Raw genomic sequence first — 50,741 nt, 5'->3', positions numbered from 1 at the left:
TAGGCGCTCTTGCTCCGCCTTTTTTTGCTCAGCTTGCAGTCTGGCTAGGCGCTCTTGCTCCGCTTTTTCTTGCTCCGCTTGCAGTTTGGCTAGGCGCTCTTGCTCCGTTTTTTCCTGCTCAGCTTGCTTATCTTTTTCATCTGCAATTTCTTGTTGTTCAGTATTGAAATATTTATCATCGATTTCATCATTTCTCCAAATAACTTGACGCCAGTTATTACGTTCATTAGTGGCTACACCATAAATGATTCTTCCATCATCTGAGATGGCATGTGCTTCTGAATCTTTTCCCCCGTCAAGTGTTCCTAAGTCATACATATGATTATTGAAATAAATAAAACCATGACGATGAAACATGATAAAGGCATGAGGACCAGTGCCTGTTAGATCTTTTGGAATGGTATTTAAGTTATACTCATCAGTTTCAGACCATCCTACAACATATTTACCATCAGCAGTAATATCAAGTGCTCTGGCATTTCTAAATCTTGCTTCTTCTTCTTTTTTAGAAAGATTACCAATATTGATGAGTTTATCATTAGAGAAGTCATAGAGTAGTGCTTGACTAAAAATTGCTGAAGAAGTTTTTGTTCTAGTAGGTAACTTAATTGCATAATTATAATGCCAAACATCTCCCCAGCCAACGCTATAGTTCCCATCTGCTGAGGTATCTGCAAGTTTTGTCGATCCAAATTCAGAGAGACTAAGTTCTCGTATAGGGCCTGATGCTGTTGTGATAAAGGCAACTTTAGGATATTCTCTATCCAGTAATTTCTTTTTAGGCAAATCTCGGTTTAGCTGGCCAATAAAGACTTGACCATTATCACTGATTTTTTGAATATCAACACCTCTTCTTTTTATTCCCTTTAAGAAAGGATATTCAGTAATTGGTGAAAGTAAAATTGCTTTTTCTGGATGATTAGCTAAATACTTATTAACGTTATCGAATGTTAATTCGAAGTCTTCTTTTTTATAGATATCATAAATATATAGTTTCTTTCTCTCATCACCTTTGTATTCATATAAAATAAAATTACCATCTTTCGTTAAATATCTAATCTCCATGTTTCTATCTAAAATAGAAAATGTATTGTTATATACGTTATAGGCAAATACATAACATCCATTGTATGTACCACAACCGATAGTATCTTCAAAAATACTATTATTTTTAACCATCTGCTCTAATCTGGCTCTAGCACCTGCAAAGGCATACCCAACAACAGTTTTACTATTTTTTGAAATATGGGAAAGGTAAAGAAGATCTAATTGCGGATTATTTTCTTTATTTATTTTTTTTATGGTTTTTCCGCCATCTATACTAATAAATAATTCATTTGGTAAGAGTTCTTCTGAGAAATAAACGGTTTCTCTAACATTATAATTAGGTATCTTTTTTTGAATATTACGTTCACCTTCATCAGCTATACGATTATATAATGAAAGTGTATCATCACTTATTGTTGCATATATGTAAGTGCTTCCAAACGGCGTCATTAACTGTTGGTTGTAACTATGCTTATCTAAGACACGGCCGTGGAGATGTTTAATGTATTCATATCTATTATGATTAAATTCATAATATTGACTTGCATTATTTGCAATGCTAAAGGGGTTATAAATTGAGTCTCCCATATCATTTATATTATAATTGCTGTAGCAATTAATAGGCCATATATAGAGAGGACACAATATATATAATATTGATTTATTTTTCATTTTCATTTTATATACCAAAAATAAGATTTTAACTGGAGGTTAACCTCTGTATTAATTAAAGTCAATTGGATAAAATGAAATGAATTTAATATATAATAATGAGTAAGGAATTATTATTATGTATATATATTTGGTGTTTTAATTAAATTTACTTTTCTAAGTATTAATTCATTTTGTAGATTTATGATTTGTTCTTTATTTGCGGAACGCCAATTCTTCGCTTCACCATATACGCCATGCTGATGAAACGCATTAATACGAATTGTAATTGATTCACCAAGTGAATTAATAAAATGAGAAAGCGGTTCTATATTCTCTAAATAATCGGTTTTTTCTGGAATATATAAAAGGCGTAATTCTGCAAGTAAATTATGCTCACTTAACCATTTGATTGATTTTTTAATACGTTGATTACTACGTCCGGTTAAATAAATATGTGTTTCTTCACTCCAACTTTTTAAATCAATCATCGCTCCATCCATAAAGGGGGCGATTTTTTGCCAACCATTAAGTGAAAGAGTGCCATTACTGTCAATTAAACAGGTAAGATGTCGAAGATCAGGGGCTTCTTTGATTGCTTTAAAATAATCAATTAAAAATGGAAGTTGTAACGTAGATTCCCCGCCACTAACTGTTACCCCATTGATAAAGGCTGCATATTTACGCGTAATTGCAATTAGTTCATCAACCGTATAGGTCAATGTCATAGGGCTTGATTGGCGAGGACATTGCTGAATACAAGTATCACATTGCTCACAGCTGTCAGCGTTCCAATTTATTACACCGTTTTGTAATGAAAGCGCTTGCTGTGGGCAAGTGGCAATGCAATCCCCGCAGTTATCACAAATCCCCATAGTGTAGGGATTGTGACAGTTCTTACAGCGTAAATTACATCCTTGTAGGAAGATGGCGAGGCGATTGCCTGGGCCATCAACACAAGAAAAAGGCAGTATTTTATTTATCGAAGCGCATCTGCTGTTCATGGCTAATCACTCGTGGTTTTCGTTCAGCAATATGGCAATTGGTTGTTGCTTCATCTCCTAACCAAGTTGTATTTAGGCGAGAGCCTTCTTCTTTATATTTTTTTAAATCAGATAACCGCACCATATACCCAGTGACACGGACTAAATCATTGCCACCCACATTAGCGGTAAATTCACGTAATCCGCAAGAAAACGCCCCTAAGCACAGTTGCATTAAGGCATCAGGATTTTGTTTGATAGTTTCATCCACGGTTAAAATATCACTAATACCTGAAGTATAAAATTGATGGTGGGGGGCAACGGTCATTAAATGAGTAACAGGATCAGGCTCTGTTCCATAAGGAATTCGGGTCGCCGGTGTAGTACCAATATCAGAACTTATGCCTGATTGAGCATGTAACATGGCACGCTGTTTCCAACCATATTTTACAGGAGTCTGTGCAACAAATTGGGCCAGTTTTTCACTAATAATATAGCTAAGTTTATTGGCCGCTTCGCTATGACCATAGTTTGCTGTATGACCTTCTTTCTCAAGTAATAGAGAAACTGCTTCAGCCATACCATAAATGCCAAACATCGGGGCAAAACGATCGGGTGAGATCAAACCTTCTTCTACTAAAAAGCTTTGTTGAAAAAAGTTTGATTTTTCATAGAGGAATTCGCAACGAGCATTGATGATCTCGATTTGTTTTTGCATATAAAACGGCAATACATTCTCTAGAAAGTCGGCACTATTTTGGCTGCGCTTTGCTACTTCTTTGAGATTGATACGAACTAAAGTGCTACCGCCACCACTTTGCGGTAGAGAGTTATAACAACTAACAATACCGTATTCATCTTTACCAAATACAGCATCTTGCAATGTACCGTTAGCAATATGGGGTTTACTACTATGACAAATATTGGTGATTGCTTGGTGCAATAAATCAGAAGGTGTTAGTGCCGCGTCATAAATAAAGGTGAGATTCGGGGCTACTTGTTGAAGTTCAACATCTACCTTAAGAATTAAACGTGTAATGATAGAGTCTTCGGGGCCAATATTAGCGTGCATAAAGGCATCAGGAAGGGTTCTATCAAGATAGCGCCAGAAACGCTTTAATTTTGGATAGAGTTGCTCTTGCGTCAAATTCCCCACATAAGGTAGTAAGATTTTATCAATACGACCTAAATAAACCGGCATTGAAGTGACTGAAGGAACATGATGATAAAGGATAGTCAGCATATTTAGCGCATCATCAAAATCTTGGGCAGGTTCAAGCTCTAAATAGCGCGAGCCTTGTGCTAAGAATTTCGCGTAATCAGGTAATACATAACGTGGTTTATAAGGGGCATGACCTTCATACATATCGCAGATAACCCGTTCATTTAGCGCAAGGCTCGCCTCGTTAGATAATGTCGGGTATGGCAACATATTTTCCGCTTCTAATGCTAGAAAATGACGTTTTTGTTCGGGGGAAAGGGTTGGATTTTCTACGATTTGTTGACAACGTTGGATAACAGATTGTTCAGTCATAACCACCTCAGCAACTCAAGAGCAAAAGAAAGATGTAAGATTTATTTATCGTATTAGGTTAATAAATTGACTGAGATTTACTGTGATTTTAAACAAAGCCCATTCAAAGTTTAAGGGAATAGCACGAAAATACGTATAAATTAGATATATCTAAAATAATTTAACCTATTTTAGATAGAAACATAGACATGAAGGTGAGTACTAATGACTCACCTTATTATGTTAATTTGTGGCAGTGTTATTTAACTTCAGATCTATTTTCTGTTTCTTTTTGCTGATCACTTTTTTGTTCATCATCTTCTTTTTCATGACGAGTGGGTAAACTTGCGGTTAATAAATAGGGCGATTGCTGCCAATGCACTGGTGTTAATTGCAATAAGCTGTGGGACAGTAAAAAACCAATCGCCAGAGCAACCAATAGCATCACACGCAATAAATTGGTGGTGTTATCGACTTGGCCAGATTCTGTGACAAGTTGGTGTGTATCTAACGTCAATCTTAGAAAACCCTTTGGCTGATCTTGACCAGGGATAGGCACCACCAGCTGATGATTAAAAGAACCGCCACTTTTTTGTCCTTCTAAGGCCAATCGCTCTTTTACCGTCACATTTTCACCACTATGCGCTATTTGTGTGCCATCTTGCCAATAAAGACTTGCATCCAGTACCCGACTATCGTGAGTTAGATGATTTAAATTAGCTATAATGTGTGGATTTACGTTATCTTTGCTACTGTCATCCATATAATTGGATAATGAGAAGGCAACTTGTTCTGCCAGTGTTTTGGCAAGCTCTTCAAACTGGGTGATACGGGCGTGCTGATTTGCACGGCTAAAATAAGAGGCACCTTGCATCAAAAAAGCCAATAATGCGATACAAATCAGTATAATCGCGGTTTTTTGTAGTTTGAATTTTAGTTTATCTTTAAGCATGTTCAACCTTTTGCGTAAGCAAGTATGTGCATGTTGCCAGATGAGTCGCAGATAGAATAGGCTGAATAACAATTATTTTGTTCAGACAGGGGAAAACAGGAGAATAAGTATGTCAAATAGTCTGACCTATTGCTATTTACCGGATGAGATCCGTAAATGGCCAGGTCTACCGCTATCACTCAGTGGTGAAGAAGTGATGCCACTGGATTATCGTGCAGGCGATAGCGGATGGTTACTTTATGGACGAGAACTTGATAAAAAAAGAATAAGTGAGTTCCAGCATAAATTAGGTGTGGCTATTGTGGTGGTTTCTTCATGGCGTATTGATGATTACCAAGTGGTACGTATTGCGGGAAGTTTAACTCGTCGTATTCGTCGGTTATCTGATGAATGTGGTTTAGATGTTGTACCCTTTGGGCAGATCCCACGTTTACGCTCTCCGGGACTTTTAGTGATGGATATGGATTCCACGGCTATTCAAATTGAGTGTATTGATGAAATCGCTAAACTGGCCGGTGTCGGTGATAAAGTGGCCGAGATAACGGAGCAAGCGATGCAAGGTGAAATGGATTTTAGTGAAAGCCTAAAATTGCGTGTTGCACAATTAGCGGGAGCTGATGCGAATATTTTACAAAAAGTAATGGATAATTTACCTCTGATGCCCGGGTTAACAAGTTTAGTGCGTAAGCTTCAGGCAATGGATTGGCAAATTGCGATTGCATCAGGGGGATTTACTTATTTTGCTGATAACCTAAAACAGCGATTACGTTTAGTTGCAGCGGTTGCTAATCAGCTAGAAATTAAAGATGGTAAATTAACGGGCAAAGTCAAAGGCCCTATTGTTGATGCTAAATATAAAGCGCAAGTGCTTACACGCTTAGCTAAAGATTTAGATATACCGCTGGAACAAACCATTGCGATAGGTGATGGCGCAAACGATCTTAAAATGCTTAGAAAGGCGGGTTTAGGTATTGCCTACCATGCCAAACCTAAAGTATATGCACAAGCCAAAGTAGCTATTCGTCATGCTGATTTAATGGGTGTGATGTGTATTTTAAGTGCAGGATTAAAGCACGAAGAACGATAAGTTTTCAGTCAAGAAAATAACGGGGAGAGCAGTGTGGCAAAAGCAGCCAAAAGAGCCTTTGTATGTAATGAATGTGGTGCCGATTACCCGCGTTGGCAAGGACAATGTTCTGCGTGTCATGCGTGGAATACCATTACGGAAGTGCGCCTTGCGGCGGCACCTTCTGCCCGTAACGATCGTTTTAGCGGTTTTGCTGGAGATGCGAAAGGAATAAGCCGTGTTCAAAAGCTCTCTGAAATTAGCCTTGAAGCATTACCTCGCTTTTCGACAGGATTTAAAGAATTTGATCGTGTGTTAGGCGGAGGGGTTGTGCCGGGAAGTGCCATTTTAATTGGCGGAAATCCGGGGGCAGGTAAAAGTACACTATTACTGCAGACCATGTGTCGTTTAGCCACTGAAATGAAAACCTTGTATGTCACGGGAGAAGAGTCATTACAGCAGGTTGCCATGCGGGCGCACCGCTTAGGTTTACCAACAACCGAATTGAATATGTTGTCAGAAACCAGTATTGAACAAATTTGTTTAATTGCTGCTCAAGAGCAACCTAAATTAATGGTCATTGACTCGATCCAAGTAATGCATATGGCCGATATTCAATCTTCCCCGGGCAGTGTGGCACAGGTACGAGAGACAGCCGCTTATCTGACTCGTTTTGCTAAAACGAATGATATTGCCATTATTATGGTGGGTCATGTCACCAAAGATGGCACATTAGCGGGACCTAAAGTATTAGAACACTGTATTGACTGCTCAGTGATGCTTGATGGTGAAACAGACTCACGTTTTAGAACATTGCGTAGTCATAAAAACCGCTTTGGTGCGGTGAATGAGTTAGGTGTTTTTGCCATGACCGAACAAGGTTTACGCGAAGTGAGTAATCCATCGGCTATCTTTTTAAGTCGTGGTGATGAGGTGACTTCAGGCAGTTCTGTTATGGTGGTGTGGGAAGGAACACGGCCATTACTGGTGGAGATCCAAGCATTGGTCGACCACTCTATGTTATCAAATCCTCGCCGTGTTGCGGTGGGATTAGAGCAAAATCGCTTAGCAATATTATTAGCGGTTTTGCATCGTCATGGTGGTTTACAGATGTCTGATCAAGATGTCTTTGTTAATGTCGTTGGCGGTGTCAAAGTAACCGAAACCAGTGCAGATTTAGCTTTATTACTATCATTAGTATCGAGTTTTCGTAATCGTCCTTTACCGCGTGATTTAGTTATTTTTGGTGAGGTAGGACTCGCGGGAGAAATTCGTCCTGTACCAAGTGGACAAGAGCGAATTGCAGAAGCAGCAAAACACGGTTTTAAACGTGCTATTGTGCCTAATGCGAATATGCCAAAGAAAAATCCACCTGATATGAAAGTGTATGGTGTGAAGAAACTATCAGATGCGTTATCTGTACTTGATGATTTGGACGACTTCTAAAGGAGTAAATCATGGGATCTTTTGATTATATCAAACAGGCAATAAAAAAGAATGGCTATACCTTACAGCAAGTTGCCGATGAAAGTCAGATGACAAAGGGCTATCTTAGCCAGCTTATTAATAACAAAATCAAAAGCCCCAGTGCACAAAAAATGTCCGCATTACACCAATTTTTGGGATTAGAATATCCATTACAACAGAAAACCATTGGGGTGATTTTTGGTAAATTCTATCCTCTTCATACTGGGCATATTTATTTAATTCAACGAGCTTGTAGTCAAGTGGATGAATTGCATGTCATTTTATGTCATGACGAACCTCGTGATAAAGAGCTATTTATCAATAGTGCGATGTCACAACAGCCGACGGTAAGTGATAGGTTGCGCTGGTTATTACAAACTTTTAAGTATCAGAAAAATATTCGTATTCATGAGTTTAATGAACATGGTATAGAGCCTCAACCGCATGGTTGGGAAATGTGGAGTGAGGGTATCAAAGCTTTTCTACAAGAAAAACAAATCGCGCCGGATTTTATCTATACCAGTGAACGAGAGGACGCCAGTCAATATGAAGCATTTTTAGGTATTGAAACGGTACTGGTCGATCCTGAGCGCTCGTTTATGAATATTAGCGGTAGTCAAATCCGTCAAGCGCCATTTAAATATTGGGAATATATTCCTACTGAAGTAAAACCTTTTTTCGTGCGTACAGTGGCTATATTAGGTGGTGAATCGAGTGGCAAATCGACCTTAGTAAATAAGCTTGCCAATATTTTTAATACAACCAGTGCGTGGGAATATGGCCGTGATTATGTCTTCTCTCATTTAGGAGGAGACGAAATGGCATTGCAGTATTCTGATTATGATAAAATCGCTTTAGGTCATGCCCAATATATTGATTTTGCAGTTAAATATGCTAATAAAGTTGCATTTATCGATACTGATTTTGTAACAACACAGGCTTTTTGTTTACGCTATGAAGGAAAAGAACATCCTTTTGTACAGGCATTGATTGATGAATATCGTTTTGATTTAGTTATTCTGCTAGAGAACAATACGCCATGGGTTGCCGATGGTTTACGTAGTTTAGGGAGTGATAAAGAGCGTCGTCGTTTTCAAACACTGTTGATAGAGATGTTAGATAAAAACAATATTGAATATGTCAAAGTAGATCCTCCTGATTATGATGAGCGCTTTCTTCGTTGTGTCGAATTAGTCAGGGAATTGCTGATGATGCAATCAAAGCATATCGAATAAGTATTTTTAAAAACGCCATTAATTGGCGTTTTTTATTTATAGCTAGCTATATAGTCACAATAAGAATGAAATTTTTGTTTAAACCTAAAGTATGGATAAAAACGGCTGTTCATTAAGCGATTAGCATAATAATGCTATTTTTTTCAAATTAGTGAAAATGATTACTGCAAATTAATGGTAGATCTCTATGATAAAAGTTAGGTATAGATATATCGGTGTGTATTTCTTTTTCTCTTAAGTGTGAGGAGTCACACACTTTGTCTTCATAAGCTTAACCAATTGAAGAAACAGATTTATTTTCGCAAAAGGACAAGATAATGGCGCAACCTTCCCGTATTTCACTTCAGATCAAAAAAACAGTTATTTCATTAGCCATTGCTGCTTTAGGCTTTACGGCTTCCTCTTCTGCATTGGCTTATCAAAAAGTCCATCAACCCGATAATAGCTATCAGCAATATATTTCTCAGCGCCAAACGGTGGATATGTTGATCCAAGATGCATTAGAGGCATTTAAATCGCCAGCGCGTGTTTCTGACGCTGGATTTACGGGAAAACTACCTTCTAATATGGAAGTCGTAGCACAAAAGCTACAACAAGCTTATAAATTAGAGCCTTATCGCTTAGATTTACTATTTAGTGCCGCCAGTGCTTATGTCTATAACAATCAAATTGAGCGTGCGGTAACGATTTATAAACAAATTTTAGAAGCTGCACCGGATGATATTGATGCATTAATTTATGTGACTTCTTGGACGCGTTTTGAAGGTAAAGATAAAGAAAGTGAAGCCTATTTTAACAAGTTAAAATCCCTTAATCCGGCAAAAGCTGAAGAGCTAAGCCGCTTTTTTGCTCAAATTGATCGTGTAAGCAAAATGCCATTAAGTGATAAGTTAACGCCAGCAGATTTGGCAACGCTAAATAAAACCAAAGGAAATAATGCCATTGTGACATTGGGTTATGCACTTAATCCAGATGGTACGATGAATCAGATCTTGATTGATCGTTTAAATAAAACCCTTGAAGTCGCAAAACAGTTACCTGATGCAATGATTGTTGTGACAGGTGGTGTGCCGAAAGCACATCAAACCGAAGGTAAATTAATGGCGGATTGGCTAGTTAAACAAGGTATTCCCGCAGAGCGAATTTTCCAAGACAATTATGCACGCTCAACGGTGGAGAATGCGTTATTTAGCCGTTATGCATTAACTAAACACCGAATTAAAACAGCGGTGATTATTAGCTCTGGTAGTCATGTTCGTCGTGCTGATGTTATTTTTACGGTTGCGAGTTGGCAAAGTGGCCCCAGTGATATCACTTATTTAACGGTTGTAGCCCCCGATAAGCCATTAGCTGAATTACAAAAAACATCAAAATCTGATTTACAAGGTATTTATCGCGATGGCTTAAAAGCATTGGGATTATGGAGCTTCCGTAGTTATCCATTAGAAGAGCGTTGATAGACCCTTTGAATATTATTTTGCTACTAAAACTCCACAAGAAAACCAAAAGATTGTGGAGTTTTTTTATTATTCTAAGTGATCAAATTCATACACCAATAAATCCTTATTGAATTGATAACAATTATCATTACTATAAGTTCTTACCTAAATTATAATGAGAAAATACAGTGAGAACTCCTCTAATGATCTGCGCATTGATGGCCTCTTTTTCTAGTTTCGCCAATTGCTTATCAATAACAGAAAATAAAGAAATAACAGGCCAGTTTAATCACGATAAAGCACTCTGTTTTTCTACACATTTACAGAGCCAGCGTTATGCTGAGTTAGATGTTAAAGGTATACAAAATCTACAATTAGCAAACCAAGATGGCACTCATATTCGTCGCTTATTAAAAGATGTGCCCGTTGATGGACAACAACAAAAGATACGCTTCCTATTACCTGAAACGGCAAATTATCAGTTTATTGCCCAAGGAGAAGTTGGGGTACAGTGGCATATCACACTGAAAACATACCCTTATCAGCCTTTAGATAAAGATGTGGGTATAGCATTAACTAGCCCTAGATTGCAAATGCTGGCACAAGATCTCACCGCCAGCAATATACAGTTATTCTGGCAACAGATACAGCAAGAGGGAACTCCCCTTGTTGAACCTTACGATAATCATAACAAGCGTGTGACTTTTTTATGGCAAGGTGCGCAATCTAATGTATATCTATTGGGATCGCCTGCAGGTGATCATGATCCGTTAACGCGTTTAGCCAATAGCGATATTTGGTATCGTAGTTATATCGTGCCTAACGATACATTAATGCAATATAAATTAGCACCAGATGTGCCAGTCATTGAAAATGCGACAGCTGCACAGCAGCGCCGTGCTATTTTAACGACGGCACAGGCCGATCCTTTTAATCTTCACCCTTCACCAAGTAAAGCGGACGATCGTTATAATTACTTTTCATTGCTGTCACTTGATTATCCCCGTGAATGCCAGTTGCCAGATATCTTAGATAGGGCAATGAATGGCAATACATCAATCAGTCGTTTTCATAGTGAAATTTTAAATAATGATCGAGAGATTGCGCTTTATTTACCCGCACAGAAAATGACGACACCGCGGCTATTGGTGCTATTTGATGGACAAATTTATCGCCAACAATATGGCATAGACCGGTTTTTTGATAAGTTGATTGAAGAGGGGAAATTACCTCCTATTGCTATCTTATTTGTCGATAGTATTGATAGTGATCGTCGTAGTGTTGAATTACCACCTAATCCTGATTTTCACCGCTTTTTAGCGGATGAACTTTTGGTTTGGTTAGAGCAAGAGAAAGGCCTGCAAGTAGCCGCTAAGGAAACTATAGTCTCAGGCTCAAGCTATGGGGGATTAGCCTCTGCATGGGTGGCATTTAACCGTCCTGATCGCTTTGGGAAAGTGCTTAGTATGTCAGGCTCTTATTGGTGGGCGCCAGAAAACGAAGCCCCAGAATGGTTAATTCGCCAATATCAACAGGCGGATAAAAAACCATTACAGTTTTTCTTAGAAGCTGGGTTATTTGAGTCTCGCGAAGGCGCTGGAGGAATATTAAATAATAATCGCCAATTAAAGCAGGTTTTACAGCAAAGGGGCTATCCTGTGCAATCGCTCGAGATGGCGAGCGGGCATGATTATATCTCTTGGTGTGAGGCGCTTTATATCGGCACTAAAGCGTTAACTAACGATTAATTATTCATCTTTTTTATCTTAAAGGGATGTGAGTGGTGGTGAACTACACATCCTTTTTCTTTAGGCTAATTTGTCATTTATTTGCCATAAAGCTGTCATCTAAATCGCTTTTTTCTTTCATCTGTTTGTCATTTTACTCTCGTAAGCTCTTTGTGACTTAAAACATAAACCCAAAATTCTTTATTTTTTTGCGTGCAAGGAAAAAGCTATGTCTCTACGTTATCAACGTTCTGCGTTATCTGTAGTCGTCGCAACACTCTTTACAAGCGTGAGTTTCTCTTCTTTTGCAGCCCCCGTCACTGCCGATACTATTTTGGCGCAAGATCGCGCAGCAAAAGGTAATATTACGGAATTTGGTGGTGCTCGTCGTATAACCTCAGATCAAACTGAAGCATTAAAAGCAGCACTTAATAATCATCAAGCTAAAAATGTGATCCTATTTATCGGTGATGGGATGGGGGATTCTGAGATAACGGTAGCACGTAACTATGCCGAAGGGGCTGGTGGCTTCTTTAAAGGGATTGATGCGTTACCGATGACCGGCCAATATACTCATTATTCTTTAGATAGAAAAACACAAAAACCTAATTATGTAACAGATTCGGCCGCATCAGCAACAGCATGGGCTTCAGGGGTTAAAACCTATAATGGGGCATTAGGGATTGATGTGTTTGGTAAAGATCACCAAACGATTTTGGAATTAGCAAAAGCGAATGGTAAAGCGACGGGGAATGTCACTACCTCTGAAATTCAAGATGCAACACCGGCTGCGCTATTTTCACATGTTACCGGGCGTAAGTGTTATGGGCCTGTAGAAACGTTAGCAAAATGCTCAACGAATGCGCTAGAAAATGGCGGTAGAGGTTCAATCTCTGAGCAATTGTTAGTGACTCGTGCCGATATTACACTGGGAGGAGGCGCGAAAAGTTTTGCTCAAACAGCAACGGCCGGTGAATATAAAGGGAAAACGCTCGAGCAACAAGCGATAGAGCGTGGCTATCAAATTGTGAAAGATGCTAAATCGTTAGAGGCGATTACGCTAGCAAATCAAGATAAACCTGTGTTAGGTCTATTTCATGACGGTAATATGGCCGTCGCTTGGGAAGGGCCAAAAGCCACTTATCAAGGTAATTTAAAGAATCCTCCTTTAGAGTGTAAACCGAATTCAAAATTAGACCCGAATGCACCAACATTAGCGCAAATGACCAAAAAAGCGATTGATTTGCTGAAAACGAATGAAAATGGTTTCTTCTTACAAGTCGAAAGCGCCTCCATTGATAAACAAGATCATAATGCTAATCCTTGTGGTCAAATTGGTGAAACGGTGGCATTAGATGAAGCGGTACAAATTGGTTTAGATTTCGCTAAACAAAATGGTGATACGCTTATTATAGTGACCGCAGATCACGCTCACTCTAGTCAAATTATTGAAGCTGATGTGAAATCAAGCGGCTTAACACAAGCATTGATTACCAAAGATGGCGCTGTCATGGTGGTGAATTATGGTAACTCAGAAACGGATTCACAAGAGCATACAGGCGCGCAATTACGCGTTGCCGCTTATGGTCCACATGCTGCTAATGTCGTAGGGTTAACAGACCAAACAGATCTTTTCTTTACTATGCGCGATGCGATGGGATTGAAATAACCTTGATAAGGTGACTGAATTGTAGTCTGTCTGAAATGTAGTTGAATTGTCTTACTAAAATTGTTGTATTTTCACGCGACTTAGAGAGATACCCTCAAGTCGCGTTTTTTTCTATGATTTCTTTACAAAAAATAAGAAAACGATAATAAATCAAGACGTTATTTACAGTCTAATTTTGAAAGTTACTTTTTGTTTGCTATAATTAACAGAATTTACAATGATATTCTTATACTATTCTTAACTTCTCCATTGATTATTGCACTTAAGTCGCAATATCTTTTTGCCTAATAACGTCGTTTTGATTAGGGCGTTATCTATAAAAATCATTTTTCAGATATGGTTATCTGCGTAGGATCTCTCTCTTTTTTATGGCATTGAAGGAGAAATGAGCCAATAAACAACGATAAAAAATAAGGTGACTAATTTCTATGCTAACACTGCTTCATTTACTCTCATCCGTGGCACTTTTAGTCTGGGGAACACATATTGTTCGCACCGGTATTATGCGTGTGTTCGGCTCTGATTTACGCCGAATTTTAGGTAAAAGTATTAATAAAAAATCGAATGCTTTTCTTGCAGGTGTCGGTGTTACTGCCTTAGTACAAAGTAGTAATGCTACGGCATTGCTAGTGATTTCATTCGTCACTCAAGGTCTTATTTCTATTACACCCGCTTTGGTGATTATGTTAGGGGCTGATGTGGGTACAGCGCTAATGGCGCGAGTGCTGACATTCGATCTTTCGTGGTTATCACCGTTACTGATTTTACTGGGTGTCATGACTTTTTTAAGTCGTAAAAAAGAGCGTATCGGGCAACTGGGTAGAGTGGGAATAGGCCTTGGTTTAATTATCTTAGCATTACAACTGATTGTGACTTCTGCTGAGCCGATAACCCATGCCAGTGCAGTACAAGCTATTTTTACCTCTTTGAGCGGGGATACGATTTTAGCACTACTGGTCGGCGCTATTTTTGCGATGGTTAGTTATTCAAGCTTAGCGGCGGTATTACTTACCGCAACATTAAGTGCAACAGGCTTTATGCCTTTATATATTAGTTTATGTATTGTTATTGGTTCTAATATTGGTAGTGGATTGTTGGCATTAATCAGTAGTCGTGGTCAAAGTATTAGTTCACGTCAAGTCGTCATAGGGAGTCTGTTTTTTAAATTAATTGGCGCCTTGCTGGTATTGCCGTGGATCACCCTAATTGCGACAAAAATCCAACAATATGATTTTTCCCCTGCGGAAGTGATTATCTATTTTCATGTGATTTATAACTTAGTGCGCTGTGTGTTGATGTTGCCGTTTGTGGGGCCAATGGCGAAATTATGTCAAAAATTAGTGCCGGAATTACCCGTTACTGGAACAGAAGTTGCACCTCGTTATTTAGATCCATCCGCCGTTGATACTCCCTCTTTAGCTATTGCTAATGCAGTCAGAGAGACATTACGGTTAGGGGATGTGGTTGAACAGATGTTGCAACGTTTTCAAGCCTTAATGGAAGGGGATCGTCTGCAAAAAAGGGAGATTAGCCAGCTAGAAGAGGAAGTGGAATTGCTCCATAGCAGTATTAAATTGTATATGGCACAAATTCAGCAGCATGATCTTGGTACTGAAGACTCTCGTCGCTGGGCAGAAATTATTGATACCGCGATGAATTTGCAACAATCTTCCGCTATCATAGCGCGTATGTCTGGTGAGGTGGTGAATAAAAGTTTAGATCATCACTTAAATTTATCGGAGGAAGGACGTCGTGAATTACAGACACTCCTTGAGCGTCTGCAAAGTAATCTGAATCTGGCGATGTCGGTGTTTGTTTCCGGCAATATGGAGCATGCGCGTAAATTACGCCGAGCAAAACATCGATTCCGTTTACTCAACCAACGTTACTCGTTTGCTCATGTAGAACGTCTTCATTTGCATAATATGCAAAGTATTGAAACCAGTTCGCTGCATACCAGTTTGTTGGGTGATATGAAACGGTTGAACTCCTTATTCTGTGCAGTGGCTTACCACGCATTAGAGCGGAGCGGATCTTCTTCAGAACAGGTTAATCTTCAACAATGAAAAAAAATATTCGTCTATTAACACATAATGAAATCCCTCGCGTTTGGGAAATTGATAGAACAGAACTGATTGAAAGGCTATATGTTTTACAACAAGGGCAATTGGTGTTATCTGAACAGCGTTTTGATATGAAAGGCTGGCCTGAAGGTGAGGCAGAACATTATACCCCTGTTTTACTTGAAAGTGCTGAGCGCGGTGCCCCTTTTTGGGGAGTCTTTGAAGATGACAAGTTAGTCGCTGCTGCCAGTGTTGATCCACAGTGGCGAGGCCAAGATAACACCTTGTTACAGCTCTCTTTCTTACATATTAGCCACCAGCAGCGTGGGCAAGGATTAGCCCGTATATTGTTTGATTATTGTGTGGAATATGCGAAGCAAAAAGGGGCTAGCGGATTATATATATCCTCAACGCCTTCTGAAAATAGTGTTAATTTTTATCAGCATATGGGCTGTCGTTTAATTGATGTGCCTGATACTGAGCTTTATGAAAGAGAGCCTGAAGATATTCATTTAGTGCTTAATTTTAATAAAGAAGATTAATCACTTATTTTACATCATCATTTGATGACTCTAAAATGCTTTATCGTTGGCAGCGGTAAAGCGTTTTTTGTTTAACCTCTTTAAAATTAAGGGTATGGCTACTTTTTTTTCTTGATAGACATTGAGTTAACCAATGTGTTATATAATAATGAAAATCATTATCATTAACAGGTGGTGGCTCTCATGGCTAAATCAACACGTATCTCCTCTGTCTCTTCTTGGACATCTCGTATTAGTTTATGGGAAATGTTGGCCGTTGCTTCGTTATTTACTGTGATCACCCACTCTATTGCAGGAACAGCAGCATTTACATTGGTTCTTGTTATTTCTATGTTGCTATCTACCATTATGTTATTTCATAAGAAATTACAAATGTGGGTGATGATCCCCGCCGGCGTTGTGATCACCTATAGCTTAATGACCTTTTTTTTAACCTATCATGGGTAGATAACCGTAAATAAAGGCACGATAACCTGCTGATAATAAAAAGGAAGGAAGTAAATACAGAAGACCGCCAGTAGTTGAAAAATCAATTACTGGCGGTTTTTATAATAGTGCTAGTGATTACTATTTCTTGGTTGCTTGGTAAACTTTGAATTTACCTGTTGATGCAAGCACTTCATGAGAGCCAAACACGTGATCAAGAATATCTTGATAAGGTAAGAAAGCATTGGCAACAATACGCAGTTTACCGCCTTTTTTCAAAAAGTTAGGCGCGAGACGAATAATGTCTTCTGCAGCTTGATAGCTGGTACCTAAGCCATCATGGAAAGGAGGATTAGAGACTATCCAATCATAAGTTTCTTCTACCGCAGAATAGACATTGCTTGCAATAACCCGTCCTTCTAATTCATTAACATTTAACGTGGCAATACTGGATGAAATAGCGGCTGCATTGACGTCACAGAGTGTGAGTTTTAACATCGGGTTTTTCTTGCCTAATACCGTGGCAATCACCCCACAACCACAGGCCATATCCAGTAAGTCACCTACCATTGCATCATCAAATGTAGAGAGTAATAATCGGCTGCCTTCATCTAATGCGGTTTGACTAAAAACACCGGGTAATGCCATCACCGTTAAATCGTCATAACGATAAGTTTGCCACCAGTTATTTCGATCAAAGAGTGTTTGATAGGTTAGTGAACCAAAAAAGAGGCTACAACGACGTGCTGAATCTATTTTTTTTAGCTTTGCTATACCATTCATTAATTCCGTAGCACTTTTTACACCACTACGGTTTTCGCCGACGATGAAGATTTCAGTATCGACAGATAAACTTGCACATAAGCTACGTAACTGAAAAGTTGCTTCATTCTTATTTTTAGGCCAAAAATAAATCAAAGTGTCGCAATATTTTACGAATGATTGATCTGCCGCTAAACCAAAAAATGCATTATCACCCATGGATTTGAGTAGCGGTAGCCACTGGTGATATTGATTTGTATAGGCTCTAACACTTTTGGCCTGAATTTGTAATGCTAGCGTGTCTTGAAGATCACCTGCTATGAGTACGTGCCTGTCTGCGAAATGATCTAGATGACGAAGAATAACTTCGCTGGCAGGGGACAATGAGGACATTATGATTATTACTCCTTAAAAAACATAAAACGCATGATATCAGATATAAAGAAACTGACGCTATTTATTGGCGTAGTTTATGCCCTCTGATACTATGTACCGTTGTTCTACACTTGATAGGTAAATATCATGAGCCGTAAAGACAGAATGTTAGCCCAACTTGGAATTCGTCAATGGGTACTTCGTAAGCCTGCTGTATTAAAAGGCGAACATTCTGTGCAATTTCCGGATACCACTCGTTTACTTATCATTACTGATGATGTTGTTGATCTAAATAACGGGCTTTTCTCTGATATTTTTAGCACTATGGGAATAGATAAAAGTGAAATCTATTGTATTACCTCAGAGGATGTGAGCCTGCTCACAGGATCATTTACACCAGCCTGTTGGCTATTAGGTACTGATATCACTCTACCTGCTCAATATACTTCTCTGAGAAGCCCTTCATTACATCAATTATATTTTGATGCCAATGCAAAACGCGATCTTTGGAAACAAATCTATCAACATGAAGACCATTTCCCCATTAAACCCTGCTGATTTACCTTTAGCATGGGAAATTGAAAAACTAAGTCATTCATTCCCTTGGAGCGAAGAAACATTCTATAGTAACCAAGGTGATCATTATTTTAATCTAAAAATTTGCATTGATAATATTATGGTAGGTTTTGCTATTACGCAATTAATATTAGATGAAGCAACGCTTTTTAATATCGCGATACATCCTGATTATCAAGGTAAAGGCTATGGAAAAGCATTGTTATTAGAACTTATTGATAATATTGAAAGAAAAGATATTGCTACATTATGGCTTGAGGTAAGAGAATCCAATCAAAAAGCATCTAATCTCTATGAATCTATAGGATTTAATTCAGTATCTGTACGTAAGAATTATTATCCAACAGCAACGGGAAAAGAAGATGCGATAATCATGGCTTATCCAATTAAATTCTAATTAAATACTTATTTAAGTTAAATTAAAGACGTCTTCTATTAGGCGTCTTTTTTTATTTTATGTGAAGTGAGTAGACTTTTATTCTTTTATTTAAATTTTACCTAATGGATATTTTGGTAAATAATTTTACTTTAGTTACAAGGGGTATTTAGTAAAACATATTGTGAGAATAATAAAGACAATATGAAGGGCGTTAAAATAAGTAAAACGCATGTTTACTTTAGTTCTTAAATTTATCGTTAGTTTATAAAAAGCCTATTAAGATAGGAAAATACATTAGTATTGTACATTTATTTGTTTATAAACTAGAAAATCGCTACTGGTATCTATAAGTGAATCCCATCAAGTTGAGCTAACAATTACCTCTGCGGATGGGGCTTGATATTTTATTACTGAGTTAATAGCTGGATTGGTTCTAACAAAAAAACGCACCAAAGTATCACAGATGTTACTCGCATATCGAATTAGGTAAGCCTTCTCAGTTTTAGTTGAATTAGTTTAAAAAATATCAATTACACGGCGAATTTCGCCGTAAAATCCTAAAAAGATAAACTAGAGAAAGGAGGAACGCAATGGTTAGTCATTCCCAGCGCGAAACAGTGAAAGAGTCATATAAGCAGTCTCTTAAAACTCTTTTACCTTATGGTGTCAATAATCATCGCGGTGGATTTTTGAAGATCATTGACACAAGGAAGAACAACTCTCAGTAGAAAAGCGTGACGATTGGCTCTCATATCCCTTCGAGGAATACAGTGTCGATAATGCTACCGTGAGAGAAATCGATGAAGTCATCAATGTGCCAAATATTGGACCTGTCGTGGTGACTAGTCATGAACAGGAAAGGTTTGTTGAATGGTTTTTTGACAGAGTGCCCAAGCATCCTTGGAAGGCTTTGGCTTCAAGGTTATTTAGCTCATCATTGACAAAAGCAATTTTGCCTGAAAAGGTAGCTCTTCATAAGAACCAAAAATATAGTAACAAAGCTGATATTTGGCTGCACAGTAACAGTGATTTGCATTTTGTAGTCGTTCAGTCAGGAGCAATGAAGACTTTGGTTACTGTTTTCAGACTAAATAAGTCTCTCAAAAAATCTCAAAATGAAATCAAGATGTGTGTCCGATAATCCAGTAACAAGAGAATAAATGAAAAGTAGACTGAAAAACCTATATAAATATCTTATTGAGAACAGGAAACATGAAGTCAATGGATGGCACAAAGCCTATCGTGACTTTTACAGTCAGGTCGCTCAAATTCGTGAGCGAATCACATCTGGAGAAGGCTTGTCTCAAAATGATGAAGCTTTTCTGAAGCAGTTAATCTATGAGAAGAGCAACGGTATCGCTTCTCGCGGACAGTCTGTGTTGAGCAATGACAATTTCCAGTCATTCATTAAAAACAAGAATTTCATATCCGCATTAGAAAAATTTATATTGATTCCAAACAGTGAAAACTTCACGATTTTTTCTGATACGTGGTCTAACCAAGGTAAATCCAACAACCCTGTTCTCGTTAATCGAGTGGCTGCAGCTTGTACACTCGAAGTCTCCACAACGGTTGACTCCGGTAAATTCAATCAGATTTTTAATTGGCTTATACGTGAAGGAATAATTCCAGTATACCCAACAGAAGAAAATCAAAGTTGGTTTGCTAAAAACATTTTTCTATTAAAAAGCATCAAAAGCGAGTTTGATAATGAGCTTCGGGAAGGTAAAACTGATGAGTTTTATCTTAGTCAGTTTGTTTGGGTGCTTTACGAGAATTTGTCAAACCCATTCAGTTTAAAGAAGCAGATTATTAAATACGGGGCACCGGGGACAGGGAAAACTTATCAAGCACGCCTGCAAACTTCGCTCATGTTTGACATCTGGAAAGAGGAATTTACTTCCAATAGCCGTCTCACACATGCAAGTCAGATTGAGTTGGTTCAATTTCATCCTTCTTTCAGCTATGAAGACTTTATGGAAGGGCTACGTCCGGTTTTGGGCAGTGATGGGAACTCCCAATTAAGGTTGCAAAATGGTGTTTTTAAAGAGTTTTGTCGAAGCGCTGGTAAGTGGGAAATCGATGTATATGGGCTTGGACTTGCTCAGAAGTGGGAGTCTCTTACTATCAAAGAACTTCTCCCGTTTAGAGAAAAGTTATCAGGTGAGCATTGGCGGGATGTTTTCGAAATATCAGATACATCCAAGCTTGTATCGGAAGCAGTACCACCATTTTTCTTTATAATTGATGAGGTAAACCGGGCTGAGTTGTCTCGCGTTTTTGGTGAGTTAATGTACTGTCTGGAATACCGAGGCACTAGAGGTTGCGTTAAAACCCAATATGCCAATCTGAACAATGAACATACTGGTATGCTTAAGGACGCTAAAGGGTATTTGTTCTTCATTCCAACAAACATCTATCTTATTGGAACGATGAACACGATAGACAGAAGTGTCGAAAGTTTTGACTTCGCTTTACGTCGAAGATTCCGTTGGGAAGAAGTGGTGCCTGATATGGCGCTATTGAAATACCATTTGAACCAATTTTGCAAAGCTTGGCTGCCCCTGGTGGATAACCTTGAACGCTTGAATGAATTGATAGCTAAAGAGCCTTTGCTTGGTAATGATTACCAAATTGGTCATGCCTATTTGATGGATTTGAAGTATGCAACCAGCCTTACAGTTTCGGAGGTACGAGAGCGTGTATGGGATGATTGTATTCGTCCGTTATTACAGGAGTATCTTCGTGGAACGGGTAAGGAGACTGAACTGATTAGCTCCTTCGGAAAGGCGTTTGGGGTTTAAACAGTGTGGCTTTTCGATATCATTAAGAACGGCACACTGGTCGATAACCAGTCCTATTTTGTCAGCGAAGGCATTTTGAAAAATAGACGTTTAGGAAAGTCGATAACCCTTAGAACCAAATCAAAAGGGCAGTGGACCTATCCTCATAACGACGAGTCTGCAATTTGGCACTTTTTGAATTCGGTATCTCGTGATGTCGAAAAAACGCTGAATGATAATATTTCCGATGCTTTAATACTCTTCAATGATGAAGATTACGAACACAATACAGATGGCGGTTTCATCGATGTCTCTGGTACGGATGCCAGAAATTTTAATCTCGACACGGGCAATTTAATCGGATTTGTTAAGCGAGGAGATTACTCTCTGAAGATCAGCTCACGTTTTGGTGATGCTTTCCTTCAATACATCATTGCAGATGCCGATGGATTTCTCGAATTAGAAAACATTGGAGGAGAAAGTCACGCAGACGGTTACGAATGGCTTTTAGCATATCTATGGAACATTAAGTTTAAGAGAGCCTACCGCTTGGGCTTGCCAAAGACTTATATTACAAGAAATGATCGTATTTCCCGCGTAAGGGGAACTATAAATGCTACAGATTATTTTCAGAATAAATCATCTGGAAAATATTTATGCTCGTACCGAGAGCACAGCTACGATAGCCCTGCAACTTCACTTTTTATAAAAGCTTATGAAGCAGTTGCACATTACTCATTTTGTCACCAAACACGAAATATCTATAGCGCATTTCTGACTGCCAATCAGGGGATAAAAAGGTCACAGCAAGAAATTTTGAGGACTTCTCATTTCACCAATCCTTTCTACAATGATTATAACGTGCTCATTGACTTATCTAAGCAAGTTATTGGCCGGAAGGGCTCTGATTTTGATTCGCAGCAGGATTCGAGTGCTTTCTTTTTCGATATTTCGATGTTGTTTGAATATTTCATTCGTAAGCTCATCAAGCGAGATGGGTTACGCCTGCTAGGTAAGTTCGAGCTATGTCAGGAAATAGCATCTGGTGCGCTCAGCGGTTATATGAGAAAACTTGAACCTGATCTTGTTATAGAAATCGATGAGAGATTATTCGTATTTGATGTGAAGTATAAAGCATTTGATTCACAATTTGGGGTGAAGCGTGAAGATCTTTTTCAGCTACATACTTACATAGGGCAGTATGGAAATATTGCCGCAATCAAGGGGTGTGGATTTATTTACCCTATATCAGAAGAACGATGGGCTTCACTTAACCTTGAAAAAACACAGGGGGTGATTTCAGATATTATTCACCAGCAAGGGCAAGAGATACCGTTCCATGTGCTTTTTCTAAAAATTCCTGAAGATACTTATATTGATTTTAATAGGAAAATGAAAGAGCAGTGTAGTATTTTCATTGATGCCCTTTATTCTAAGGTTCTTAATCAGTGACGTTTTTTTGTGGAAAAAGGCCATTGATCAACGAAATGTCATTGCTTTGACGTCGAGATTGACTTGGGAGTCGGTAATGTAGAAGTCGTGCCTGATATCAAGGGAAGAATTCCTCTCATTAACTGGGTTCAGGCCGGTGATTGGACTGAAATAGCGAAGGAATTTGCCTATGAAGATGCTGAAGAGTGGCGTGAAGTCACAGGGAAAGCATGAGGGTGGTTTCGCACTTCGCGTAAAAGGCGACAGTATGGAAAATCCAAGCGGAAAAAAATCATACCCGAGGGGGCTGTGATCGTTGTTGATCCTGAGTTATCTTATTCTTCAGATTTATTGGTTGTTGCGCGTTTGGATGATTCGAAAGAAGCAACCTTTAAGCAGTTAGTCATTGACGATGAACAGAAATACCTAAAGCCTCTGGACTCCCAATATTCAGCAACAGCGATCAACGACAACGGCACCATCATTGGTGTGGCACGATAAGCTATTATCGATTTTTTGTAGCAAAGAAATTTGTGGCCTAGCCTCGGTTGTTCATCAGCTAAAAAAACAACGATTGCAAACAACGACAGCAGAGCATTGGCACAATGCTGAGAATAAATAGATAACCATTGATTGTTTATAAAGCCAAGATAGGCGAAAATAAGCGCCAACTAAGATTAACTTACGGGTGAATGTGCTTTATAGTCACTTAATAAGTCGTTATAGAAATATCTCAGTGCAGTGCATTCACTTGTTTATCAACTAGAAGATCACTATTGATGTCTAATCCTATTTTTCAGCAAGAAGTTGCTCGCCGTAGAACTTTTGCCATTATTTCCCACCCCGATGCGGGTAAAACAACCATCACTGAAAAAGTGTTGTTATTCGGACAAGCTATCCAACGTGCAGGAACAGTAAAAGGGCGTGGCTCAAATCAGCATGCTAAATCAGACTGGATGGAAATGGAAAAACAACGTGGTATCTCCATTACCACTTCTGTTATGCAGTTTCCTTACGCTGATTGTCTAGTTAACTTACTTGATACCCCAGGGCACGAAGACTTCTCTGAAGATACTTATCGTACTTTAACTGCCGTTGACTGTTGTTTAATGGTCATTGACTCTTCAAAAGGGGTCGAAGATCGTACCCGTAAATTAATGGAAGTGACTCGATTACGTGATACGCCAATTTTGACCTTTATGAATAAATTGGATCGTGATATTCGTGATCCGATGGAATTAATGGACGAAGTTGAAACTGAGCTAAAAATTGCCTGTAGTCCTGTTACTTGGCCGATTGGCTGTGGAAAACTGTTTAAAGGGGTTTACCATATCTTAAGAGATGAAACCTATCTTTATCAAACAGGCCAAGGTCATACTATCCAAAACTCACGAGTGATCAAAGGGTTGGATAATCCTGAGTTAGATGAAGCGATTGGTGATGATTTAGCCGTTCAATTACGTGATGAGCTAGAGTTGGTGTTAGGTGCATCACATGAGTTTGATCATGAAGCTTTCTTAGCGGGTGAATTGACTCCGGTTTTCTTTGGTACCGCATTAGGTAACTTTGGTGTTAATCACATGCTTGATGGTTTGGTGAAGTGGGCGCCAGCGCCAATGCCTCGTCAAACTGATATGCGAGAAGTGACAGCGGCTGAAGAGACATTCACGGGTTTTGTTTTTAAAATTCAAGCTAATATGGATCCCAAACACCGCGACCGTGTTGCTTTTTTACGAGTGGTGTCAGGCATGTATGATAAAGGGATGAAACTGCACCAAGTACGTACGAAAAAAGATGTGGTGATTTCAGATGCATTGACCTTTATGGCAGGGGATCGTTCTCATGTTGAGCATGCTTATCCTGGTGATATTATTGGCCTGCATAATCACGGTACCATTCAAATTGGTGATACTTTTACTCAAGGTGAAATGTTAAAATTCACCGGTATTCCTAACTTCGCTCCGGAATTATTCCGCCGTATTCGTCTGCGTGATCCGCTAAAACAAAAACAATTGTTAAAAGGTCTGGTGCAATTATCTGAAGAAGGTGCGGTACAGGTGTTTAGACCCCTAGCTAATAATGATTTAATTGTTGGCGCAGTTGGGGTGCTACAGTTTGATGTCGTGGTTGCACGCTTAAAAGGTGAGTATAACGTTGAAGCCATTTATGAATCAGTGAATGTATCGACGGCTCGTTGGGTTGAATGTAGTAACGAAAAGAAACTCGAAGAATTTAAGCGTAAAAATGAGCAACATCTGGCATTAGATGGTGGTGATAACTTAACTTATATTGCACCAACGATGGTTAACTTAAATTTAACCCGTGAACGCTATCCTGATATTGAGTTCCATCAAACGCGTGAACACTAATTTTCTGTTATAAATCATATAAAAAGCCATATTTTTTATGGCTTTTTTCACAATGATGTATTGTAAAATCAACTCCAGTATCTGTTTAGGTTTACTCAATAATCTTATCTATACTATTTATATTCCGTCGATATTCTAATAAAAACTACCCTTTAATCAGCTATTACTCTTTCTATTCTCTGCTATCCTAATAATGATATTTTTATACTCATTGTATAAATAAAATAAAAACTTTTTACATATAAATGGCTATTTTTCAGATTAAAATTACAAAAAGTTATCTTTATTTACTATTTATTACTTTATTTGCTACTCATAACTTAGTAGTGTAACTGAAGTACTTGTTAATAATTTGATAAAAAATACACACATTTCCTGTCATGATTAATTTATGAGCAGGGGGAAGCAATGAATCAACAAAAAATAAAATTAGTATTAACGCTCGTCACGGGTATGACAGTGACAATGATAAGTACAGCAACTATTGCGGAGACATCGTGGTATAATGAAATTGATAAAACTACCAGTAATGTTAACAATGAATTAAGCGATACGGCAATATCGAAAAAAATCGAAGAAACACTATTACCTAACCCCTCCATTGACAGTGGATCACTTTCAATTCGTACTGAATTTGGTCATGTCACAGTTGCCGGCTTTGTTAAAAATGCAGAGCAGGAAAAACAAATCATTCAGATCATTGAAAAAATTGATGGTGTAAAAAGCGTTGAATCATCAGTGAATATTCAAGGCTAACTTAATAGCGACTTAATTTATTTTAATTAGTGATTAAAAAGAATGACCTTGAAAACAGGTGCGAGTATCCTTATAAGGTTGTATTAAGGAGACTCTATGGGGAAGTATATACCGGTTACATTAAATAATATTACTGCACTTGAATTTCAATCATCCTTACCACAAGGCAAAGTTGCATTAGTTTGCGAAGGCGGTGGACAGCGAGGCATCTTTACTGCTGGTGTTCTTGATGAATTTATGCGCTCTCAATTTGATCCTTTTGATCTACTCCTAGGGGTATCCGCGGGGGCGCAAAACTTATCTGCTTTTGCTTGTGGACAAAGGGGTTACGCCCGCAGAGTCATTAACCGTTATACCACCAATAACCAATTCTTTAATCCGATTCGTTTTGTTCGTGGGGGAAATTTACTCGATCTTGACTGGTATATAGAAACCACTTCGAAAGAAATGCCTTTAAATATGCCTAAAGCATTACGTCGTTTCGATAGTGGTCGCGAGTTTTATATGGTGGCAAGTCGCTCCGACAATTTTAAGGCAAATTATTTTCAACCAGAAAAAAGCACATGGCTTGATATTGTGAAAGCCTCCAGTGCGATCCCCGCGTTTTATCGCAATGGTGTTTTATTTCAAGATGTTGTTTACCATGATGGCGGTATTAGTGATGCGATCCCGGTAAAAGAGGCTTATCGTCGTGGTTGTCGTACAATTGTCGTTATACGAACCGTACCGTCTGAATATCAATATACCACCGAGTGGGTGGATAAAATGGGAAAATGGTTTGAGAATGGCCGTTTTCAACGCTTTCTCAATATGGCTCAAGTCCATATTGAAACTTATACTGACACACTAAGATTTATCCAATCTCCACCTGAAGATGCCGTTATCATTGAAATATATCCACCAACAACACTACAATCTAGTGCATTAGGAAGCCGTTTAAGTGCATTAAATCATGATTATCATGTTGGTAGACGCTGTGGGCGCTATTTTCTAGCCACTATTGGTCAACACTTCTCTAAGAAAAAATTTCAGCAACACGATAAAAAAATATTTAGCCTATTTGAAAATGAAGCAAAAGCAGATAAAGCGGAAGATGCCGAAATCATTCAAAAAGGAACTCGGAGTGTGCACCCTGAAGTAAGGAGTGTTCAAGAATGAGTCGATTTATTGATACGCATTGTCATTTTGATTTTCCCGTCTTTTATCACGACCTTGAGAATAGCCTTGCTTTAGCACAACAGGCTCAGGTAAAAAAAATTATTATTCCTGCGGTTGCTCAGTGGAATTGGGACGCGGTAACGGAATTGTCTCGTTATAACAATGCACTATATTGTGCACTAGGTTTGCATCCTTTATATATTGAAGCGCATACAGAGCAGCACTTGATTGAACTTAAAACACGCCTAAAAACGACGCCACGTTGTGTTGCAATGGGGGAGATGGGTTTGGATAACTATATGACAAATCCACATCCGGAAAAACAGCAACAATTTTTAATAGCACAACTTAAATTGGCGATAGAATTTGATTTACCAGTGATCCTTCATTCACGTAAAACTCATGATAACCTAAGTGCTATTTTGCGCCGTTATTCAGTTCCTCGTAAAGGTGTGATCCATGGTTTTTCCGGCAGTCTGCAACAAGCAGAACGTTTTGTTCAACAAGGCTATTTCATTGGGGTAGGGGGCACTATCACTTATCCACGTGCACAAAAAACACGTCGTGCAATTGCCTCTCTACCCTTAGAGCGCTTGTTATTAGAAACGGATGCGCCTGATATGCCTGTAAGTGGTTTTCAAGGCGAGCCTAACCGCCCTGAGCGAATTCTCGCTGTTTTTTCTTCTCTTTGTGAATTGCGTCAAGAGTCAGCAGAGGTTATTGCAAACCAACTTTACCTAAATAGTCTACAATTATTTCAGTTAACAGATGATGCCTAGTTTTAAGTAAATTAGTAATTATTCTGCCATTCGTATTACCGTTTTTTATTAAACTGCTAACCACTTTTCCAAATGAACTTTATCCATTAAGTGCGTTTTTTGCTTTTTAGTGTGATTTAGATCTCATTTGTGACTTTTATGTTACTTTTTTAAGATGCTAATTGTGATGGATATAGAGGGTTCTTTTCTGGGACTAGGTATAATTATCTGGCAAAAAAAGAGTCAATAAACTTAGTAACAAGCTTATTGATAATCCATTAAATTTTTATATGAACAGGGATCCTTCAATGCACCTCATTATGAGCTTGGTCGGAATGGCCACATTGATATTGATAGCCATTCTTTTCTCCAGCAACCGACGTGCAATAAAATTACGCACGGTCGGTGGCGCATTCCTTATTCAAATTGGTTTAGGCGCATTTGTACTTTATTCAGAAAGTGGCCGTAAAGTGTTATTGGCTATTTCTGATGCCGTTAAAAATGTCATCGATTATGGTGAAAACGGCATGAGCTTCCTTTTTGCTGGCTTAGTTTCCGACAAAATGTTTGAGCTATTTGGCAGCGGTGGCTTTGTTTTTGCTTTGCGTGTTTTACCTGTTATTGTGTTCTTCTCTTCATTGATAGCAGTACTTTATTACTTAGGTATCATGCAATTTGTCATCAAGATTTTAGGTGGCGGATTACAAAAAGTATTAGGCACTTCTCGTACTGAATCAATGTCTGCAACAGCCAATATCTTCGTTGGACAAACAGAAGCACCACTGGTGGTTCGCCCCTATATTGCTAGAATGACAACCTCAGAACTTTTTGCGGTGATGTGTGGTGGATTAGCATCAGTGGCAGGTTCGGTACTGGCAGGTTATGCAAGTATGGGCGTGCCATTGGAGTATTTGATCACCGCTTCATTTATGGCAGCACCCGGTGGTTTACTCTTCGCAAAACTCTTGGTTCCTGAAACAGAAACACCCGATGATCAAAAAGATGCTTTTGATAACTTAAGTGATGAAGAAAAACCCGCTAATATTATTGATGCTGCGGCATCAGGGGCTTCTTCAGGATTACAACTTGCGTTAAACGTAGGTGCAATGCTACTCGCTTTTGTCGCATTAATTGCCTTAATTAATGGTATTCTTGGCGGAATTGGTGGCTGGTTCGGTTATGAAGACTTCTCGCTAGAATTAATCTTAGGCTGGGTATTTGCACCAATCGCCTTCTTAATTGGTGTGCCTTGGAGTGAGGCAACCATTGCTGGCTCTTTTATTGGTCAAAAACTGGTGATCAACGAATTCTATGCTTACTCGGAGTTTAGTAAATATCTGCAAGATGAATCACAATTAGCAGCAGCAGGCTTAATGGCCTTGTCTGAACAAACAAAAGTGATTATCTCTTTTGCGCTGTGTGGATTTGCTAACCTTTCCTCTGTTGCGGTATTACTGGGTGGTTTAGGGGGAATGGCACCAAACCGTCGTAAAGATGTCGCACGCTTAGGTATGAAAGCCGTTTTAGCGGGTACACTCTCTAACTTAATGAGTGCAACCATCGCCGGCTTCTTTTTTGCATTAACCGCAATGGCTGTGGTTGCTGCTTAAATAAGAAAGTATTTACAGAGCAGATAGGTAATTGCTTATCTGCTCTTTTTGTTTGTTTTCTGTTGTAATGTTAACTACCTTTATATATATGTGAGTTACTTCGCAACTTGTAGAGAAGTTAGCCAATTAATGAGTCATTTCATTAAAAGTAAAAGTTTTTACGTTATAAAGACGACTTACTGACTTTATTCGAGTAACATTAAACCAGAAAATAAAATTTTTGTGATTCTAATCACAATTTAATGTCTTTAGTTGCAAGTTTCATTTTATTATTGTGACAGAAAGCACATCTAATTGTTCTCTAGCGTGTTCAAATAAGATGTGCTGAAACTTCATGGAATGGCGAAAGCTCAATGACGGGTCGCCGAAGTGAGCATAGCGCGGTGAGAGGGAGCTCAGCTGTCGTTGTAGCACTTGTTACAACCACATCTTCAAGGAACCAAGTCCGCTCGCCAACAAAATTAATCGCTAACCTTAAAGCGTATGCCCATAGAGGGCTTGAGAAACATCGTTGGAGAGTTTTATGACAGATTTAACCGCTGCAGCGCGCCTTGCGCTGTCTTTGATGGATTTAACCACCTTAAATGATGACGACACTGATGAAAAAGTGACAAAACTATGTCATCAGGCGAAAAGCCCAGAAGGTAATACAGCCGCAATCTGTATCTACCCACGCTTTATTCCACTGGCTCGTAAAGTATTACGTGAACAGGGAACACCAGAAATTCGTATTGCAACCGTAACTAACTTCCCTCATGGTAATGATGATTTAGATATCGCATTAGCTGAAACTAATGCAGCATTAGCTTATGGTGCTGATGAGGTTGATGTTGTTTTTCCTTACCGCGCATTAATGGCAGGTAATGAACAAATCGGTTTTGATATCGTTAAAGCATGTAAAGACGCTTGCGCTAAAGCGGGTGCTTTACTGAAAGTTATTATTGAAACGGGTGAGTTGAAAGATGCTGCGCTCATTCGTAAAGCATCTGAAATCTCAATTAAAGCAGGTGCTGATTTTATCAAAACATCCACAGGTAAAGTGCCTGTTAATGCAACACTGGAAAGCGCTGAATTAATGCTTCAAGTGATCCACGATATGGGTGTTGGCAAAGAAGTTGGTTTTAAACCAGCGGGTGGGGTACGTACAGCTGAAGAAGCTGCGCAATACCTTGCATTAGCAAACCGTATTATGGGCGATAACTGGGTTGATGCTCGCCATTTCCGTTTTGGTGCATCAAGTCTGTTAGGTAATTTATTAGCCACACTCGGTCATGGCGAACAAAAATCGTCTAGTGGTTATTAATTCATTTATGAAGTATGCCTACCCTCCAATGGGTGGGCGTTATTAATGCTATAATACCAGGAGGTTGCAGTGTTTCTTGCCCAAGAAATTATTCGTAAAAAGCGTGATGGTCATCCTTTAACTGAAGAAGAGATCCGTTTTTTCATTAATGGCGTCAGAGATAATACTGTTTCTGAAGGTCAAATTGCAGCACTTGCAATGACAATTTATTTTCATGATATGACCATGCCTGAACGTGTGGCTTTGACATTAGCCATGCGTGATTCCGGTACTGTACTAAACTGGAAGAGTCTAAACTTAAATGGTCCTATTGTTGATAAACACTCAACAGGCGGTGTTGGCGATGTTACATCACTGATGTTAGGGCCAATGGTAGCTGCTTGTGGTGGTTATGTTCCGATGATTTCTGGTCGTGGATTAGGTCATACTGGTGGAACTCTTGATAAGCTTGAGGCTATTCCCGGCTTTGATATTTTCCCTGATGATGAAAAATTCCGCGATATTATTCGTCATGTTGGTGTAGCAATTATTGGGCAAACCAATTCATTAGCACCTGCTGATAAACGCTTTTACGCTACACGTGATATTACTGCTACCGTTGATTCAATTCCGCTTATCACTGCATCTATTTTAGGTAAAAAATTAGCTGAAGGTTTGGATGCATTAGTGATGGACGTTAAAGTTGGCTCAGGTGCCTTTATGCCAACATATCAGAAATCGGAAGAGCTAGCAGAATCAATTGTACAAGTAGCAAATGGCGCCGGATGCCAAACTACAGCACTACTGACTGATATGAATGAAGTATTAGCATCAAGTGCAGGTAATGCAGTAGAAGTCCGTGAAGCAGTACAATTCTTAACGGGTGAATACCGTAATCCACGCTTATTTGAAGTTACGATGGCACTGTGTGTAGAAATGTTAGTGTCAGGTCGTTTAGCTGACTCACGTCAACAAGCTCGCCAAAAACTGCAAGATGTGCTGGATAACGGTAAAGCAGCGGAAGTCTTTGCTCGTATGGTTGCAGCCCAAAATGGTCCTACAGATTTTGTTGAAAACTACAATAAATACCTGCCAACGGCGGTATTAAGTAAGCCTGTATTTGCTGAGAAAGCCGGTTTTGTCACAGAAATGGATACCCGAGCTTTAGGTATGTCAGTTGTGACTTTAGGCGGTGGTCGCCGTAAAGCAACTGATGCTATTGATTACAGTGTTGGATTAAGTGAAATCGCGGCACTAGGAACAGAAATCAATACAGATACACCACTCGCGATGATCCATGCCAATAGTGAAAAATCATGGCAAGAAGCTGCGGCAGAAGTCCGTAAAGCGATGGTAATTGGTGAGACAAAACGTGAAACGTCACCAATGGTGTATCGCCAAGTCAGCGAATAAGAACTCAATGATGATTTATAAGTGACATATCCGTGGTCTACGGAAAATGACACAGGAGAGAGAATTATGAAACGTGTACATATCATGGTATTAGATTCCTTTGGTATCGGTGCTGCTGGTGATGCGGAGAAATTCGGTGACCAAGGCGCAGACACTTTAGGACATATCGCACAAGCATTTGCAGAAGGTAAAGCGGATAAAGATGGTCGTAAAGGTCCTCTTCACCTACCTAATCTTTGCCGTTTAGGTTTAGGTAAAGCGGCTGAAGAATCAACAGGTAAATTCCCTGTTGGTTTAGACAAAGATGCGGAAATTATTGGTGCTTATGGCTACGCGAGTGAGATCTCTTCTGGTAAAGATACACCGTCAGGCCACTGGGAAATCGCGGGTGTCCCTGTATTATTTGATTGGGGATACTTTAAAGATTTGAAAAACTCTTTCCCTCAAGAGTTGCTAGACAACATTGTTAAACGTGCCAATTTGCCGGGTTATTTAGGTAACTGTCACGCTTCTGGTACGGTTATTCTGGATGAACTGGGTGAAGAGCATATGAAAACTGGGAAACCTATTTTCTATACTTCTGCTGACTCCGTTTTCCAAATTGCTTGTCATGAAGAGACCTTCGGTTTAGATAAATTATATGAGCTATGTGAAATTGCTCGTGATGAACTAAACAAAGGTGATTACAACATCGGTCGTGTCATTGCTCGTCCATTTATTGGCGACAAACCAGGTAATTTCTCACGTACAGGTAATCGTCATGATTTAGCTGTTGAGCCACCAGCACCAACTATGTTGAAAAAACTGGTTGATGAAAAACAAGGCCACGTTGTCTCTATCGGTAAAATTGCTGATATCTATGCAAATGTAGGTATTACTAAGAAAGTGAAAGCAACAGGTATTGATGCTCTGTTCGATGCAACGATTGAAGAGATGAAATTAGCAGGTGATAACACTATCGTTTTCACTAACTTTGTTGATTTCGACTCATCTTATGGTCACCGTCGTGATGTTGTCGGTTATGGTGAAGCACTCGAATTATTCGACCGTCGCTTACCTGAGCTGATGGAATTAGTGAAAGAAGATGATATTTTGATCTTAACCGCAGACCATGGTTGTGACCCAACTTGGCAAGGTTCAGATCACACCCGTGAACACATTCCGGTTCTGGTTTATGGGCCAAAAGTTAAACCAGGTTCATTAGGTCACCGTGAAACTTTTGCTGATATCGGACAAACTGTTGTGAAATACTTCGGTTTATCACCAGTAGAATACGGTAAAGCGATGTTTTAATTTTACTTCGGTAGGCATAGCAATATGTCTACCGAATTATATTTGAATAGTGAAAGATCAATATTAAAAGGAAGAATTATGGCTACCCCTCATATTAACGCAGAAATGGGCGATTTTGCTGATGTCGTTTTAATGCCGGGCGACCCGCTTCGTGCTAAATACATTGCTGAAACTTTTTTACAAGACGTACGTCAAGTAAATAATGTTCGTGGCATGTTAGGTTTTACTGGTACGTATAAAGGCCGTAAAATTTCTGTAATGGGCCACGGTATGGGTATTCCTTCCTGCTCAATTTATGCTAAAGAGCTAATTACTGATTTTGGTGTAAAAGTGATTATTCGCGTGGGTTCATGTGGTGCGGTATTACCAGATGTTGAATTACGTGATGTTGTGATCGGTATGGGAGCATGTACAGATTCTAAAGTTAACCGCTTACGCTTTAAAGACCAAGATTTTGCGGCTATTGCTGATTTTGAATTAGTACAAAATGCTGTCTCTGCTGCGAAAGCAAAAGATATTAAAGTTCGTGTGGGTAATATTTTCTCAGCGGATCTTTTCTACTCGCCTGATCCAGAAATGTTTGATGTGATGGAAAAATACGGCATCTTAGGTGTTGAAATGGAAGCAGCAGGTATTTATGGTGTAGCTGCGGAATATGGTGCACGTGCCCTGACAATTTGTACTGTTTCTGATCACATTAAGAAAGGTACACAAACAACCTCAGAAGAGCGCCAAACTACCTTTAATGAAATGATTGAAATTGCATTAGAATCTGTTCTGTTATTAGAAGACTAATTGATACATTTCGTTGCTTAAATTGAATTGAAACCCAATGTTGCATTGGGTTTTTTTATGTCTATTTTTCTTTTTATTCATTTGATTTTTAACTTTATTTAATATAATTAGGATTTTTACTAAGTATATTTATATAGAAAATAATCGGTGATTAACTTCACATCATTGAAACTGTTTTTACATGAGTGGTTAGCATTTTTGTAACATAAAGTGCAAATATAATAACGACTACAAGGATCCTCATGTGCTAACGATTATCGGATTACTCATTATTATTTCTATTGTGACATTACTAATGATGGGGAAAACAAGCCCAATTATTGCAATGTCGGTCATACCATTAATTGGTGCGCTTGTCGCAGGTTATTCATTTACTGAAATATCTACTTTTTTTGAATTAGGTATTAAAAAGGTGAGTAGTGTCGCAACGATGTTTTTATTTGCGATACTTTTTTTTAGCATAATGAAAGATCTGCATATTTTTAACCCTCTGATCCGTATGATGATCAGTATCACCCGTGGCAATGTCATTATAGTGTGTATTGTCACAGCGTTAGTCGCGGCTGTTGTACATTTAGATGGTTCGGGTGCGGCGACATTCTTAATTATTATTCCTGCTTTTTTACCGCTATATCGCCGTTTAGGTATGAGCCCTTATCTTATGTTGCTAATTATGTGCACCAGTATGGGGGTGATGAATATGGTACCTTGGGGAGGGCCTTTAGGTAGAGCCTCGGCTGTAACCGGTATTTCGGCTGCGGAATTGTGGCAAAAGATCATCCCAGTACAGATAATTGGTATTTTTGGCTCGATGCTTTTTGCCGCGGTTATGGGGGTGCGAGAAACCAAACGTATTGCTAAAGCAAAACTAAAAGGGACTACGCCTTATGAGCAAGATTCTTTATTAAGACAATTTGATGAAGATCAGCCAGAAACAGGAACAGAAAAACCACAAAAATTTTGGATCAACCTTCTGTTAATTATCGGCTCAATTACGTGTTTAGCCTTAGGATTATTTTCGGCACCTTATATTTTTATGGTTGCATTATCAGCCGCTCTAGTGATCAACTATCCTAAGCCAAAAGATCAAATAGCGATAATTAATCATCATGCTCCTCAAGCACTCTCTATGGTAGCAATTATTTTAGCGGCAGGTGCTTTTTTAGGCATCATGTCTAATGGGAAGATGCTGGAAGCTATTGCCCTTGATTTAGCAGCAGTATTACCTTCTCATTGGGTCGATAATTTGCATATTGTTGTAGGTATATTAGGTGTTCCCATGGATATCTTTACCAGCACTGATGCTTATTATTTTGCACTATTGCCTATTGTGCAGGAGGTCACTGCTAGTGGTGGTGTCCATGTTGCTGATGTTGTGTATGCTATGGCCATAGGTAATAATGCCGGAACCTTTGTAAGTCCATTCTCACCAGCCGCTTGGCTTGCTATGGGGCTTGCAGGCACTGATATGGGTAAACATTTACGTTACTCATTTGGTTGGATTTGGCTATTTAGCTTCTTTACCCTAGGTGTTGGCACATTATTGGGACTGTTTTAATTTTTGTACATTAAGGTCGAATTCTAATTAATAAAGCGGGAAGAAATACTGTTCCCGCTTTATGTATTAATCCCCATCTCAATTTGATTTTCCTACTCAATCTTCTATCAGCTATTTCAGCTGTATCATCATTATTATTAGTTTATTGGTAAAGTTCGTTATCATCGCTTACCAATACTATTTGACCTAACAGTTTAATATATTAAGTTTTTAACTTATGCTAATTTTTTAATTGTTTTTAGTATAAATAACTAATGTTATTGACTTGATTGTTTTTATTAAGCCTCTTTAGCATCATTAACTATTATTTTAATATTTAATGTCACGTAAAAGTTAAGTAAAAAATAAATTATCTATTAATAAAGCATAATGTAGTTTTTTGTTCTTATTTTGAGTATTGTAGTTACATTAAATGCAATTTTAATTGCATTAATTTCATTAAAAATAGATTAATTAATTTAATTAAATATCTATTCTAATAATTTCAATAAGTTATTTGGTTTTAATATTTTTTCATTATATATCAAATTATTACAGTTAATTCCGGCGATAATGCTAATAGTGAGACTATTTTTATTGTGATGTCAGTCACATAAAAGCAAGGATAGGAGTGCAATGACTGTCAATATAGCTTGCCATTTATCCCTATCTTATTGATATATTTTAAATAAAATAAATTATTAGTTAACTATTTAAATAACAACTGTTATATATAGATCACTAACTATTTTAATAAGAAAATGTATAGTATTGCTATTCAGTTTATTTAAGCTATTGTCGGTTTTTATTTGGAGAATATAGTGAAAAGTCAAGATTTGTTGGGTTTATCTTCTGCTAACATTCTAAATGCTGAATTTGAGAAGAAGTACCGTGATGTTATTGCTCACTTTTTCAGCCGTGATCCGCAGTATTGGCCGATATTTCAGGATAAAACCATTCAGTCTATTACACAGTTTAGAAAGACCATGACGAATGATAAGGATCAATTACAGCGTTATGAGAATGGGCAGGCGTTATTTGACCGTTTAATGGCTGATGGGCAGATCCAGCAACATATTAATTATCCAGAGAATGATCCTAACGAGTTACTCATGTTAGTGTCGACGTTATGCAAAAACTGGGAAAATCCATTAGCGGTTGAGAATGTCATTGCGATGCCAAGCGATCCGGGTGTTTATGGCTCAATATTAGGATTAATGGGCAATCCTAATATGGTTTATTGTGAATACTCTGGTGTTGCTGATGTTTTAGAAAAAGTCACCATTAAAAAAGTAGCTAAATTAGTAGGGTACGATCCCGAAGTTGCCTCTGGGGTTTTCACCCAGGGTGGCACCATGTGTAACTTATATGGTTATCTATTTGGTTTACGTAAATCAATGCCTAATTCTAAACATTTAGGCATGGCAGCCGATCAGGATTATCGTATTATTAACTCTCAAGGGGGCCATTATTCTAATATGACCAACTTGGCGCTATTAGGGGTTGATGTTAATAACAAGACTATCCGCATTAAGGTGTCCGAAGATAATACGATTAATTTAGAACACTTAGAGCGTGAATTAAGAGCTTGTTTTACTGTTAAGTGTAAAGTACCAACTATTATGCTGACGACAGGGACGACGGACACCTTTGGCGTTGATGATGTTAAAGGCGTTTGCGAATTAAGAGATCGTCTGTGTGAAGAATTTGAAATCGCGGTTAAACCACATATTCACGTCGATGCAGCAGTAGGTTGGCCAATTATTTTCTTCTTAGATTATGATTTTAATAGCAACCCTCTGGCTATCAACGATATTACTTTAGAAGGTTTACGCCAAAATGTGGCGAAATTTAAACATCTAAAATATGCTGATTCAATTACTATCGATTTCCATAAGTGGGGATATGTACCTTATACCTCAAGTTTAGTGTTAGTGAAAAATGGCAATGACTTTGTTGCCCTTGAAAATGATCCGGAAAACTTCACTTACTTTGAACATGAATTAGAAGGTCAAACCCATTTACAATCAACTATTGAATGTACACGTAGTGGGGTTGGTATTTTTGGTGCTTATTCTGCGATGCATTATATGGGGATTGAAGGCTATCAAACCATCATTGCCCATTGCCTACAAAACGCGAACTATATGCGCCATCAATTACTTGCTATGGGGAATGCCAAAGTCATAGTGCCTCAAAACCAAGGCCCAAGCGTTGGGTTTAAATTATATGATCCAAACTTAGTCTCTGATCCTAATGTTGCCTTTGATCTAGAATCAACCTGTGCGACAGATAAAGAAGCCTATGACTTTATGGTACATAATGCACAATGGCATAGAAAATTATTCTTACAACGGGGTAAAAAAGGATTATTTACCAACTGGGTTGACTCTATTGCTTGCTCTAAGTATGCAAAAAATAATCGCTATGTTTATATTCCGGGGGAAAAAGCTGTTTTTATGAACCCGAATACGGAACGTTCCCATATTGATAATTTCTTAAAGATAATTACTGAAATGAGCCATAGTTTAAGTGCTAAGAAAGTTAGCAAGATTTAACTCGTGAGTTGATTGAATAAAATAAACTGTACCTTGATTGAGTAAGCTTACATAAGGTACAGTTTTTTGTATAAGAAGTGTGCTCATTATCTGAGTTGGCTATCTTTACTACCACGGCGATTATAGCCACTAAAGGTATTATATTTTTTATCTATCGCTTCTTGGCAGTTAATACAATAGCGAACCCCTCGAATCGCTTTTTGCCGAGCTAATGGAATTGCTTCACCACACTCATCACAAAACTCAGCACTTTCTCCCTGAGTCATTTGGTTACGCGCTCTTGCAATGGCATCATCAATAGTGGCATCAATTTGTTCTTGAACAGCACTATCATTTGCCCATCCACTTGCCATCATATTCTCCTATTAATACAGTGAATATAGGAATTAATATTGGGATGCTGCCGAAAAAAGCAACAGCTAGGAGCACTATTTTTTGATAGATAATGATGGTTAGGTACATTAAAAAGAAAAATAGCCACGTTCCATGTGGCTAAAATAATTGGCTATACTGTTTTTCTTGTTATTGGCCTCTTCAGGTTGCCTCTCTCATAAGCTATTTGATAACAGACAATTAAGTTAAAGCTGTTGTAACTTGTTTTACCGGAACCAGATGACAACAGTCACTTTCACCGGTTTTTTCAAAGGTCGATAAACGGGTGATTAAGAGTGAATGAATATCTGTTAATAATCCCTCTGTTTGCAGTTTTTGCATGATGTTTTCATCACCATCATTATTATTTTGACGTTGATAAGTGACAGGCGTTACACCACGTAATACAGTCAACTGACCAGCAAGTGCGGGGTTATCTGTTAATGCATAGATATTGTTATTTGGCATAAAGCGCGATAGAAGCGTGACTGATTGACCATTGTCAGTTAAAGCAGCAACGCTCAGATGTTTATCATTATGAAAAGCTGCTGTGGTCGCCGCTAAAGCAATCCAACGGCCTGTTTGTGAATAGTAAGAAGGGGATTGCCATGGGTTTTCGGCATTGGCGGCAAAAGAGCGCTCTGCACCTTCTGCAACACGAGCCATTGCACGAACGGCTTCTTCAGGATATTTACCTGCAGCTGTTTCTGCAGAAAGCATCACCGCATCTGTGCCATCACCTACTGCATTAGCGATATCCATCACCTCCGCACGGGTAGGCATTGGATTTTCAATCATGGACTCCATCATTTGGGTGGCTGTAATAACCGGGCAACCTAGAGCACGACAACGAGCAATTAACTGTTTTTGTGCACCAGGAAGACTGGCATCGCCAATTTCAACCGCCAAGTCCCCTCGCGCTACCATAATGACATCCGATGCTTTAATAATGTCATCCATATTGGCTTGACATGAAACGACTTCTGCACGCTCTACTTTGGCAACAATTTTTGCCTGACTGCCAGCAGCAACAATTAAACGACGGGCATATTCAATATCTGCACCATTACGAGGGAAAGAAACGGCTATATAATCTGCTTGAATAGCGGCTGCTGTGTGTATGTCTTGCTTATCTTTGTCCGTTAAGGCTGGTGCGGATAAACCGCCGCCGAGTAAATTAATTCCCTTACGGTTAGATAATTTTCCACCGACAGTGACCACTGTCTCAATATTATTATTATTTACTGCACGGACTTTTAATTGGATATTACCGTCGTCAAGTAACAGAATATTCCCTGGTGTGACTTCTTGTACAAGTTGTGGGTAATCTAACCCCACTTGTTGTTCATCGCCTTGTGTGCTGTCTAAATCTGCATTGAGGATAAAACTATCCCCTTGTGTTAATTGAATAGCATTATTTTTAAAACTCGCTATACGGATCTTAGGGCCTTGCAGATCAGCTAAAATGCCGATAAATACACGATGTTTTTTTGCGACCTGACGGATAGTTGCGGCTGTGGACTGATGCTGTTCGCGAGTACCATGTGAAAAATTTAAACGAAATACATTAGCGCCAGCTAAAATCAGTTTTTCAATCATCTGTTCTGAGCAACTAGCAGGGCCAAGAGTCGCAACAATTTTTGTCTTACGCATAGTGACATTCTCTTTTTTAAAGAGGGATACTGAAAAGTATCCCTTGATAACAACTTAATTTATTAATCCATGGTGACTTTTTTCGCATTCCAGACCAGCGTAGCTAAGATCATGGACACGATGGCAGAACCAATCCAGAAATACTGTACCGTTGTGAAATCATAGTGAGTGATATCACCGACTTGCGTGACTTTGATCAGCGAGGCAGAAACAAGCTCTTGAGCGGATGCGGCAATATAAGCAAAAAGTCCGATAAAGCCTTTTACTGCACCTACTGCGTTTTTTGGCATCAGGTCGCAAGCCGTTAAGCCCGCCAAGAACACCACCAGTCCGCCCATAGCAAAACCAATCATACTTAATGCAATGGCATCCATAACACGGCTTTGTGGTCCCCAGAACATGAGGGCGAAACCGGCAATATTGGCGATACCATAAATAAGTGTTGGGATATGACGATTAGCATTAAATAGTTTGTCAGATGCCATACCGGCTAAGATGGCGCCAAAGAAGCCGGCAATAGGGTAAGTTGACATAGCAAAGCCAGCATCAATCAGTGAATAGCCTTTTGAGCCTTGCAGATAAAGCACCGCCCATGAACTGATTGCGTAGCGTGAAATATACATGGCAGCGCAAGCTGCAGCGATGATCCATACGGTAGGTTGTTTTAGGACAAATAATTGAGCACGGCGAGTTTCTTTTGGATCACTTGATTTAACGGCTTCTGACTCTTCACCATATGCACTGGCAGGATCAGGTAGACCATAAGTACGAGGACGATCTTTTAAGATCATCAGTAAGATGATACCTGCTGCAATACCTGCGATACCTGCACCGATAAAACCGGCACGCCAGCCAAAGAAACTCACTATAGTCGCAGTTAATATCCAAGTGATTGCTTCACCGATATTACGTGAGCCACCCCAGATAGAATAGACTGTACCGCGCTGTTTCGGAGAAAACCATTGGAAAATAGACACACAAGAAGGGGCAGATCCTACCGATTGGAACCAACCATTAATTCCCCACAATAAGATGAAGAATAGGCTCGCAGTCGACATTCCCATAAAGATACAAACAAAAGAGGATGCAATCAGCGAGATGGACATAAAGCGGCCAATATTGGCATAATCCGACAAGAAGCCATTGGAAAACTTACCAAAGGCATAGGTAAAGAAGAATGCCGACCCCATTAAACCCAGTTCTGCAGTGGTCACAATACCGGCATCTAGCATCGGCTTTTTAACGACACCAAGTGCCATACGTACCACATAGAACATGGCATAACCTAGTACTAGCCCAAGAAAAACCTGCCACTGATATTTTTTATATATTGAGCGGATCTTTTCATTGGACGCTTCGATTAGCGGCAGATCCTTTCTGGTTTTAAAGAAACTTAACATAGAGATGACTCCGAATATTATTCATGCCTGAAGCTGATTTTGTTTTTCAGGGCAGATGCTATTCATTTAGGCCATCAGAGGGCAAAAGCGCTAATTTGAGTCAGAGCTGACACATTCTGCTGAATCGGTGAGTCAAATTTGTAACATTGCTATTAGGTGTTGGACTAAAAATGAGTGAATATATCGTCGTATCATCATCGAAAATGGGTCATTAAGGACTCATTCACTGAAAATAATAAATATTGCTAAATATCAGAAATTTGATGCTCAACACATTTTTAGGTTTATTCAACACAAAATCAGGGGTATGTCATGAGAATAAAAATAATCTTTAGCCTCATACTATTATTTAGTTGGCTGTTTATCACTCCAGCAAAAAGTGATGAGCAGCCATTGGTTATACTGACGACACTTTCAGATACACCTATGCGACCACTTACCGAAGCTTTTAGTGCTCGTTATCCTGAAACTAAGGTACAAGTGGTTTATCGGCGTGTTGCGATCGCTACACGGATGATGAAGCAGTATCCTACGCAACCTGTTGATATAGTGATGTCCTCTTCGGCTAATTTTTTTCATCATTTAGATAGAGAAGGACTACTCGCGCGCTTACCGATTAACTATGAAACACCAAAATGGCTAACTCGTCATAGTGATATCTTAAATGACAAAATAACCACGGTGGGTTATTCAGGTATTGGGATCATGAGTAACAGACAATACTTGCAAAAGTTAGGTATTCCGGCACCTAAAAGTTGGATTGATTTAAGTGATCCGATTTACCAAGGGCACTTAACTATGACGACACCAGCCAACTCTGGCACGATGCAACTGATGGTTGAAAATGTGCTGCAAGAGTATGGTTGGGAGCGCGGATGGCAAATTTTACTAGAAACCAGTGGTAACCTTTCTTCGATATCGGCACGTAGTTCACGAGTGAGTGACGCTATTGCCAGAGGTATTGTGGGGGCGGGGCCTATTATTGATAATTACGCTTTTAACCACCAAAAACGCTTTGATTTTGTTGATTTTAGTTATTTTGATAAATCAATTATTTTACCTGCTTATGTCGCTATTGTGGCTGAAAGCAGTAAAAGAGATACTGCGGCCAAATTTATCGCCTTTCTTTTATCGGATGAAGGACAAGAGATTATCTATAAAAGTGATATGGCGAAGATCCCCCTCAGCAAAGAAATTTTACGTAATAATGATGAGCTTGCTAATAATACTGAGTTTATTTTAAACAGTAATGAAGCTTATCGCCGTAGCGAAGTGGTCAATGTTCTTTTTGATCAAATGATCACCCATAATTTTCCATTAATGCGCCAAGTTTGGAATGAGATCCACGAGGCAGAAAAACAACAAAATCGATCACCAGAACGGATCGCAGCAACCAATCAAGCCCGAAAAATAGCCAGTTCAGTACTAATTAGCGAAAAAGAAGCTAATTCACCGACATTACAAGCCTTATTTATGAAAGAAGCCGATCAGCGGGAATATTCAGATCAAGCGTTAGCCGTATTGTACCAATGGCGTACATTAGAAGCGGAAAAACTTGAACAAGCATTAGTTTTATTGAAAGAAACTAAATCTCCCTAACCGCCTTGTGGTTCAGATATACAGTTGAAAATACTGTTTTTTTGAAAGGTATGATGGATGCAGATATTAATGCCTAAGCAATCGGGCAAACTCGGTAGACGCCTTTATTTGGCGTTTATCTTTAGTTCGTTACTCACTTTATTGATTGGTGGGGTGATATTTTTTATGTGGGGAAAATTAGCCACTCAAATCAATGCGTCTGTTGGTGACTCCTTACCTATGTTAACCACCAGCTATAATATGGAGCGTTACAGCACTAATTTACAGATGCTATTAAAAGAGCGTGAGCAAACACAACGTAAATCAGTTTCAGAACAACAAAAACAGCAAATTTATCAACTATTAGATAATCTGCGCGAGTTTCCGATTGAGCAACAATCACAACGCACTTTTTATAATCAATTAGTGGATGACTTATCAAACTTAATTGAGCAGCAAGATATTTTATTAGATAAACGTCGTGAACTCGAAAATAGGTTAGCACAGCTTTTAGGTCAATTGGCTTGGATGCATGATGCGGTAGGTGAAGATATCAAGCCTCTACTTAATGAAATTGAGTGGCATGTCAGCCAAATGCTTAATGAAAAAAATGTACAGGAAAATAGCTTACAACTGCTTTTAGAATCAACGTTACTTCAAGAGTTATTCACTACAGAAAATGAATTAATTAGCTTAGTGGAAGAAATTGCACATCAACGCTATAGCCGTGATATTGATGTCGCATTTCACTATATAAGTGTCAAAATTGATGAAATTATCGTTTTAAATCAGAAATTAAAAAGCTATCCTTCTACCATTGCTCATCGCCAAGTATTGCAAGAAATTATTGCGATCACTCGTTTTGACGGTGATATCTATCAAACATTGATTGATGATGTCGAAACCGAAAAAAAACTTAAAGCACTTACCCCTAAATTAAATGAAAAATTATCTCAGTTTGATAATGCAGTAAGAAGTAATGTGCTTGCCACCAGTGAAGCATTGAATAAGCTCAATGATAATACGCGACAACTGATGGCAACGGGAAAAATTGTCATTATCTTAATTGTCGTTGCTTCACTATTGCTCAGCATTATTGTCATGAAAATCTTAATAGATAGGCGACTGATTGCTAGATTAAATAAGTTGAGTGATGATCTTGCCCATGTTGCTAAAGGTCATTTAACAGAGCCTGTATTAATTGAAGGGCAAGATGAAATTGGATTATTAAGTCGCCGTTTGCGACGCTTTTGGCGTCAAATGAAAGAAGTTGAAGCCACGAATGCCCTGAATCTGATTAATAATACCGATGCCAGTTTAATTACTTGTCATCATGATGGACGTATGGAAACCGTCAATCCCAGTGCTGCTACTTTATTAGGTATTGGTCATGAACAGAGCAATAAACCATTATGGTTATTATTTAGTGGTGAAGCCAATACGACATTAAGAGCGCAGTTTAGTCCCACAAGTCCGCTTTATTTGTTTGGGCAAAGTGAGTCTATTGTGAGCATGGTAAAACAAGGAAAGCCTCATTTTCTGCAATTTAATATTCGCGAATATCCTCATAAAGACGAGCATAAATATATTGTGACTATCACGGATATTACTCGCCAAGAATTAAGTCGATTAGAATTAAAACATCTTGTGGCATTAAAAACCCAAGATTTACAAGAAAAGAACCAACAATTAAATGAAGAAATTGTGCGTCGTGAACAAGCACAAAAACACTTAATTCAGACACAAGAAGAGTTAGTGCAAGCGGCTAAAATGGCTGTAGTAGGACAAGCAATGACCAGTCTTGCACATGAATTAAATCAACCGCTTTCAGCCATTAATACCTACTTATATAGCGTTAAATTAACACTACAGATGGAGAAATATGACCAACTTCCTGATCCCATTGAGCGTATTGAAAAATTATGTGCTCGTATGAATAGGATCATTACGGCATTACGTAATTTTTCTAAAAAATCCTCATCTGAAGTCAGTTATGTTTCAGCGCCGTTACAGGGGCTGGTGGAAAGTGCCATGGTATTAGTGGAATCGCGCTCTAAACGAGAGCAGTGCACCATTATCAATAATATCCCCAGTGAACTGAATATTTGTGCCGATCCAACACAAATAGAGCAGGTCTTAGTTAACCTGTTTGTTAATGCAATGGATGCGGTCGCAGGAATGGGCGAAAGTCAGATCAGCGTCGACCTATTATCGGATGAAGCTAAATATCAACGAGTGGGCATTACCGATAGTGGCAAAGGATTTAATGCTGATGTTTTACCAAAATTATTCACCCCTTTTACCACCACCAAAGATGTTGGGCTAGGGTTAGGGCTATCGATTTGCCGTTCTATTATGCAACGGTTTGGTTATGAAATTTACTTAGCATCGGCATTAAATGGCGGTGCGATGGTTGTTTTGGAGTTTACTCATGACACAGTCACTGCTGTCTGATATTGATGTACTATTAATTGATGATGATGAGGATATTCTCGAATCTTATCGTCATTTGCTCAATCTTGCCGGAATGGTTGCCAGAGTGACTGATTCGCCAGAAAAAGCATTGAGTCTGCTGACACCAGAATATGAAGGTGCGGTAGTGTTAGATATTTACATGCCTGCGATGAATGGCATGGAAGTCTTAGCGCGTATTCAACAAATTGATCCTCGTATTCCGGTGATTATGATCACCGGCCACGGTGATATACCCCTTGCTGTAGAGGCCGTTAAAAAAGGCGCTTATGATTTTATTGAAAAGCCCATTAATCCACCGCTATTTTTAGAGTTAGTTGCTAAAGCGCATAAAGAGCGAAAATCACTTCTTTCACTTAGAAAAACGATGATCACCACCACTCAAGAGCGTTTAGTTGGCGATAGTGCACAAATTACCGCCATTAGACAGCAAGTACAGCAAATTGCTGATATTGATAAAGACTTAATGATTGAAGGTGAGATGGGGACAGGGCGACATCTACTCGCTCAGTTATTACATGAATTAAGTCCTCACAGCGATAAAGCGGTGACTACGGTAGATTGTCAAAATTTAGTAGATATTAAGCCACTGATTGCTCAAATAGAGCAAGAGGAAGTCGGCACACTTATTTTACGCTCCCCTTATGATTTACCTTCTGGTGCACAACGTTGGTTAAGTGCTTACCTATTAGATATGGAAAGGCAGGGTAAGCGTCAATTTAGAACGATCGCGATTTTAGAAAATAATACCCAGCAATTGGTCACTGAAGGGCGATTGATACCTGAGTTCTATTACTACTTTTCGCAAATAACTTTTTCTTTGCCACCATTAAGCGCAAGACGCCCGGATATTATTCCTCTATTTAGAGCCTTTTTACGGCAAAGTGCTCAGCGGCTTGGGATCGCCGTACCAAAAATTGATCGTAATTATCTCGATATATTAAAACGTTATGATTGGCCTGGAAACATTCGTGAGCTACGGAATGTCGCTGAACTCTATGCTGTTGGTATTGTGAAAATGGTTGATAGTGAGCAACATCGTGCCATTATCCCCCCTGAAGGGCCTTTAGATAACTTAGTTGATGATTATGAGCGTCGCTTAATTGAAGATGCACTCTATTTATTTGCTGGCCGTGTGAGCGATGTGGCTGATTATTTAGGTATCCCACGTAAAAAACTCTATTTACGCATGAAAAAGCATGAACTGGATAAAGAGAGTTATAAACCTAAGGTTTGATAGTTATCAATAAGCGCCATTTGGCGCTTATTGCATTAGCACATTAATTTATTGATCCAATAATTAATTCACTACTCTTGAGATCAAGGGTTAATTCTTGTGCTTCTTTTATTTTTAATAATCCATCACCTAAATGAACTAACATAGGTAGCCCCATCTGCGTGGCGATAATGGCACTGTGAGAACAACTATCCCCTTCAGCTAAGGTAATGGCTAATAATTGAGTCGCATCAAACTGAATTAATGTCGAGGGGAATAACTCTTTAGCCACTAAAATAGAGGGTTGTGATGGGGTAAATTTAGGAGGCGTTTTCTGTTGTAAATGGTAAAGAACTTGATTGCGCAGATCACGAAGATCTAACTCCCTTGCTCTCAAATAAGGATCACTGAGAGTACGGTAGAGTTGGATACGTTCTTTCATTTCATTCGTCCAACTCTGCTGAGCGCTAACGTTATCTGTTTTAATACGATCGATAACATTGGTGAGTAATTCTTCATCATCCAGCATCATGATATGGCCGTTAAAAATAGCGCCTATTTGTTCACCTAATGTGTGATTGGCTTTTTCAGCATAGTGCTTCAAATCATTGAGTGTATCTTTTATCGCTTGATTAAATTGCTCAATTTGTATTGTGCTATCGAGTGGTGCAGATAAATTTTCAATAGGGGCTAATTCTAGCTCATGCCAAATAAAAGCCGGTCCCTTGATGGGGGAAGCGGGTACGAGAGTACCGGTTAAACTTTGCTCCGTGAGTTCATCCGGTAATGCTTCGCCAAAACCTTGTTTAGCCAGTGCTAAAAAGGCATCAATAGCCTCATTTTCTTGTTCCCCTGAAGCAATTAAGGTTATTTCATCACCTTGACGAATTTGAATAAGAGAAAGTTGATTTAAACTAAGGGGATTAATGCGTCTATCTCCCTTAATTAATTGATAGTCAGCACGAAATTTTGACAGTAGCTCAACCAGTGTCGCTGCAGGTCTAACGTGTAAACCATGAGGATTTTTTACCACCCAATGAGCTTCTTTGCCGTGCATTTGAATAGAAGGCGTGACATCATTTGGCTCTGAGCCACCCATGTTTTCACCCAATTGCATCTTTTTAGGGGTTAGTGCATGGTTGGCTTCTTCGAGAACCTTTTCTAAGCTAGCTCCGGATGACGCTGCGACAACAGCGGCTAATGTTCCTTCTACCAGCGGAGCTGAGCATAGTGTCACTTTTTGCGCTAATTCTGTATCAAGCAGTTCAATTGCTGTCTCTGTACTGAGTATGGCACTACCTAAATCCATCATAACAATAATGGCATCAGCTTCGGCGATCGATTCAATCGCCGTCATAATTTTAACAGCGTCAGTACCAATAGGGTGCGCTTCATCATCAACACCTGCGGCAATGGCTAGTCGGCAATGCGTTGGGTTAAGCATTTGATTCGCCAACGCCTCAATACCCTCAGCAAGATGTTTACTATGAGAAACAATCACGATATTAATCATGGCAGACCTCTCTTGATTATATTGTGAATGATTATGCGTGGATAGCATTAGACAGCGCTTGGAGGATCAATACCACAGAGGCACTGCCGGGATCTTTATGTCCTATACTGCGCTCACCAAGATAACTGGCACGGCCTTTTTTCGCTTGCATAGGAATAGTTTCCTCCGCCGCTTTTTCTGCAACTTTCAGTGCATTATCAATAGCATCTTCTATAGATAAACTTTGGTCATTCGCATGCTTTAAACTATCAACCACAGGCCACCAAACATCACACATAGTTTTATCCTTTGGTTGTGCTTTACCGCGACTGACAATGCCATCAACACCTTCTTTAGTCATTTCATAAAGTTGATTTACATCGAGACTTTGTAATGATGCGGTGGGCTTAGCGGCACGAATAAAGAAGGTGCCAAAAAGAGGACCGCTGGCACCACCAATATTAGACAGTAATGTCATACCGGTATTTTTAAGGATAAAACCAATATCTTTATCGGCAAATTCAGGTAATTTCTCCGCTACCTTTTTGAAACCTCTATGCATATTTAAGCCGTGGTCAGCATCGCCAATTTCACGGTCGAGATCGGTGAGGTAGTCACTGTTTTGTTCAAAAAGTTGGGCGCATTGTTGTAGCCAAACAATAATTTGATGATGAGTTAATACCATTTTCTGATCCTTAGTTATCGTTATAGGAAAACTTATTTTGTCATCGCAGGTGTAGCAACGGGTGCATCCCACAAAGTAAGTAGCGCGTCGTCTACTTTTAATAAGGTAATTGAGATCCCCGACATATCGAGCGATGTACAATAAGAGCCAATTAACGAACGTTCGATGTTAAGGCCAAAGTTTTCACAGCACAGGGCAAGGCGATGATAAACACCATATAATTCAGAAAGGGGAGTAGCGCCAAGATTATTGACTAGGGCTATAACACGATCACCTGATTTTAGTGGCTGTTTTTCTTGTGTCTCTTCAATCCAATCACCATTGACTCGATCCCAACTGCGAATGGTGCGCTGATAGTGACCATTTTCAATTAGAGTATTAAACATTGCATCAACGGTATCATTTAATGAAGTAAATGGGCGACGGTCTATTCCTGGCTCTCCGTGGATCCCAACGCCAAATTCCATTTCATTTTCAGGGAGAGTAAAAGAGGGTTTTCCTGCAGCAGGTACGGTGCAAGCCTGTAGTGCAATACCAATAGAAAAACCATTATTATTAATTTGATGACCTAGCTTAACCAAATCATCGAGTGTATCGCCACGCTCAGCCGCCGCACCTAGTAATTTTTCCATTAATACGGTATTCGCTACACCACGACGACCGGCGGTATACAGACTATCTTTAACCGCAACATCATCATCAACTAATACCGTAGCAATTTTTACACCTTCATCATGTAGTAGCTCTGTCGCAGTTTCAAAATTGAGTACGTCACCGGTGTAGTTTTTAACGATCATTAATACACCTTCACCGCTATCAATTGCTTTTGCGCAATCGTACATTTTATCTGGGGTTGGTGAGGTAAAGATCTCACCAGGACATGCCCCATCAAGCATGCCTTTTCCAACAAAACCGGCATGCATTGGCTCATGTCCACTGCCACCTCCAGATAAAAGGGCTACTTTACCTTTTACGGGGGCATCATGACGGGTGACATAAAAAGAAGAGGGATGGAGATTGATTTCAGGGTGGGCTTTAGCAAAACCTTGCAGTTGTTCTGATAAAACATCATCAACACGATTAATAAGCTTTTTCATCTATATACTCCATTTGAAACTTGTATTGAAATTTTATGTAACAGAATGCTGTTACATAAGATTTCGACAAATTCTGATTAAAGGAATGACTCATTTTATGGCTTTTTTAATCAAAACCGCGTTCTGTGGTTGTTGAATTGCTATGTTGCTTTAATAAGCGA

The 50,741-nt window shown here is 39.0% G+C and carries 41 protein-coding genes; 30 read left to right on the top strand and 11 right to left on the bottom strand.

The genetic code is table 11. The features are described 5' to 3' along the window. The 4 genes from AACQ49_RS05735 to AACQ49_RS05720 all read right to left on the bottom strand — a co-directional run. Window positions 1-1,725: hypothetical protein (locus AACQ49_RS05735; protein WP_442958919.1), on the bottom strand; the 1,725-nt coding region annotated here is incomplete at its 3' end. A gap of 110 nt (window positions 1,726-1,835) precedes the next feature. Continuing rightward, on the bottom strand, window positions 1,836-2,702 hold the full coding sequence (locus AACQ49_RS05730) for a YjjW family glycine radical enzyme activase (protein WP_036895610.1): 867 nt from the start codon (window positions 2,700-2,702) through the stop codon (window positions 1,836-1,838). Next, on the bottom strand, window positions 2,674-4,215 hold the full coding sequence (locus AACQ49_RS05725; protein WP_004245670.1) for a YjjI family glycine radical enzyme: 1,542 nt from the start codon (window positions 4,213-4,215) through the stop codon (window positions 2,674-2,676). The genes AACQ49_RS05730 and AACQ49_RS05725 overlap by 29 nt, the downstream gene beginning before the upstream one ends. Window positions 4,216-4,453: 238 nt before the next feature. After that, window positions 4,454-5,146, bottom strand: coding sequence for a YtjB family periplasmic protein (locus AACQ49_RS05720; protein WP_004249293.1), 693 nt, complete (start codon window positions 5,144-5,146; stop codon window positions 4,454-4,456). Between the two features lie 109 nt (window positions 5,147-5,255). Between AACQ49_RS05720 and serB the strand changes: the two genes are divergently transcribed. The 9 genes from serB to AACQ49_RS05675 all read left to right on the top strand — a co-directional run bounded on the left by serB (window position 5,256) and on the right by AACQ49_RS05675 (window position 16,801). Then, window positions 5,256-6,233 (top strand): phosphoserine phosphatase, encoded by a 978-nt coding sequence (gene serB, locus AACQ49_RS05715; RefSeq protein WP_004245668.1) that lies wholly within the window; start codon window positions 5,256-5,258, stop codon window positions 6,231-6,233. Window positions 6,234-6,266: 33 nt separating this feature from the next. Further along, window positions 6,267-7,658, top strand: a complete 1,392-nt coding sequence (gene radA / locus AACQ49_RS05710; RefSeq protein WP_004249295.1) for a DNA repair protein RadA — start codon at window positions 6,267-6,269, stop codon at window positions 7,656-7,658. An 11-nt stretch (window positions 7,659-7,669) separates the two neighbouring features. After that, entirely contained in the window at window positions 7,670-8,914 is a 1,245-nt protein-coding gene (gene nadR, locus AACQ49_RS05705) for a multifunctional transcriptional regulator/nicotinamide-nucleotide adenylyltransferase/ribosylnicotinamide kinase NadR (protein WP_004249296.1), read from the top strand. A 317-nt stretch (window positions 8,915-9,231) separates the two neighbouring features. Continuing rightward, on the top strand, window positions 9,232-10,371 hold the full coding sequence (locus AACQ49_RS05700) for a YdcF family protein (protein ID WP_004249297.1): 1,140 nt from the start codon (window positions 9,232-9,234) through the stop codon (window positions 10,369-10,371). A gap of 170 nt (window positions 10,372-10,541) precedes the next feature. Continuing rightward, on the top strand, window positions 10,542-12,101 hold the full coding sequence (locus tag AACQ49_RS05695) for an alpha/beta hydrolase-fold protein (protein WP_237731541.1): 1,560 nt from the start codon (window positions 10,542-10,544) through the stop codon (window positions 12,099-12,101). 208 nt (window positions 12,102-12,309) lie between these two features. Continuing rightward, window positions 12,310-13,749 (top strand): alkaline phosphatase, encoded by a 1,440-nt coding sequence (phoA, locus tag AACQ49_RS05690; RefSeq protein WP_012368409.1) that lies wholly within the window; start codon window positions 12,310-12,312, stop codon window positions 13,747-13,749. A gap of 428 nt (window positions 13,750-14,177) precedes the next feature. Then, complete coding sequence (locus tag AACQ49_RS05685) at window positions 14,178-15,815, top strand: Na/Pi cotransporter family protein (RefSeq protein WP_036895607.1); 1,638 nt, start codon at window positions 14,178-14,180, stop codon at window positions 15,813-15,815. After that, window positions 15,812-16,354, top strand: a complete 543-nt coding sequence (locus AACQ49_RS05680) for a GNAT family N-acetyltransferase (RefSeq protein WP_004245658.1) — start codon at window positions 15,812-15,814, stop codon at window positions 16,352-16,354. Before AACQ49_RS05685 ends, AACQ49_RS05680 begins: the two co-directional genes overlap by 4 nt. 183 nt (window positions 16,355-16,537) lie before the next feature. Then, a complete protein-coding gene (locus AACQ49_RS05675; protein ID WP_004245657.1) occupies window positions 16,538-16,801 on the top strand; it encodes a DUF1435 family protein in 264 nt (87 codons plus the stop codon). Between the two features lie 120 nt (window positions 16,802-16,921). Here the strand turns inward: AACQ49_RS05675 and rsmC are convergent, their stop codons facing one another. Then, window positions 16,922-17,935 carry a 16S rRNA (guanine(1207)-N(2))-methyltransferase RsmC gene (rsmC, locus tag AACQ49_RS05670; protein ID WP_004250184.1) on the bottom strand — a complete coding sequence of 338 codons (1,014 nt, stop codon included), beginning with the start codon at window positions 17,933-17,935 and terminating at the stop codon, window positions 16,922-16,924. A 129-nt stretch (window positions 17,936-18,064) separates the two neighbouring features. Between rsmC and AACQ49_RS05665 the strand changes: the two genes are divergently transcribed. From AACQ49_RS05665 to AACQ49_RS05585, 18 genes are all read left to right on the top strand, one after another. Next, entirely contained in the window at window positions 18,065-18,475 is a 411-nt protein-coding gene (locus AACQ49_RS05665) for a DNA polymerase III subunit psi (RefSeq protein WP_004245653.1), read from the top strand. Next, the gene (gene rimI / locus AACQ49_RS05660; RefSeq protein ID WP_004245652.1) at window positions 18,444-18,890 is read left to right on the top strand and encodes a ribosomal protein S18-alanine N-acetyltransferase; all 447 of its coding nucleotides are present in this window, start codon (window positions 18,444-18,446) and stop codon (window positions 18,888-18,890) included. The genes AACQ49_RS05665 and rimI overlap by 32 nt, the downstream gene beginning before the upstream one ends. A gap of 769 nt (window positions 18,891-19,659) precedes the next feature. Continuing rightward, window positions 19,660-20,013 (top strand): hypothetical protein, encoded by a 354-nt coding sequence (locus tag AACQ49_RS05655; protein WP_161778928.1) that lies wholly within the window; start codon window positions 19,660-19,662, stop codon window positions 20,011-20,013. Between the two features lie 19 nt (window positions 20,014-20,032). Beyond that, a complete protein-coding gene (locus AACQ49_RS05650) occupies window positions 20,033-21,676 on the top strand; it encodes an McrB family protein (RefSeq protein ID WP_161778927.1) in 1,644 nt (547 codons plus the stop codon). Between the two features lie 3 nt (window positions 21,677-21,679). Beyond that, complete coding sequence (locus AACQ49_RS05645; RefSeq protein ID WP_004245649.1) at window positions 21,680-23,107, top strand: 5-methylcytosine restriction system specificity protein McrC; 1,428 nt, start codon at window positions 21,680-21,682, stop codon at window positions 23,105-23,107. 63 nt (window positions 23,108-23,170) lie between these two features. Next, window positions 23,171-23,320: a hypothetical protein gene (locus tag AACQ49_RS18445; protein ID WP_004245648.1), complete on the top strand. Its 150-nt coding sequence runs from the start codon at window positions 23,171-23,173 to the stop codon at window positions 23,318-23,320. A 57-nt stretch (window positions 23,321-23,377) separates the two neighbouring features. After that, on the top strand, window positions 23,378-23,587 hold the full coding sequence (locus AACQ49_RS18440) for a LexA family protein (protein WP_425337898.1): 210 nt from the start codon (window positions 23,378-23,380) through the stop codon (window positions 23,585-23,587). A gap of 278 nt (window positions 23,588-23,865) precedes the next feature. Next, a complete protein-coding gene (gene prfC / locus AACQ49_RS05635; RefSeq protein WP_004245645.1) occupies window positions 23,866-25,455 on the top strand; it encodes a peptide chain release factor 3 in 1,590 nt (529 codons plus the stop codon). A 408-nt stretch (window positions 25,456-25,863) separates the two neighbouring features. After that, complete coding sequence (locus tag AACQ49_RS05630; RefSeq protein ID WP_161778926.1) at window positions 25,864-26,211, top strand: BON domain-containing protein; 348 nt, start codon at window positions 25,864-25,866, stop codon at window positions 26,209-26,211. Window positions 26,212-26,307: 96 nt separating this feature from the next. After that, window positions 26,308-27,369 (top strand): patatin-like phospholipase family protein, encoded by a 1,062-nt coding sequence (locus AACQ49_RS05625; protein WP_004245643.1) that lies wholly within the window; start codon window positions 26,308-26,310, stop codon window positions 27,367-27,369. Continuing rightward, on the top strand, window positions 27,366-28,148 hold the full coding sequence (locus AACQ49_RS05620) for a metal-dependent hydrolase (protein ID WP_004249416.1): 783 nt from the start codon (window positions 27,366-27,368) through the stop codon (window positions 28,146-28,148). Before AACQ49_RS05625 ends, AACQ49_RS05620 begins: the two co-directional genes overlap by 4 nt. Before the next feature lie 287 nt (window positions 28,149-28,435). Continuing rightward, complete coding sequence (locus AACQ49_RS05615; protein WP_004250187.1) at window positions 28,436-29,737, top strand: NupC/NupG family nucleoside CNT transporter; 1,302 nt, start codon at window positions 28,436-28,438, stop codon at window positions 29,735-29,737. A 523-nt stretch (window positions 29,738-30,260) separates the two neighbouring features. Continuing rightward, a complete protein-coding gene (deoC, locus tag AACQ49_RS05610; protein WP_004249420.1) occupies window positions 30,261-31,040 on the top strand; it encodes a deoxyribose-phosphate aldolase in 780 nt (259 codons plus the stop codon). 69 nt (window positions 31,041-31,109) lie between these two features. Further along, complete coding sequence (gene deoA, locus AACQ49_RS05605) at window positions 31,110-32,432, top strand: thymidine phosphorylase (protein ID WP_004245639.1); 1,323 nt, start codon at window positions 31,110-31,112, stop codon at window positions 32,430-32,432. Window positions 32,433-32,498: 66 nt separating this feature from the next. Further along, window positions 32,499-33,725, top strand: a complete 1,227-nt coding sequence (gene deoB, locus AACQ49_RS05600) for a phosphopentomutase (RefSeq protein WP_004245637.1) — start codon at window positions 32,499-32,501, stop codon at window positions 33,723-33,725. A 78-nt stretch (window positions 33,726-33,803) separates the two neighbouring features. Beyond that, window positions 33,804-34,520, top strand: a complete 717-nt coding sequence (gene deoD / locus AACQ49_RS05595) for a purine-nucleoside phosphorylase (protein WP_004249423.1) — start codon at window positions 33,804-33,806, stop codon at window positions 34,518-34,520. 244 nt (window positions 34,521-34,764) lie between these two features. Further along, window positions 34,765-36,078 carry a CitMHS family transporter gene (locus AACQ49_RS05590; protein ID WP_004249424.1) on the top strand — a complete coding sequence of 438 codons (1,314 nt, stop codon included), beginning with the start codon at window positions 34,765-34,767 and terminating at the stop codon, window positions 36,076-36,078. A gap of 800 nt (window positions 36,079-36,878) precedes the next feature. Beyond that, window positions 36,879-38,615, top strand: a complete 1,737-nt coding sequence (locus AACQ49_RS05585) for a pyridoxal phosphate-dependent decarboxylase family protein (RefSeq protein ID WP_004245634.1) — start codon at window positions 36,879-36,881, stop codon at window positions 38,613-38,615. A gap of 86 nt (window positions 38,616-38,701) precedes the next feature. Here the strand turns inward: AACQ49_RS05585 and AACQ49_RS05580 are convergent, their stop codons facing one another. From AACQ49_RS05580 to AACQ49_RS05570, 3 genes are all read right to left on the bottom strand, one after another. Continuing rightward, window positions 38,702-38,968, bottom strand: a complete 267-nt coding sequence (locus AACQ49_RS05580; RefSeq protein ID WP_004249427.1) for a DksA/TraR family C4-type zinc finger protein — start codon at window positions 38,966-38,968, stop codon at window positions 38,702-38,704. 220 nt (window positions 38,969-39,188) lie between these two features. After that, window positions 39,189-40,640, bottom strand: coding sequence for a pyruvate kinase (pyk, locus tag AACQ49_RS05575; RefSeq protein WP_087741087.1), 1,452 nt, complete (start codon window positions 40,638-40,640; stop codon window positions 39,189-39,191). Between the two features lie 62 nt (window positions 40,641-40,702). Beyond that, window positions 40,703-42,040, bottom strand: a complete 1,338-nt coding sequence (locus tag AACQ49_RS05570) for an MFS transporter (RefSeq protein WP_004245631.1) — start codon at window positions 42,038-42,040, stop codon at window positions 40,703-40,705. Between the two features lie 312 nt (window positions 42,041-42,352). On the opposite strand from AACQ49_RS05570, the gene AACQ49_RS05565 reads away from it, so the two are divergent. The 3 genes from AACQ49_RS05565 (at window position 42,353) to AACQ49_RS05555 (ending at window position 47,327) form a co-directional block, all read left to right on the top strand. Further along, window positions 42,353-43,639 (top strand): ABC transporter substrate-binding protein, encoded by a 1,287-nt coding sequence (locus AACQ49_RS05565; protein WP_004245630.1) that lies wholly within the window; start codon window positions 42,353-42,355, stop codon window positions 43,637-43,639. A 69-nt stretch (window positions 43,640-43,708) separates the two neighbouring features. Next, window positions 43,709-46,072, top strand: coding sequence for an ATP-binding protein (locus tag AACQ49_RS05560; protein ID WP_237612802.1), 2,364 nt, complete (start codon window positions 43,709-43,711; stop codon window positions 46,070-46,072). Then, entirely contained in the window at window positions 46,050-47,327 is a 1,278-nt protein-coding gene (locus tag AACQ49_RS05555; protein WP_004245628.1) for a sigma-54-dependent transcriptional regulator, read from the top strand. Before AACQ49_RS05560 ends, AACQ49_RS05555 begins: the two co-directional genes overlap by 23 nt. A 43-nt stretch (window positions 47,328-47,370) precedes the next feature. Here the strand turns inward: AACQ49_RS05555 and dhaM are convergent, their stop codons facing one another. From dhaM to dhaK, 3 genes are read right to left on the bottom strand one after another with little or no spacing between them, the layout of a single operon-like run. Continuing rightward, window positions 47,371-48,819, bottom strand: coding sequence for a dihydroxyacetone kinase phosphoryl donor subunit DhaM (dhaM, locus tag AACQ49_RS05550; RefSeq protein WP_036895593.1), 1,449 nt, complete (start codon window positions 48,817-48,819; stop codon window positions 47,371-47,373). Window positions 48,820-48,850: 31 nt separating this feature from the next. Next, the gene (dhaL, locus tag AACQ49_RS05545; protein WP_134940135.1) at window positions 48,851-49,483 is read right to left on the bottom strand and encodes a dihydroxyacetone kinase subunit DhaL; all 633 of its coding nucleotides are present in this window, start codon (window positions 49,481-49,483) and stop codon (window positions 48,851-48,853) included. Window positions 49,484-49,515: 32 nt separating this feature from the next. Next, the gene (gene dhaK, locus AACQ49_RS05540) at window positions 49,516-50,580 is read right to left on the bottom strand and encodes a dihydroxyacetone kinase subunit DhaK (protein WP_004245625.1); all 1,065 of its coding nucleotides are present in this window, start codon (window positions 50,578-50,580) and stop codon (window positions 49,516-49,518) included. Window positions 50,581-50,741: the final 161 nt, after the last annotated feature.

This window comes from Proteus sp. G2675 (assembly GCF_963886535.1).
In the GTDB taxonomy this organism is placed as follows: Bacteria; Pseudomonadota; Gammaproteobacteria; order Enterobacterales; family Enterobacteriaceae; genus Proteus; species Proteus mirabilis.
Note: the sequence above shows the minus strand (reverse complement) of the source record. Positions and strands in the feature narration are given on the sequence as shown.

What these genes read in the sequence shown, in the direction of transcription:
- AACQ49_RS05730 (WP_036895610.1), bottom strand. Translation starts at nt 2,702, where the DNA reads ATGAACAGCAGATGCGCTTCGATAAATAAAATACTGCCTTTTTCTTGT.
- AACQ49_RS05725 (WP_004245670.1), bottom strand. Translation starts at nt 4,215, where the DNA reads ATGACTGAACAATCTGTTATCCAACGTTGTCAACAAATCGTAGAAAAT.
- AACQ49_RS05720 (WP_004249293.1), bottom strand. Translation starts at nt 5,146, where the DNA reads ATGCTTAAAGATAAACTAAAATTCAAACTACAAAAAACCGCGATTATA.
- serB (WP_004245668.1), top strand. Translation starts at nt 5,256, where the DNA reads ATGTCAAATAGTCTGACCTATTGCTATTTACCGGATGAGATCCGTAAA.
- nadR (WP_004249296.1), top strand. Translation starts at nt 7,670, where the DNA reads ATGGGATCTTTTGATTATATCAAACAGGCAATAAAAAAGAATGGCTAT.
- AACQ49_RS05700 (WP_004249297.1), top strand. Translation starts at nt 9,232, where the DNA reads ATGGCGCAACCTTCCCGTATTTCACTTCAGATCAAAAAAACAGTTATT.
- phoA (WP_012368409.1), top strand. Translation starts at nt 12,310, where the DNA reads ATGTCTCTACGTTATCAACGTTCTGCGTTATCTGTAGTCGTCGCAACA.
- AACQ49_RS05685 (WP_036895607.1), top strand. Translation starts at nt 14,178, where the DNA reads ATGCTAACACTGCTTCATTTACTCTCATCCGTGGCACTTTTAGTCTGG.
- AACQ49_RS05680 (WP_004245658.1), top strand. Translation starts at nt 15,812, where the DNA reads ATGAAAAAAAATATTCGTCTATTAACACATAATGAAATCCCTCGCGTT.
- AACQ49_RS05675 (WP_004245657.1), top strand. Translation starts at nt 16,538, where the DNA reads ATGGCTAAATCAACACGTATCTCCTCTGTCTCTTCTTGGACATCTCGT.
- rsmC (WP_004250184.1), bottom strand. Translation starts at nt 17,935, where the DNA reads ATGTCCTCATTGTCCCCTGCCAGCGAAGTTATTCTTCGTCATCTAGAT.
- AACQ49_RS05665 (WP_004245653.1), top strand. Translation starts at nt 18,065, where the DNA reads ATGAGCCGTAAAGACAGAATGTTAGCCCAACTTGGAATTCGTCAATGG.
- rimI (WP_004245652.1), top strand. Translation starts at nt 18,444, where the DNA reads ATGAAGACCATTTCCCCATTAAACCCTGCTGATTTACCTTTAGCATGG.
- AACQ49_RS05650 (WP_161778927.1), top strand. Translation starts at nt 20,033, where the DNA reads ATGAAAAGTAGACTGAAAAACCTATATAAATATCTTATTGAGAACAGG.
- prfC (WP_004245645.1), top strand. Translation starts at nt 23,866, where the DNA reads ATGTCTAATCCTATTTTTCAGCAAGAAGTTGCTCGCCGTAGAACTTTT.
- AACQ49_RS05630 (WP_161778926.1), top strand. Translation starts at nt 25,864, where the DNA reads ATGAATCAACAAAAAATAAAATTAGTATTAACGCTCGTCACGGGTATG.
- AACQ49_RS05625 (WP_004245643.1), top strand. Translation starts at nt 26,308, where the DNA reads ATGGGGAAGTATATACCGGTTACATTAAATAATATTACTGCACTTGAA.
- AACQ49_RS05620 (WP_004249416.1), top strand. Translation starts at nt 27,366, where the DNA reads ATGAGTCGATTTATTGATACGCATTGTCATTTTGATTTTCCCGTCTTT.
- AACQ49_RS05615 (WP_004250187.1), top strand. Translation starts at nt 28,436, where the DNA reads ATGCACCTCATTATGAGCTTGGTCGGAATGGCCACATTGATATTGATA.
- deoC (WP_004249420.1), top strand. Translation starts at nt 30,261, where the DNA reads ATGACAGATTTAACCGCTGCAGCGCGCCTTGCGCTGTCTTTGATGGAT.
- deoB (WP_004245637.1), top strand. Translation starts at nt 32,499, where the DNA reads ATGAAACGTGTACATATCATGGTATTAGATTCCTTTGGTATCGGTGCT.
- deoD (WP_004249423.1), top strand. Translation starts at nt 33,804, where the DNA reads ATGGCTACCCCTCATATTAACGCAGAAATGGGCGATTTTGCTGATGTC.
- AACQ49_RS05580 (WP_004249427.1), bottom strand. Translation starts at nt 38,968, where the DNA reads ATGGCAAGTGGATGGGCAAATGATAGTGCTGTTCAAGAACAAATTGAT.
- pyk (WP_087741087.1), bottom strand. Translation starts at nt 40,640, where the DNA reads ATGCGTAAGACAAAAATTGTTGCGACTCTTGGCCCTGCTAGTTGCTCA.
- AACQ49_RS05570 (WP_004245631.1), bottom strand. Translation starts at nt 42,040, where the DNA reads ATGTTAAGTTTCTTTAAAACCAGAAAGGATCTGCCGCTAATCGAAGCG.
- AACQ49_RS05565 (WP_004245630.1), top strand. Translation starts at nt 42,353, where the DNA reads ATGAGAATAAAAATAATCTTTAGCCTCATACTATTATTTAGTTGGCTG.
- AACQ49_RS05560 (WP_237612802.1), top strand. Translation starts at nt 43,709, where the DNA reads ATGCCTAAGCAATCGGGCAAACTCGGTAGACGCCTTTATTTGGCGTTT.
- AACQ49_RS05555 (WP_004245628.1), top strand. Translation starts at nt 46,050, where the DNA reads ATGACACAGTCACTGCTGTCTGATATTGATGTACTATTAATTGATGAT.
- dhaM (WP_036895593.1), bottom strand. Translation starts at nt 48,819, where the DNA reads ATGATTAATATCGTGATTGTTTCTCATAGTAAACATCTTGCTGAGGGT.
- dhaL (WP_134940135.1), bottom strand. Translation starts at nt 49,483, where the DNA reads ATGGTATTAACTCATCATCAAATTATTGTTTGGCTACAACAATGCGCC.
- dhaK (WP_004245625.1), bottom strand. Translation starts at nt 50,580, where the DNA reads ATGAAAAAGCTTATTAATCGTGTTGATGATGTTTTATCAGAACAACTG.